Below are 55,583 nucleotides of genomic sequence, written 5' to 3'. Positions count from 1 at the left end.
GTCCATGGCATTGGAGAGCGTCGCCTGCGTAGCGTTAGGCGCCCATTTGCCGTCTTTCAGGAAGCGTGGCACGGTATCGTTGGCGTTGGTGGCAGCGATAAAGCGTTTCACCGGCAGACCGAGAGATTTCGCCAGCAGCCCCGCCGTCAGGTCGCCGAAGTTGCCGCTTGGTACGGAAACTACCAGCTGATTGCGCGCTTCCTGCGGCAGCTGAGCCACCGCTTCGAAGTAGTAGCAGATCTGCGCCAGCAGGCGGCTGATGTTGATGGAGTTCGCCGAGTTCAGCCCCAGCGCGGCCTTCAGCTCTTCATCATCGAACGCTTGCTTGACCAGCGCCTGGCAGGCATCGAAATCGCCGTCGATCGCCACGGTTTCAATGTTGCCGCCGAGGGTGCAGAACAGTTTTTCCTGCAACGGGCTGATCTTGCCTTTCGGATAGAGGATCACCACGCGGACGTTTTTCAGGCCGTAGAACGCGTGTGCCACCGCCGCACCGGTATCACCGGAGGTGGCGGTCAGGATGGTCACCGGCTTGTCGCCGCTGATGTGGGTCAGCATCTGCGCCATAAAGCGGCCGCCGAAGTCTTTAAACGCCAGGGTCGGGCCGTGGAACAGCTCCAGACAACCGACGTCAGGCTCAACCTGCTTAACCGGAGCCGGGAAAGCAAACGCCGCACGCACGCGCTCTTCCAGCAGCTCCTGCGGGATTTCATCGCCAATAAACGCAGACAGAATTTTGGTGCTGCGGGTGACAAAGTCCAGCTTCAGCAGCTCATCGATTTCGGTCAGCTGAAATTCCGGCAGGTCGTGCGGGAAAAACAGCCCCTGATTTTTGCCCAGCCCCTGAGTCACCGCCTGCGCGAAGCTGACCTGCTCGTTATGATCTTTAAGGTTGTAGAGTTTCATTCGTTATCCCAGTACTCGTGCGCCAGCCGTGTCCAGACGGCAAATATGAACAAAGCCTTCCTGATTTTGCAGGTAGTGTTTAGAGAGCCAGTCCGCCACGCGCTGCGCGGTGTCTGGCTTATCGCACAGGGCGAACAGCGTCGGGCCGGAGCCGGAGATGCCGCACGCCTGCGCGCCGATATCCATTGAAGCCTGTCGCGCCTCGTTAAAGCCGGGCAGCAGCTTCGTACGGTACGGCTCGGCTATGACGTCTTTCATCAGCTTCGCCGCCAGCTGCGGCTGACGGGTGTAGCAGGCGTGGATAAAGCCCGCCAGATGACGCCCGTGGGCGATACAGTCCTGGCGACGATACTGCGCAGGCAGGATCGCACGCGCTTCCGCGGTTGACACCTTGATGCCCGGATACGCCAGCACCCACAGCCATTCATCAAACCCTGGCACCTGCTGGCTGATGATGCCATTTTCTTCAATCATCAGCTGCATGCCGCCGAGGAAGCACGGCGCCACGTTATCGTAATGAATACTGCCGGAGATGCGCCCTTCCAGCTCGCCCATCAGCGCCAGCAGACGGCTATTGTTCAGCGGCTTGCCGCAGTGCTCGTTCATCGCAACCAGGGCGGCGACTACCGAGCAGGCGCTGGAGCCCAGTCCCGAGCCAATCGGCATGCTTTTTTCCAGCGTCATGGCGACCGGCACGTTTTTGCCGATCTCCTGACAGAAGCGCTCCCAGCACTGATAAACGATATTCTCGCGTGGTTCAGGCGGCAGCTTACTGGCGAAACGGCCGACGTTATTCAGGCTGAAGCTTTCTGCCGCCTCAACCGTTACCGTATCGCCCAGAAGCGAACCATCCACCGGCGTCACCGCCGCACCCAGCACGTCAAATCCGACGCTCATATTGGCGCTGGAAGCCGGGGCATATACTTTAACCATCTTAAACTCCTAACTTCCATGACAGGGTACGCAGCAGGTCGGCAAACACGCCCGCCGCCGTCACATCATTCCCTGCGCCATAGCCGCGAAGCACCAGCGGCAATGGCTGATAATAGTGGCTGTAAAACGCGAGGGCGTTTTCGCCGTTTTTGACTTTGTACAGCGGGTCGTTACCATCCACTTCGGCAATCTTCACCCGGCATACGCCGTCCTCTTCAATGTTGCCAACATAGCGCAATACCTTACCTTCATCACGGGCTTTCGCAACGCGTGCGGCAAAGGCATCGTCAAGCTGAGGTAAATTCGCCATAAAGGTGCTGACATCGCCGCTGGTGTCAAACTCAGCTGGCAGCACCGGTTCAATCACGATATCCGAAAGCTCCAGCTCGCGGCCCGTTTCGCGCACCAGGATCAGCAGCTTGCGCGCCACGTCCATCCCGGAGAGATCGTCGCGTGGATCTGGCTCGGTGTAGCCCAGCTCGCGCGCGGCACGGGTGGCTTCCGACAGGCTCATCCCTTCATCCAACTTGCCGAAGATAAACGACAGGGAGCCGGAGAGGATGCCGGAGAAACGCTGCAATTCGTCGCCCGCGTTCAGCAGGTTTTGCAGGTTCTCGATGACCGGCAGGCCGGCACCGACATTGGTGTCGTACAGGAACTTGCGGCGCGACTTGCTCGCCGCCAGGCGCAGCTGGTGATAGTAATCCATCGACGAGGTGTTGGCCTTTTTGTTCGGCGTCACCACGTGGAAGCCTTCGCGCAGGAAGTCGGCGTACTGGTCGGCCACCGCCTGGTTCGAGGTACAGTCAACGATAACCGGGTTAAGCAGGTGATACTCTTTCACCAGACGGATCAGGCGCCCCAGGTTGAACGGCTCTTTCGCCTCTTCCAGCTCCGCCTGCCAGTTCTCCAGGTTCAGACCGTGAACGTTAGTAAGCAGCGCTTTCGAGTTCGCAATTCCGCAGACGCGCAGATCGATGTGCTTTTTCTTGAGCCACTCCTGCTGGCGCTTCACCTGCTCCAGCAGCGCACCGCCGACGCCGCCCACGCCAATCAGGAACAGCTCGATAACCTGATCGGTGTTGAACAGCATCTGGTGAACCACGCGCACGCCGGTAGTGGCGTCATCGTTATCCACCACCACGGAGATTGAACGCTCGGACGAGCCCTGGGCAATCGCCACGATGTTGATATTGGCCCGCGCCAGCGCGGCAAAGAATTTGGCGGAGATACCGCGCAGCGTGCGCATACCGTCGCCAACCACGGAAATCACCGCCAGGCGCTCCTGAATGGAGAGCGGCTCCAGCAGTTCCTCTTTCAGCTCCAGATAGAACTCTTCTTCCAGCGCGCGGCGCGCGCGCAGACAGTCGACCTGAGGCACGCAGAAGCTGATGCTGTATTCGGAAGAGGACTGGGTGATCAGCACCACCGAGATACCGTTGCGTGACATGGCCGCAAAAACGCGCGCCGCCATGCCGACCATCCCCTTCATCCCCGGACCGGAGACGCTGAACATTGCCATATTATTCAGGTTGGAAATGCCTTTCACCGGCAGACCATCTTCATCGCTGCTGGCACCAATCAGCGTGCCTGGCGCCTGTGGGTTACCGGTGTTTTTAATCAGGCATGGGATCTGGAACTGGGCAATGGGGGAGATGGTACGCGGGTGAAGCACTTTGGCGCCGAAGTAGGAAAGCTCCATCGCTTCCTGGTAGGACATCGACTTCAGCAGCCTGGCGTCCGGCACCTGGCGTGGATCGCAGGTATAGACGCCGTCGACGTCAGTCCAGATCTCACAGCAGTCAGCGCGTAAACAGGCGGCCAGCACGGCGGCAGAGTAGTCGGAGCCGTTACGGCCCAGCACTACCAGCTCGCCCTTCTCGTTCCCGGCGGTAAAGCCTGCCATCAGGATCATATGGTCAGAGGGGATTTTGCTCGCGGCAATACGGCGGGTTGATTCGGCAATATCAACGGTAGATTCGAGGTAGTGGCCCGCTGCCAGCAATTTCTCAACCGGATTGATCACGGTAACGTTGTGGCCACGCGCTTCCAGCACGCCCGCCATGATGGCGATGGAGAGTTTTTCGCCCCGGCAGATCAGCGCCGCGTTGACGCTGTCCGGGCACTGGCCCAGCAGGCTGATGCCGTGCAGCACATGCTTGATCTGAGCAAACTCCTGCTCAACGAAAGACTTCAGCTGCGCGAGCGGGAAACCAGGCTGTGCCTCTGCCAGCCCCTGCAGCAGCTCGGCGAAGATACGCTCGGCATCGCTGATGTTCGGGAGTGCATCCTGGCCACCGATGGTCTTTTCAATCATCGCCACCAGATGGTTTGTGATTTTTGCCGGGGCAGAGAGCACGGTCGCAACCTGCCCCTGCCTGGCGTTGCTCTCCAGGATATCGGCAACACGCAGAAAACGTTCTGCATTTGCCACTGATGTACCGCCGAACTTCAACACTCGCATGGTTCTACCTCGTTTCCTTTAGCCGAAAAAAAAGCCCGCACTGTTCAGGTGCGGGCTTTTTTCTGTTTTTCCTGTACGCGTCAGCCCGCATCGTTACCTGTGGTAATGATGATGGTTGTGGTAATGGTGGTGATGCTGATGCGTTTCATGGATGTTGTGTACTCTGTCATTATTATCTGTCTGTGCTGTATTCTTTTAGGGTTAAAGGATCGGGCACCTTAAGTCAATGAATTTTTAATTTGATCACAATTCCACGGACGTTCACGTCACGCTGCATGACGTTTTATTTTCATCCGAATCCCCCAGCCGCAACCCTCCACGACAGACCATTTCGCCATAGTAAAAACTTATGACAGCATTTTACTCGGCCAATTTTTTTTCAATATCGTGTAGCAAACGGTGCAACATGGCGGTGTCCCGCTGCTCAAGACGTCCAAGGCGCTGCTGTAGCCAGTCGGCCATTTTTTGATCGTCCGCAACGCCAAGGCTCGATAAAAGACGCTCTACGCGAGCACGAAGCGCGGCCAGCTGATTTTCATTGGCGGCTTCTGTCTGGGATTGAGGGATTTGCATTAGGGAAGCTAATTGATAGCAATAGACCATTACCGCCTGGCCTAAATTCAGGGAAGGATAATCGGCTACCATCGGCGCACCGGTGAGAACGTCCGCCAGCTCAAGCTCTTCGTTGGTGAGCCCGGAATCTTCACGACCAAATACCAGCGCGGCTTTCTCAAGCCACTGGCTTTTCTCTTCCAGCATGGGCACCAGTTCAGCAGGCGTGGCGTAGTAGTGGAACTTCGCCCGGCTGCGTGCTGTGGTGGCAACGGTAAATGAAATGTCATGCAGCGCGTCGGCAAGCGTAGCGTAAGTCGTTATATTATCGAGAATATCCCCCGAACCGTGCGCCACCCAGCGGGCGGCAGGCTCCAGGTGCGCAGTGCTGTCCACAATACGTAAATCGGTAAAACCCATGGTCTTCATGGCACGCGCCGCAGCGCCTATATTTTCGGCTCTGACTGGAGCGACCAGTACAATCGACAGATGCATTTATGCTCTCTTTTTAATCAGTTAGCGGAGAAAAGTGTGATGCACTTCAACATATTACGCAGCACGAATTTACAAATTTGCAACACAAATCACCGAAATAGCGTTTCATAACAAATTAAAGACGCTAAACTATTTTGTGTCTGAACAATCAGTTAGAATGTTAACAGAAGCCTATTATCCCTATGTTTTATAATGATAATGGCAACGTGAATACCCTGTTCTGATTGGATTCGCTTTGTTTATAAATCAATCTCCGCAACTAGTTGGTTTATTGAAAAATTGTGACAAAGGCTAGCATTCGGCTACGATGATTTCATCAAACTGTTAACGTGCTACAATTGAACTTGATATATGTCAACGAAGCGTAGTTTTATTGGGTGTCTGGTGTCACTTAGCCTGTTATGTTGCTGTTAAAATGGTTAGGATGACAGCCGTTTTTGACACTGTCGGGTCCAAAGGGAAAGTACCCAAGACCAAGCTAATGATGTTGTTGACGTTGATGGAAAGTGCATCAAGAACGCAATTACGTACTTTAGTCACGTTAAGCCGATCATGTTAATTTGCGACATGTATCAGGCAGGTCAGGGACTTTTGTACTTCCTGTTTCGATTTAGTTGGCAATTTAGGTAGCAAACATGCAGACCCCGCACATTCTTATCGTTGAAGACGAGTTGGTAACACGCAACACGTTAAAGAGCATTTTCGAAGCAGAAGGCTACGATGTCTTTGAAGCGACCGATGGCGCAGAGATGCATCAGATCCTTTCTGAAAATGATATCAACCTGGTGATCATGGATATCAACCTGCCGGGCAAAAACGGTCTTCTGCTGGCGCGCGAACTGCGTGAACAGGCGAACGTCGCGTTAATGTTCCTGACGGGCCGTGATAACGAAGTTGATAAAATTCTTGGCCTGGAGATCGGTGCGGATGACTACATCACCAAACCGTTCAACCCTCGCGAGTTAACCATTCGTGCACGCAACCTGCTGTCCCGCACCATGAACCTGGGCACGGTCAGCGAAGAGCGTCGTAGCGTCGACAGCTACAAATTCAACGGCTGGGAACTTGATATCAATAGCCGTTCGCTGATTAGCCCGAACGGTGAGCAGTATAAGCTGCCGCGCAGCGAATTCCGCGCGATGCTGCACTTCTGCGAAAATCCGGGCAAAATTCAGTCCCGTGCAGAACTGCTGAAGAAAATGACCGGTCGTGAGCTGAAGCCTCATGACCGTACCGTAGACGTGACCATCCGTCGTATTCGTAAGCATTTCGAATCGACGCCTGATACGCCGGAAATCATCGCCACCATCCACGGCGAAGGGTACCGTTTCTGCGGTGATCTGCAGGAGTAATCCCGCAGTTAACGCATGAAAAAACGGCGCATTTGCGCCGTTTTTTTTATTTCCAGATCCGCATTGTGTCGTTATTAGGTTCTGCGGGCGGCGCAGGTCGCTTCGGCTGTGAAAGCGAATACCAGTCGAAATGACGAGTCAGGTACATGACGGCGAACAGCGCCAGCGCGAGAACCGCAGACCCCAACAGCAGTGCACTATCCTCCGAGCGCAGCAGGAACCACATCACCACGTCCAGCCCCAGCAAGGCCAGCACAAACAGTCCGCTGCGCTTCCAGCTTTTCAGCACGGCCTGCAGGTACATTCCGTTCATCGCCGCACCAACCAAACTTGCAACTACCCAGGCTGGCGTAAACCCGACATGTTCTGATAGCGCCAGCAGCACCAGATAGAACAGCACCAGCGACAGCCCCACCAGCAGATACTGCATCGGATGCAGGCGCAGCCCAGTTAAGGTCTCGAAAACAAAGAAGGCCATAAACGTCAGCGCAATCAGCAAAATGGCGTACTTGATCGCCCGATCAGTCAGTTGATACTGATCGGCGGGCGTGGCTACCGTAACGCTGAAGGCGGGGATCGACTCCCATGACGGCGACTCACTTCCGTTGAACCAGCTCTCAAGATTGTTCGCAAACCAGCTGCTCTGCCAGTTCGCCTGAAAACCGGTGTCACCAATTTTATGCTTCACCGGCAGATAATTACTCATAAAGCCAGGATGCGGCCAGTTGCTGTTCAGCGCCATTTCACTGCTACGTCCTACAGGTACCACGGCAAAACTTCCTGTTCCCGTCAGATTCAGCGAAATATCCATAGCAAACGTTTTTAATTCCAGCGCCTTGTCAGTCAGCGGGATATGGATACCGGGAAGCGCGCCATACACGCCTGTACCCGGCTCCACACTTAGCGTCTCGCCGTTGATACTGGAGACGTTCACCGTGCCAATGCCTCGAGCATCGCCCACGCCAACAACGATAAACGGCTGCCCCAGGGTCATCGACTCCCCTTTCAGCTGCGTCATTTTTTCCGTGTTGAATTGGGCTTTTATGTTGAGGTCGGTATTCCAGATCTGTCCGTCATAGATGCCGATATTTCGCGACTCAACGCGCTGGTTACCCTCAACGCGCAGAGACTCCGGCAGGATAAAATGCATATAGCTTTTCTTGTACTCGACTTTTTTCTCATCCTCTAACTTGTAAAAAACCTCGGTTACCGGGATCGCAATCAGCGGGCCGACCAATTTTTGCGGCCCGCTGGTGCTCTGGCGAAGCGTATTTTCGACATCGTTGCGGTAGCTTTCACGCTCTGAAATGAGGTTACTCACCATAAACAGTGGGACTAACAACAGCAGGATGCACCCCAGCAGGGTGCTTACTTTCCAGAACAGGGGGGATTTCATCATTACGTCTCCTTTGTGATGTGGAGAGCGTAACCAGGCTGTGTGGGGCCAGTTTGAAGTTATGTGAAGGGACGGTGAAGTGTCAGCGTGGCTATCACGCCACCTTCATCACGATTACGCAATGTAATCTCTCCGTGGTGCAGACGCGCCACCTCCTGAACAAACGCCAGCCCGAGTCCGCTACTTTTCAACCCGTTCTCGCGCGGCAGGGAATAAAAGCGCTCAAAAATACGCTCCAGCGCATAATCCGGGATCCCGCTTCCGCTGTCGGTGACGATCAGCCGTATCTGCCCCTGCTCTTCCTGGGCCGCCAGTTCAATGGCACCGCCCTGTGGGGTAAAATCGATAGCATTATCCAGTAAATTACCGAGCGCCTGTTCGAGCAGGTCGGGATCGCCTTCAACAAGAAGCGAAGCGGGCTGGAGGGTCAGCGCAATCTTTTTTGCCGCCAATAGCGCCGAACGCGCGTCGGCAAGCCGTGTAAACAGCAGGTCGACGCGGACGGCCTGGGGCGTAATCTCGACCCGATTTTCAAGCCGCGCCTGAGTCAGCAGTTTTTCAACCAGCGACTGCATACGCGCGTTTTGCACCAGAATATTATCGATAAACCGCGCGGCCACCTGCGGCGGCGGCTGCTCGGTGAGAATTTCTGCCGCGCCGCGTATGGCGGCTATTGGGCTTTTCAGCTCGTGGGTCAGCGCATGGACATAATGTTCAATGTAGTTTTTCCCCTCAAGGCGAATACGCATATTTTCCAGCGCCTGAGCCAGCTTGTGCAGTTCGCTACTGCCTGGATTAGGCAGCGGGAGAGGCGTATCAGTGGTCACCGAGTCGGCATAGCGCGATAACGTACTGATGGAACGATTGATCCACCAGACGACGAGAAAACCGATCAGTAAAGCAATGCCAAGCAGCGCCCCGCCTGCCCACAATATCCGTCGCTCGCTGCGGTGAATCACCGGTGCCATCGCGCTGTTCGGTTTCCCCACCGACAGCACGCCGATAATCTTGCCCTGCTCCACAACCGGTGCGGCAACATACATCACCGTGCTCTCCGGATCGTCGGGATGGCTCTGGGTACTGCGCGCGCCGTATTGGCCGCGAAGCGTCAGCCAGACATCGTTCCAGCGAGAGTAATCTTGCCCCACGGCCAGGCCGGCAGAATCAAACACGACGCGGCCCTGCGCATCGGTCATGTAGACGTGATACTCGTTGCGCACCTTATGAATGCCGCCGATATTGGCGCGGAAAGGCCGCTGATGGAGCTGTAAAAAGGCCTGCGCCAGTCTGCCCTGCTGCGCATTGCCCGAAAGAAGATCCTCACGCCCAACTTCGGCGAGCAAGGTCGCAGTATCGATCAACGTGCCCTCGGTTGCCCTGCGCACGCCGGGCTTCACTTCCTGAACAAAGATCGACAGCACAAACCATGCGGCGATGGCAACGATCAGGAAGTACCCCAGCAACAAACGCATTCCGATGCGCATTAATAAAGCCCAAGGCTATAGCCCATACCGCGATGGGTGCTGATGGGTGACAGTTCCTCATTCACTGCCCGCAGCTTGGCGCGCAGGGTCTTGATGTGAGTGTCCACGGTACGATCGTAACTGTCGCCGTCTTCACCCCACACCTTGTCCATTAACTGTTGACGAGAGAAAACCCGTCCCGGAGCCTGTAGTAACGTTTTAAGCAGCAAAAACTCATAGCGCGTGAGCGGTAATGCTTCACCGCACCAGCTAATTCGCGCGGCAGCTTCGTTCAGCTCAAACTTTCCGATACGCACCGTCTCCGCTGGGGCGGCGGATTTTTGCATCCGCCGTAAAATGGTCCTTACCCGGGCGCACACCTCACGCGGGGAGAAAGGCTTGGCGACGTAGTCGTCTGCGCCCATTTCCAGGCCGAGGAGTTTATCCACTTCGTCACTGCGTGCCGTCAGAAACAGCACGGGCAGTGACGGATGCTGCGCCAGAAGCTGGCGACAGAGCTCAAAGCCGCTGATGTCCGGCAGCCCGACGTCAAGAATGGCGAGCGCCGGAGCCTGCTGGCGCGCCGCCTCCAGCACCGGTAAACCGCGCTCAAACGCTTTTACTGCAAATCCTTCCTGCTGAAGCATGTAGATAAGCGTATCGGCGATACTGGTTTCGTCTTCAACCAGCCAGACTACAGGTTGTTGCATGGTTCATCCCTGAATTAATGCCACGGCATAATCGGCACCGCACTAATGGCGTTTTTCGGTGACCCTTCCACCACTTTATCGGAATACGCCAGGTAGGCCAGGGTGTTGCGTTTTGCATCATAGAAACGCACCACCTGCAGCTTTTTAAACACCAGCGAGGTCCGTTTCTGGAACACCACGTCGCCCTGCGCTTTGCCGTTTTTGATTTTATCGCTCAGCTCAACCGGTCCCACCTGCTGACAGGAGATCGCCGCATCGGAAGTGTCTTCCGCCAGCCCCAGGCCGCCTTTAATACCGCCCGTCTTCGCGCGGCTGACGTAGCAGGTGACGTTTTTCACGTCCGGATCGTCAAACGCCTCCACCACAATTTTGTGGTCCGGACCGAACATTTTGAACACGGTATCGACAGAACCAATCTGTTCCGCCTGCGCCGCACGGCCCGCTACCAGTAACAGGGCAGTAAGAAGCAAAGTCTTGTATTTCATATTGTTACCATTCTTTAAAATTGCATTGAGCGATTATTCAACACGTTAGTCAAAAATGTAGCAAGATCACAGGATTAGAATATATTCACCCAAAATGAGAGAGAAAAGGCATTAATGCGCAAAAAAAACACTGAATGCTAAAACATCAAAAAATGCTATTATCCGCTAACCTGTTATCAGGCACCTGCTGTTTTAAGGATGAGGATAGTATATGGATCAGGCTGGAATTATTCGCGACCTGCTCACCTGGCTGGAAGGTCATCTCGACCAGCCTTTGTCACTGGATAATGTGGCGGCTAAAGCGGGCTATTCCAAGTGGCATCTGCAAAGGATGTTCAAGGATGTCACCGGTCATGCTATCGGTGCCTATATTCGCGCACGTCGTTTATCGAAATCTGCGGTGGCATTGCGCCTGACCGCGCGGCCAATTCTGGATATTGCCCTGCAGTACCGTTTTGATTCGCAGCAGACCTTCACCCGCGCCTTTAAAAAACAGTTCTCGTTGACGCCAGCGCTCTATCGCCGCTCGCCTGACTGGAGCTCGTTTGGCATGCGTCCGCCGCTGCGTCTGGGCGAGTTCGCGATGCCGAAATACGAAATGGTCACTCTGCCGGAAACCCATCTGATCGGTACAACCCAGAGCTACTCGTGCTCTCTGGAGCAGATTTCTGAGTTCCGCCATCAGATGCGCGTCCAGTTCTGGCGCGATTTCCTGAGCCATGCGCCGGCCATTCCGCCGATCCTGTATGGCCTCAACGAAACGCACCCAAGCCAGGAAAAAGACGACGAGCAGGAGGTGTTTTACACCACCGCGCTGACGCCGGAGCTGGCGAATGGCTACATTCAGGGTTCGAAGCCGGTCGTGCTGGAAGGCGGCGAGTACGTGATGTTCTCGTATGAAGGACTGGGTACGGGCGTCCAGGAGTTTATCCTGACCGTTTACGGGACCTGCATGCCAATGCTGAATCTGAATCGCCGTAAAGGTCAGGATATCGAGCGCTACTACCCGGCGCAGGATGCCAAACCGGAAGAAGGCCCAATCAATCTGCGTATGGAATTCTTGATTCCTGTCCGTCGTTAACGCTGCAGTTCATCAAGCGCAGGGGCATCGAGATGCGAAATGTCCCCTGCCATTTCCACGACCCAGCCCGACGCCAGCCACGCGCTTTCCTGATAATCAATCCGGGAAATGGAGCAGTTACGCAGGCGTAACCGACGCTCAGCGTAAGCCGGTAACCCCAGAATGGTGCTCACCAGGCAGCCGAGCGCGATACCGTGACTCACCAGCAGCGGACGGCTGCCTGCCGGAAGCTTGAGGCATTCCGCCAGCGCGGCATGCATACGCACGCTCAGCTCCTGCATGGATTCCCCTTCAGGAATACGACCATCTTCGGTACCGTTCACCAGCGTGCGGCGCCAGCTCTCTTCCGTTTCCGTCAGCGTATCAATATGGCGCTTTTCCAGCACGCCCATATCCAGCTCGCGCAGGCGCGGCTCAAGCATCACATCGCAGCCGCAGGCGTCGGCAATGATGCGCGCCGTCTGCTGTGTGCGACCTAAATCGCTGGTAATAACGTGGGTAATGCCCAGCGTTCTGGCGCGTTCCGCCACCTGCCACGCTTGCTGCACACCCTTCTCGGTGAGAGGACTGTCTGACTGGCCTTGAATACGTCGCTCGGCGTTCCACTGCGTTTCACCGTGGCGAACAAGGTATACCTGTAACATGCTTTTTTTCCGTTATACTGCGATGAGTTTTTTTGAATCGAGCTTAATTATGCACCATGTTGTCTCTGCTACCACCAATCCTGCCAAAATTCAGGCAATTCTAGAGGCTTTTGAAGAGATTTTCGGCGAAGGATCCTGCCATATTGAGGCCATCGGCGTCGAGAGTGGCGTACCTGAACAGCCGTTTGGCAGCGAGGAAACGCGCGCTGGCGCACGAAATCGCGTGGCAAATGCAAAAGCCGCGGCCCCGAAGGCTGACTTCTGGGTCGCCATTGAAGCAGGCATCGACGAAGGCGCAACCTTTAGCTGGGTAGTGATTGAAAGCCGTGAGCAGCGCGGCGAAGCGCGCTCAGCCACCCTGCCGCTGCCGGAGATCATTCTGGAAAAAGTGCGTGCAGGTGAAGCGCTCGGGCCGGTGATGTCACAGTACACCGGCATTGATGAGATTGGGCGTAAAGAAGGGGCAATTGGCGTCTTTACGGCGGGTAAGCTCACGCGTTCAGGGGTTTACCATCAGGCGGTGATCCTGGCGCTGAGCCCGTTTCATAACGCCATTTATCGTTGATCGCTCAATAAGACTGACTCGAGCCACTGGCGCAGCTCAACCGGCGCAGACTTCAGGCTGTTCGATCCACGGGTGATCGTCGCGATGCCCGCGCCCAGCTCGTTTTTCAGCTCGCGCTGGCTCATCTCACCGCGCAATAGCTCTTCAATAATCCGCACGCGCGTGCCCAGCGCCTCACGCTCGTCCGGCGTCAGCATCAGCTGCATGAGGGGTAGGTGCAAATCCTGCTCGTAAGACTGGCGAAGCAGCTCCACAAAACGAAGCCACTCCTGGTGACGCTGTTCGGCCATTGCCGAGGAATACGGGGAATGCTGGGTCATGTTATGCTGCCTCTTGTACTCTTTAGCGAGTACAGCATAACACAACCCATGCCGATCAGTAACGTCTCTGCCACTCGGCATCGCTCATCAGGGTATCTTTCTGCCCCATGAAGTAGCGATAGTAGGCGTCATAAGCCAGCACGTTCTTCACGTAGCCGCGCGTTTCCGAGAACGGAATGCTCTCCACGAACGCCACTGCGTCAATGCGTCCTGCACTGTTGCCAAGCCAGGTGCGCACGCGGCCCGGACCGGCGTTATACGCCGCCGACGCGAAGATGCGGTTATTGCCAAACTGCTGATAGACATACTGCAAATAGCTGGTGCCGATGTTGATGTTGGTATCCGGATCGAGAAGCTGTGACGGGCTGCTGTAACCTGGAATGTTGAACATCTTCACCGTATGCGTCGCCGTCCCCGGCATAATTTGCATCAGCCCGCTGGCACCCACCGGTGAACGAACTTTCGGGTTCCATGCGCTCTCCTGACGGGCAATCGCCATGGCGTAGCTTTGCGGGATATCTTTGCCGCTGGTGTAGCGGTCAAACAGATCTTTATACGCCAGCGGGAAACGCTCTTCGAGATGGTCCCACAGCTTGCCTGAAATCGTCGCCTGCACGCTCAGATCCCACCAGCGATTATCAAACGCATAGCGGGCAAGCTGCGCTTTTTCATCCGTGGTGCGGCTGGTCACCAGGTTGGCCCACTCGCTGCGCGCGGTGTTATCCATGTTCCAGTACATCAGCTCGCGCACGCGTGCCATCTCTGGCCCCTGCGTCAGCGCCGGGTTCGCGTTAGCGGGCGCTTTGTCGATCTTAAGCGTGTACTCCTCGCCCAGCCGTTGCGCCGCCGCCATCGGGTAGAACCCGCGCTGCTGCATCAGCGAGTGAAGAATCTCTTTGGCTTCGTCTTCACGACCGCGCTCCATCAGCAGATCCGCCTGCCAGTAGCGCCATTCGTCCTTCTCTTTGGCTTCCATTGGCAAACGCGCGAGCCAGGTGTTGAGGCCACGGCGGTCGCCGGTGCCCAGCGCCATGCGCACGCGGCGCTCGACAAGCGAGGTCGAGTTTGAGCGCATGATCGCATCGTCACGCCAGCGCGCTTGTTCGTCGGTCACGTCCGTGCCCATCAGTCGCCAGGCCACGATGTCGCGCAGCTCCTGGGTTTGATCTTCATTCAGCTGCTGCGCCTGCACCAGCTGCGGGATCATCAGCCGCGCGTTTTCGACATCGTCACGCGCCACGCTGGCAAAAGCCACCGCCGCCATCTGGCGGGTAAAATCGGTCGAGCCCGTGCTGCGGGCAAAGGTCAGGACGCTGTTCGGATCGTTTGCCAGCGCGATAACCGCCGAGGAGATCGTCTGGTAATCGGACGGCATCTGCCCTGCCAGCGCGGTCACCAGACGCGTGTTGCCGGCTTTCATCGCCAGGCGGATGCGCTCAAGGTAGGCCAGCGGATCCTGCTTGCCGGAAGCGCGCCATGCGCCGAACAGGGAATCACAGGCGTTCGGCTGGCTTTTGCCGGTCAGCCACAGATCTTTCGCCCCGGCCCAGGCCTCTTCCTGCTGCCCGGTCGCCCATTTCGCATAGTAGTAATTACACTGCGCTTCGGTGGTATTCGGCTTGTCAGGGCTAAACGCCAGCAGGCCGCGCCAGTCTTCACGCCGCGCCAGCTCATTCACAAAACGAGACTGGAGATTTCGGGCAGGCGGCAGGGTCGGGTTCGCCTGAATGAAATTATTCACGGTGACGGTCGGCTGGTTCATCAGATCGTCGGTAATCTGGCGATACTCCAGATACGGATACAGCGGATAATCCTTCAGCGTCGGCATCAGCGCCTGCACGGTATCCATCTGCTTGTTGTCCCACGCCTGTTTAATCTGGGCGTAGCGGTTACGTTGTTCATCCAGTGAATCGGCATGCACCGCCTGGCTTACCGCCATTACGCATACGCTGGCAGCCAGCAGACGCCAGACCACCCGTTTGGCTTTTTCCACAAGCTCTTCCTCATTGTTTTTTCGTCAATTGCAGCGTCTTGCCACGTCAAAGTCACAACAACTTATGCTAACCAGGCATCCAGCAACGCGCCACGTCATGGACACTTTTTTACCTTTCTTGCGCGTTTTAACACTCCCGACGTTCCTGGCTGGGATTAGGGCGTGAAAAAGGCTACACTTCGAGGCTGAAATTCCTTCTCATTTACGATAAAAGAGGCGAAGTCCACGTGGCTCAATTCGTTTATACCATGCATCGTGTCGGCAAAGTTGTCCCGCCGAAACGTCATATTCTTAAAAATATCTCGCTGAGCTTCTTCCCGGGCGCAAAAATTGGTGTGCTGGGTCTCAACGGTGCCGGTAAGTCCACCCTGCTGCGCATCATGGCCGGCATCGATACAGACATCGAAGGTGAAGCCCGTCCGCAACCAGGCATCAAGATCGGCTACCTGCCGCAGGAACCTCAGCTGAACCCGGAACACACCGTACGTGAATCCGTTGAAGAAGCGGTATCCGAAGTGGTTAACGCGCTGAAAGGTCTGGATGAAGTGTATGCCAAATACGCCGAGCCGGATGCGGACTTCGACAAACTGGCTGCTCAGCAGGGCAAATATGAAGAGATCATCCAGGCGCATGACGGTCACAACCTGAACGTGCAGCTGGAGCGCGCGGCGGATGCTCTGCGTCTGCCGGACTGGGATGCGAAAATCGCGAATCTCTCCGGTGGTGAACGCCGCCGCGTGGCGCTGTGCCGCCTGCTGCTGGAAAAACCAGACATGCTGCTGCTCGACGAACCGACCAACCACCTGGATGCGGAATCCGTGGCGTGGCTGGAGCGCTTCCTGCACGACTTCGAAGGCACCGTGGTGGCAATTACCCACGACCGTTACTTCCTCGACAACGTCGCCGGCTGGATCCTGGAGCTGGACCGCGGTGAAGGTATTCCGTGGGAAGGCAACTACTCCTCCTGGCTGGAGCAGAAAGATCAGCGTCTGGCGCAGGAAGCGTCTCAGGAAGCGGCCCGTCGCAAGTCTATCGAGAAAGAGCTGGAGTGGGTTCGTCAGGGCGCGAAAGGCCGTCAGTCTAAGGGCAAAGCCCGTCTGGCACGCTTCGAAGAGCTTAACAACACCGAATACCAGAAACGTAACGAAACCAACGAACTGTTTATTCCACCTGGAGCACGTCTGGGGGATAAAGTGGTTGAAGTAACCAACCTGCGTAAGTCCTACGGTGACCGCGTGCTGATCGACGATCTGACCTTCTCCGTACCGAAAGGCGCTATCGTTGGCATCATCGGTCCGAACGGCGCGGGTAAATCGACCCTGTTCCGTATGATGTCCGGTCAGGAACAGCCAGACAGCGGCTCAATCACCCTGGGTGAAACCGTGAAGCTGGCCTCCGTTGACCAGTTCCGTGACGCGATGGATAACAGCAAAACCGTGTGGGAAGAAGTCTCCGGCGGTCTGGATATCATGCGTATCGGCAACACCGAGATGCCAAGCCGCGCCTACGTTGGCCGCTTTAACTTTAAGGGCACCGACCAGGGCAAACGCGTGGGCGAGCTGTCCGGCGGTGAGCGTGGTCGTCTGCACCTGGCGAAGCTGCTGCAGGTGGGCGGTAACGTTCTGTTGCTCGATGAACCGACCAACGACCTGGATATCGAAACCCTGCGCGCACTGGAAAACGCCCTGCTGGAATTCCCGGGCTGCGCCATGGTTATCTCGCACGACCGCTGGTTCCTGGACCGTATCGCGACCCACATCCTGGACTACCAGGACGAAGGTAAAGTGGAGTTCTTCGAAGGTAACTTCACCGAATACGAAGAGTACAAAAAACGCACGCTGGGCGCAGACGCGCTGGAGCCGAAGCGTATTAAGTACAAGCGTATTGCGAAATAAAAGCAAAACGGCAACCTCGGTTGCCGTTTTTTATTCAGGGTGAGGGCATCAGGCCGCACAACATCACCCACCCACGTAATACCGCTTCACCTCATCAAACTGCATCGCAAACTCGATATAGCTCATCAGCGCGGGCGAATTCAGCTTCCGGCTCGGATAGGCCAGCCAGAGATCGTTACCTTCAACGCGCCATTCCGGCAGCACCTGAACCAACGCCCCCTTTTCGATCTTATCTTCCAGCAGAAATGCGGGTAGCAGCGTGATCCCCGCCCCGGCAATCGCGCATTCGCGGGCGTACACCAGATTATCGGTCATGTGGCCGTTGTCCGGCAGGTAGCGGTAATCCTCACCCTCGCTTCGCAGCAGCCACTCCGACCACGCCCGGTGCGTAATACAGCGGTGCTCCACCAGCTGTCGGGGATGGATTAACGGCTCCCGGCGTGCCAGATAATCCGGCGAGGCCAGCATGTAACGCGGGCAGTGCCCGATCATTCTGCCTATCAGAGATGAGTCCTGCGGCTTGCCGGTGCGCAGCGCCACGTCAAAACCGGACTCGACCAGGTCCACCACGTCGTCAGAGATCGATACATCGAGCGACACGTCAGGATAGCGAAGCTGAAACTCGGCATTCATATGCGCCAGCAGGGTCGCGCCAATCCCCGCCGGACAGGTAATACGCAGCCTGCCGCTGGGGTTTTCACGCAGGCGCTGAATGGCGTACTCCGCCCGCTCGCTGGCCGCCAGCATCTCCCGACAGTGCACCAGATAGTGCTCGCCTGCAAAGGTCAGGCTTATTCTGCGCGTGGTGCGGTTAAGCAGACGGATCCCTACCTGCTGCTCCAGCTGGCTGATCCGCTGGCTGACGCTGGATTTCGGCAGTTCGGCTTTCTGCGCCGCCGCGGTAAAACTGCCCATCTCCGCCACCAGCGCAAACAACGCCATATCCTGCAGCTGTTTAAACATGATTGTTCACCCTGTACGAACGCTGAGTTCATGATTGTCCATCTTATCATGCGGCTGGCCACTTAATAGACTAGCCTCAACAAAACGCATTCCATTGAGGAGCACACCATGTCAGTGAAAGCCATTGCCGTTAACCCAGAAAATCCGTCTACCTTCATTGAAATCACACCGCCAATGCCGACGCCTGGCGAACACGATCTGCTGGTAGAGGTGAAAGCCGTATCGATTAACCCGGTTGATACCAAAGTGCATGCAGGCATCGCCAAAAATGGGCTGAACGAGCCGCGAATTCTGGGGTGGGATGCCAGCGGGGTCGTCAAAGCCGCTGGAGCTGGCGTCACCGGCTTCAAACCAGGTGATGAGGTGTGGTACGCGGGCGACATCACCCGCCCGGGCAGCAATACCACTCATCAGCTGATAGATGCGCGCATTGTCGGCCACAAGCCTGCCAGCCTCGGCTGGGCGGCAGCCGCTGCGCTACCCTTAACTGCGCTCACCGCGTGGGAAGGTCTGTTTGAACGGCTGAATATTCAGGACGCCGAAACGGACAAAACCCTGCTGATCATCGGCGGCGCGGGCGGCGTGGGATCGCTGGCGATCCCGTTTGCGAAGCACAACAGCAAGGTGAAGATTATCGCAACCGCTTCACGAGAAGATTCCGCCCAATGGTGCCGCGATCGCGGTGCTGACGTAGTGGTCAACTACCGCGATCTAAAAGGCGAGCTGGCGAAGCAGGGGCTTACCTTCGTGGATTATATTTTCATCCTCAACGACACCGACGGGCATTGGGATGCGGTCAGCGAACTGATTGCGCCGCAGGGGCATATTTGTTCCATCGTTGAGAATGAACATCCGCTGAACCAGGACAAGCTGAAGTCCAAATCCGCCGCCCTGCACTGGGAGTTTATGTACACCCGCAGCATGTACAAGACGGCTGATATGGCGCGTCAGGGTGAGATCTTAAATGAGGTGGCGAAGCTGGTGGATAACGGCGTGGTGGAAAGCTCGCTCAGCGAAACGCTGCACGGGCTGAGCGTAGAAAGCATTACCGAAGCGCACCGTAAGGTGCTGGAGGGGCATATGCGCGGGAAGGTGGTGGTTGAGTTCTGAGGTATTCCCCCTCACCCCAAAAGGGCGAGGGGGAAGTTATTACCCCTGCTCCCCCATCATCTCCTTCACCAGCTCGACGCAGCGCAGGAAGCGGGTGTCATAATCCGACTCTTCCACATGCACAAACTCAACGTTGTTCTCGTTGAGCATCTCCACCAGCATGGTCTGGAACTCGCGCCTGTCCACCGAGCTGCCCAGGCTGCGCATGCCGTCGGCCACCCACGGGGTGTTGTTTTCCAGCAGGATCACCAGGTCAAAGCGGTATTCGTCAATCAGCGCCTGCACGAACGGGTGCTCGCGCCCCTCGTACTTTTTACAGAACGCCTGCGTGGTGACGAAATCGGTATCAATAAACGCCACTTTGTTAGCGTATTTCACCGCGAAATCAATGTACTGGGCGTGCCCGAGCGCGATTTTATCGTAGTCGGAATACTGCAGTGCCATCTCGTCGCCGCCGAGGTGAGAGAAGACGTAATCGCGTCCATACTCCCACGCGCTGGTGGTGTTGAAGATGTTCGCCAGCTTGTTGACCAGCGTTGATTTACCGCTCGACTCGCCGCCCAGAATAGCCACCGTACGCACGAAGAACGGCTTCACTTCGGTCGGAATATAATCCCAGTAGCGGAACGGGTTCTCGCGGATCTGCGCCCCGCTGATGTTCATAAAGGTGCGTTTAGGATCGATCAGCACGGTTTCAATGCCCAGATGCTCGCGGAACTGCGGCGCGTCGGACTCTTCAGAGGTGTAGATCCAGTTAGGCGCAATGCCCTTCTCTTCCATAAACGCTTTGATGCCGTTGCTCCACACGTCCCAGCCGTGCGGATACGGCTCCATGCCCTCTTCATTAAAGGCATGAATGCGAATGTTTTTCTGGTACTTAAAGGTCTGAAGCAGCCAGCGCAGGCGGTCCGGTACGGTGGGCTGCTGCGACATGGCGCTGTCTTCAAAGAGCTGGCGATCGCGCGTTTCGTCGTAGCCCATGATGATGTGCAGCTCGTCCACCTGGCTACAGGCGCGCTGGATCAGATAGATATGCCCGGTATGCAGCGGATAAAACTTGCCGAACACCACGCCGATGTTCTTTTGCATTCGCGGGAACTCCAGCCCCAGAAAGCGGTGCAGCGCTTCAAGCTTCTGCGCGCTGGGGCTTTTGATTTTGGCGTTCAGCAACTGGCTCAGGTAGCCTTTGGTCATGCCGCTGGCGTCCGCCACCTGCTGCAGCGTGCAGCCCTTCTGGCGGATCGCGGTCTTGATGTAGTCAAATGATGACATAAATTACGGTGCCTCCTGCAAAATCGAATACGTAATTATAAGTCGTCAAAGACATTTAACGCATCTGCGAGTTTCTTAACGCCAAAGACCTGCATCCCTTCCGGGATTTTTTTCGGCACGTTAGCGGCCGGAACGATAGCCCGACGGAAGCCGTGCTTTGCCGCCTCGGAGATACGCTCCTGGCCGCTCGGCACCGGACGGATTTCCCCGGCCAGACCCACTTCACCGAAGACGACCAGATCCTGCGGCAGCGGTCTGTCGCGCAGGCTGGAGACCATCGCCAGCAGCAGCGCCAGATCTGCGCTGGTCTCAGTGACTTTCACCCCGCCAACCACATTGACGAACACATCCTGATCCGCCATCTGCAGCCCGCCGTGACGGTGCAGCACCGCCAGCAGGATCGCCAGGCGGTTCTGCTCCAGACCGACCGCCACGCGCCGCGGGTTACCCATCATCGAGTGATCCACCAGCGCCTGAATTTCAACCAGCAACGGGCGCGTCCCTTCCCACAGCACCATTACCGAACTGCCGGAGGTGATCTCATCGCCGCGGCTCAGGAAGATGGCCGACGGGTTGCTGACCTCGCGCAGCCCCTGCTCGGTCATAGCAAACACGCCCAGCTCATTCACCGCGCCGAAGCGGTTCTTGTGGCTGCGCAGGGTGCGGAAGCGGGAATCCGCGTCGCCGTCGAGCATCACCGAGCAGTCGATACAGTGTTCGAGCACCTTCGGACCCGCCAGAGAGCCATCTTTGGTAACGTGGCCGACCATCACAATCGCCACGCCGCGCGTTTTGGCAAAGCGCGTCAGGTAAGCGGCGGTCTCACGCACCTGCGCCACGCTGCCCGGCGAGGACTGAATGTCCGCCATGTGCATTACCTGGATGGAGTCGATCACCATCAGCTTCGGCTGCTCTTCTTCGGCGATCATGCAGATCTGCTCGATGCTGGTTTCCGACAGCATGTTCAGGTTACCGGTCGGCAGGCCGAGACGGTGAGCACGCATCGCCACCTGCTGGAGGGATTCTTCACCCGTCACGTACAGGGTTTTCATCTGTTCGGCGAGCTTGCAGAGCGTTTGCAGCAGCAGGGTCGATTTCCCCGCCCCCGGGTTACCGCCGATCAGAATCGCGCTGCCCGGCACCACGCCGCCGCCGAGCACGCGGTCAAACTCTTTGAAGCCGGTGGAAAAGCGCGGCAGCGCTTCCAGGCTGATATCAGAAAGCTTTTGCACCTTCGACACGCCTGCATTGCCCGCATAGCCGCTCAGGCGCTCATTGCGGGCCACGCTCGGCGAAGCCGCCACACCACGCACTTCGGTGATGGTGTTCCAGGCATGACAGGCGCTGCATTGCCCCTGCCAGCGCGGATAATCCGCACCACATTCATTACAGACAAATGCGCGTTTTGGAGCTTTCGCCACGGTTTACCTCGTTATTTCTGATTAAGGCTGCCGGAGAGAATGCAGAACACTCCCATCAGGTCAGCGTGACGGATAGTGACTTCCGTCTTTTCATTCACTTTTGGTTTGGCATGGTAGGCAATGCCAAGGCCAGCCACTTTGATCATTGGCAGATCGTTCGCGCCGTCGCCAATGCCGACGGTCTGCTCGACCGGAATCTCATACTTTTCCGCCAGGCGCGTCAGGGTATTGGCTTTGTACTGGGCATCCACAATATCGCCGATCACCTGGCCGGTCAGCTTGCCGTCCATGATTTCCAGCTCGTTAGCGACCACCGTGGTCAGATGCAGTTTCTCACGTAGATAATCCGCAAAGAAGGTAAAGCCACCGGAGGCGATCGCCACTTTCCAGCCGAGGGACTGGAGCTTCAGCACCAGCTGCGTCAGCCCCGGCATCAGCGGCAGCACGTCGCGCACCTGGCGCAAGATGTTAGCATCGGCCCCTTTCAGGGTCGCCACGCGCTGGCGCAGGCTGGCGGTGAAGTCCAGCTCGCCGCGCATCGCACGCTCGGTGACTTCCGCCACCAGCTCACCGCTGCCTGCCAGTTTAGCAATCTCGTCAATACATTCGATCTGAATAGCGGTGGAGTCCATGTCCATCACCAGCAGACCCGGCGTTTTCAGGTGCGGAATTTTGCCGAGAGGCGCTACGTCCAGCCCGGCGTCATGCGCCAGACGCGTGGCGCGCTGCGTCAGGGAACCCGCGAGGCGAATGACCTGGTAATCTTCCACGCACCAGGCGGCAACAATGACCATCGCCGCGCCCAGTTTGGTTTGATACTGGGTCAAGCGTTGCTTATCCAGACCGCGTCCATAGAGGAGCCAGCCGCTACGGCCAGCGTGGTAATCCAGAGGCATCACCTCATCGCCACTTAAAGAGAGCGGCAATCCTGGCCATAAAGAGACATCCGTTGGCAGGTCACACCAGGTAATGTTCGGCATTAAAGCTCCTGTAATTTTGTTCGCGCCGGAAGGTTCCAGAGGGAAAATAACGCATGAGGCTACCCTGTAACCATCACTTCTGGCAACATTAAGCCCTAAATTTTCAGCAGGTGGAATATGGCTCGCGCAAAACTGAAATTCCGGCTTCATCGCGCCGTGATTGTCCTGATCTGTCTCGCACTGTTAGTCGCATTGATGCAAGGGGCATCGTGGTTTAGCCAGAATCATCAGCGGCAGCGCAACCCGCAGTTTGAAGAGCTGGCCCGTACCCTGGCGCGTCAGGTGACGCTCAACGTTGCGCCCCTGATGCGCAATGAAACGCCGGACGATAAGCGGATAGGCCAGGTCTTGCGTCAGCTCACGGAAAACAGCCGCATTCTGGATGCGGGCGTGTACGATGAAAAAGGCGACCTGATTGCCCGCGCCGGTGAGCACGTCGACGTGCGCGACAGGCTGGCGCTGGACGGCAAAAAAGCCGGAGGCTATTTCAACCAGCAGATTGTCGAACCCGTTCAGGGTAAAAATGGCCCGCTGGGGTATCTGCGCCTGACGCTGGATACCCACACCCTGCCAACAGAAGCTAAGCAGGTGGATAACACCACCAATATTCTGCGCCTGATGCTGTTACTCTCGCTGGCGATTGGCGTCGTGCTGGCGCGCACGTTGCTTCAGGGCAAGCGTACCCGCTGGCAGCAGTCGCCGTTCCTGCTGACCGCCAGCAGGTCGGTTCCCGAAGACGAAGAGAGCGAGAAGAAGGAATAGTGATAAAGTAGGCGAAAGATATGGAAAAGGAACTCTGCCATGACGACGTTACGCCTGCTTATCTCTGACTCTCACGATCCCTGGTTTAATCTCGCGGTTGAAGAGTGCATCTTCCGCCAGATGCCCGCCACCCAGCGCGTCCTGTTTCTCTGGCGTAACGCCGATACGGTGGTCATCGGCCGCGCGCAAAACCCGTGGAAAGAGTGCAACACCCGGCGTATGGAAGAGGACAACGTCCGCCTGGCGCGCCGGAGCAGCGGCGGCGGCGCGGTATTTCACGATCTGGGCAATACCTGCTTTACCTTTATGGCGGGAAAACCGGAGTACGACAAAACCATCTCAACGTCCATCGTCCTCAACGCGCTCAATGCGCTCGGCGTGACGGCTGAAGCTTCGGGGCGAAACGATCTCGTGGTCAAAACGCCCGAGGGCGACCGCAAGGTCTCCGGCTCCGCCTATCGCGAAACGCTGGATCGCGGATTCCACCACGGCACCCTGCTGCTGAACGCCGATCTCAGCCGTCTGGCAAACTACCTGAATCCTGACAAGAAAAAGCTTCAGGCTAAGGGCATCACCTCCGTGCGCGGACGCGTGGCGAATCTGGTGGAGCTGCTGGCGGGGATTACGCACGAGCAGATTTGCGACGCGATTCGTGAAGCGTTCTTTGAACATTACGGCGAGCGCGTGGATGCGGAAGTGATTTCGCCGGATAAGACCCCGGATCTGCCCAACTTCGCCGAAACCTTTGCACGCCAGAGCAGCTGGGAATGGAACTTCGGCCAGGCCCCGGCGTTTTCACACCTGCTGGACGAACGTTTTACCTGGGGCGGCGTGGAGCTGCACTTTGACGTGGAGAAAGGCCACATTACCCGTACGCAGGTGTTTACGGACAGCCTCAACCCGGCACCGCTGGAAGCGCTGGCGGCCCGCTTGCAGGGCTGTTTGTATCGGGCGGATATGCTGCAGCAGGAGTGCGACGCGTTAATGGGGGATTTCCCGGAGCAGGAACAAGAGTTGCGGGACTTATCGGCATGGATTGCGCAGGCAGTACGCTAGTAAAAAAGCCCGCTGGCGCTGCGCTTAGCGGGCCTGGAAAACCGTAGGCCGGGTCAGGCGAAGCCGCCACCCGGCACAACAGCTCTTACTCTTTATCGCCCAGCAGAACGGATTCCAGCGCGATTTTGATCATGTCGTTGAAGGTGGTCTGACGCTCGGCAGCGGTGGTCTGCTCGTGGGTACGGATGTGGTCAGACACGGTGCAGATGGTCAGCGCTTTCGCACCAAACTCAGCCGCCACGCCGTAGATACCGGCCGCTTCCATTTCCACGCCCAGGATGCCGTATTTTTCCATCACGTCGAACATGTCGCCTTCTGGCGAGTAGAACAGATCGGCAGAGAACAGGTTGCCCACGCGTGCGTCAACGCCCAGTGCTTTTGCCGCGTCAACCGCGTTACGCACCATGTCAAAGTCAGCGATTGCCGCAAAGTCATGATCCTTAAAGCGGATGCGGTTAACTTTAGAGTCGGTACACGCGCCCATGCCGATCACCACGTCACGCAGCTTAACGTCCATACGCACCGCACCGCAGGAGCCTACGCGGATGATTTTCTTCACGCCGAAATCGGTGATCAGCTCTTTGGTGTAGATGGAGCAGGACGGGATACCCATGCCGTGGCCCATAACGGATATTTTGCGGCCTTTATAGGTACCGGTGAAGCCCAGCATGCCGCGAACGTTGTTCACTTCACGCACGTCTTCGAGGAAGGTTTCTGCAATGTGCTTCGCGCGCAGCGGGTCGCCCGGCATCAATACGACGTCAGCGAAATCACCCATTTCTGCATTAATGTGAGGAGTTGCCATCTTCAGTTCCTTTTACATTGTTTATTCTTTTCACCCTCTCCCTGTGGGAGAGGGCCGGGGTGAGGGCATCAGACCGCACCCAACATGATTTAGAACATGGCTTTACCATATTCCATGTCAGACGTACCAAAGTATTTCGCCAGGGTCTGGCCGATGTCCGCGAAGGTTTCACGGTGACCCAGCGAGCCCGGCTTCACTTTCGGGCCGTACACCAGTACCGGAATGTGCTCACGGGTGTGGTCGGTACCGGTCCAGGTTGGGTCACAGCCGTGGTCTGCGGTCAGGATCAGAATGTCATCTCCCCCCACCAGCTCCATCAGCTCCGGCAGACGGCGGTCAAACAGCTCCAGGCCCGCAGCATAACCGGCTACATCGCGACGGTGGCCCCAGGAGGAGTCGAAGTCCACGAAGTTGGTGAAGACAATGGTCTTATCGCCTGCTTCTTTCATCTCTTTGATAGTGGCATCGAACAGCGCATCCAGACCGGTCGCTTTCACTTTTTTGGTGATACCGCAGTTGGCGTAGATATCCGCTATTTTGCCCACGGACACCACGTGACCGCCCTTCTCGTCGACCAGCTTCTGCAGCACGGTTGGCGCCGGTGGCTCAACGGCCAGGTCATGACGGTTACCGGTACGCTGGAAGTTACCCGCTTTGTCGCCGATAAACGGACGCGCGATTACGCGGCCAATGTTGTAGCCGCCTTCGGTCAGCTCTTCACGGGCGATTTCGCACAGCTCGTAGAGTTTATCCAGGCCAAACGTCTCTTCGTGGCAGGCAATCTGGAACACGGAGTCAGCAGAGGTGTAGAAAATCGGCTTGCCGGTTTTCATGTGCTCTTCGCCGAGCTGATCCAGAATCACGGTGCCGGAAGAGTGGCAGTTACCGAGGTAGCCCGGCAGGTTGGCACGCTTCACCAGCTTATCGAGCAGCTCCTGCGGGAAGCTGTTCTCGTGATCGAAGAAGTAGCCCCAGTCAAACAGCACCGGCACACCGGCGATTTCCCAGTGACCGGACGGGGTATCTTTCCCGGAAGAGAGCTCGTGCGCCCAGGCGTAGGCGCCCACCACTTCCGCGTTGCCGTCCATACCGGCTGCGATTTTACCGGTAGAGCCTTCATGCGCTTTTACCAGCCCGAGGCGGGTCAGATTAGGTAGAGTCAGAGGGCCTTTACGACCGTTGTCCGCTTCGCCTTTTGCACAGGCTTCCGCGATGTGACCCATGGTATCGGAACCCACGTCACCAAAACGTTCTGCATCTTCGGTTGCACCGATGCCGAATGAGTCCAGCACCATAATAAATGCACGTTTCATAATTGTTCTCCGTACTTAGTGCTTCATAAAAATGCGATCAGATCAGTATACCGCTATTCGGTGATACGACGATAGACCGTCGGTGTGGTTTCCGGTGCTTTATCGTCAAGAGATATTGCCGCTTTCACCGCTTTCGCCGCGTCCTGCCAGCTGGCTTCGTCTTTCGCGTGGATCACCGCCAGCGGACGTTGGCCGTCGACGCTGTCGCCCAGACGGGCCATATCGGTAAAGCCGACGCTGTAATCAATGGTGTCCGATGCCTGACGACGACCACCGCCCATAGATACAACAGCCATGCCAAGCGCGCGGGTGTCCATGGCGGAGACAAAACCTTCGCCATCCGCATAAACAGCTTTGCTGAGCATCGCGGTCGGCAGGTATTTCGCGTAGTTTTCGACGAAATCGGTCGGGCCTTTCTGCGCCGCCACCATGCGGCCAAAGATCTCCGCCGCTTTGCCGTTGTCCAGCACCGCCTGAAGCTTCGCGCGGGCTTCCGCGTCGTCTTTGGCCAGCTTGCCGGAGATGAGCATCTCAACGCACAGCGCCATGGTGACGTCGAACAGGCGCGGGTTACGGTATTCGCCTGTGAGGAACTGCACGGCTTCGCGGACTTCAACCGCGTTACCGGCGCTGGAGGCCAGCACCTGGTTCATGTCGGTCAGCAGCGCGGTGGTGCGCACGCCCGCGCCGTTGGAGACGCCAACGATCGCTTCGGCAAGCTGAGCAGAGAGTTCATAGGTCGGCATAAACGCGCCGCTGCCCACCTTCACGTCCATCACCAGCGCGTCCAGCCCTTCCGCCAGTTTTTTGGCGAGGATAGAGGCGGTGATCAGCGGGATGGAGTCTACGGTGGCGGTAATATCACGCGTCGCGTAAAAACGCTTGTCTGCCGGAGCAAGAGAGCTGGTCTGGCCGATAATCGCCACGCCAACGTCTTTAATAATATCGCGGAAGCGATTGTCATCCGGGAAGATATCGAAGCCCGGAATGGCTTCCAGTTTGTCGAGCGTGCCGCCGGTGTGGCCCAGGCCGCGCCCGGAGATCATGGGAACGTAACCGCCGCAGGCTGCCACCATAGGGCCGAGCATCAGCGAAGTCACGTCGCCCACGCCGCCGGTGGAGTGTTTGTCCACAATCGGGCCGTTGAGGTTGAGGCTTTTCCAGTCCAGAACGGTTCCTGAATCTCGCATCGCCATGGTCAGCGACACGCGCTCAGGCATCGACATATCGTGGAAGAAAATGGTCATCGCCAGGGCCGCAATCTGCCCTTCTGAGACGGTGTTGTCACGAATGCCGTTGATGAAGAAGCGAATTTCTTCGTCGCTTAAAGCAAGACCATCACGTTTTTTACGAATAATTTCTTGTGCGAGAAACACGGTAACCTCCATGCGGAATCGGGTGAATGGCGGCGGGTACGCTTACCCGCCCTGCGATCCTGTAGGCCGGATAAGCGAAGCGCCATCCGGCATTGTCTGGCAATCAGTAGCTGCTTGCGCTTTTACCGTCGCCGTGACCCAGCGCCTTCAGCAGGCTTGCCAGCAGGCTGGACGCGCCGAAGCGGTAGTGGCGGGAGTCAGCCCACTCAGCGCCAAACAGTTCGTCGGCAATCGCCAGGAACTGCTGCGCGTCTTCCGCGGTACGTACGCCGCCCGCAGGTTTGAAGCCCACGGTTTTGGACACGCCCATATCGCGGATAACTTCCATCATGATGCGCGCGCTTTCCGGGGTCGCATTAACCGGCACTTTACCGGTAGAGGTTTTAATGAAATCCGCACCGGCTTTGATGGAGATTTCTGACGCCTTACGAATCAGGGCCTCTTCTTTCAGCTCACCGGTTTCGATGATCACTTTCAGCAGCACGTTTGCCGCCGCACACGCGTCTTTACAGGCTTTCACCAGGTCAAAACCGACCTGCTCGTTGCCGGCAATCAGCGCGCGGTACGGGAACACCACGTCAACTTCGTCTGCGCCGTAGGCAATTGCCGCGCGGGTTTCCGCCAGCGCAATCTCAATGTCGTCATTGCCGTGCGGGAAGTTAGTCACGGTTGCAATGCGCACGTCCGGCGTGCCCTGCTCTTTCAGCGTTTTGCGCGCAATCGGGATAAAGCGCGGGTAGATACAGACGGCGGCGGTGTTACCCACTGGCGTTTTTGCCTGATGGCACAGGGCGATGACTTTTTCATTGGTGTCGTCATCGTTCAGGGTGGTCAGGTCCATCAGCTTCAACGCGCGCAGGCTGCTTGCAGTTAAATCGGTCATAACATTCTCCAACGGCAGTGCCGTATAAATTTTACCTTGCGGGTCTGTGAGTATTCTAACATTCACCCGCATCCACACTTCGACATTCATCACAGTTAATGAAAACTGCGTACAAATTTGCATTACTGTAATGAGATCTTGTTCAAACTTTAGCGTGCAAATTGCTGACTAAAGCAGCGATACCCCTTGTTGGATCAAAAGCGCCGGCAGGCTGGCTTCCTACAATCCGTTCATCATCCGCAGAACATTCAAGGAAGCGAACATGCCCGACGCCCTGCAACAACGTTGCCAGCACATTGTGACAAGCCCGGTGTTAACCCCGGAGCAAAAACGTCATTTTCTGGCGCTGGAAGCGGAAAATTATCTGCCCTACCCGATGCTATCTCCGGCCGCCCGCGCCGCGCTGGACGAGGGGTTTATCTGCGACATGTACGAAGGTCATGCCCCCTACAAACCGCGTTACGTGCTGCCGGATTATGAAAAATTCCTGGCTAACGGTTCGGAATGGCTGGAGCTGGAAGGCGCGAAAGATCTTGATGACGCCCTCTCTCTGTTAACTATTCTCTATCACCATGTTCCTTCAGTGACATCAATGCCGGTCTATCTGGGGCAGCTTGATGCACTACTGAACCCGTATGTTAGAATTCTAACACAAGAAGAAATCGATAGCCGAATAAAACGTTTCTGGCGCTATCTCGACAGAACGCTGCCCGATGCGTTTATGCACGCCAACATCGGGCCCGCCGACGGCCCTGTCACCCGTGCCATTCTGCGTGCAGATGCTGAACTGAAGCAGGTTGCGCCCAATCTGACCTTTATCTACGATCCTGAGATCACCCCAGACGATTTACTGCTTGAGGTGGCAAAAAACATTTGTGAATGCAGCAAACCGCATATTTCAAACGGCCCGGTGAATGATAAAATTTTCACAAAAGGCCGTTTTGGCGTGGTGAGCTGTTACAACTCTCTGCCGCTGGCGGGCGGTGGCAGCACCCTGGTGCGCCTTAACCTCAAGACAATCGCCGAACACAGCACATCCATTGACGACTTCTTCACCCGCACGCTACCGCACTACTGCCAGCAGCAAATCGCCATCATCGATGCGCGCTGCGATTTTCTGTACGGGCAATCCGGCTTCTTTGAGAATAGCTTCCTGGTGAAAGAGGGGCTGATTGATGCCGATCGGTTTGTGCCGATGTTTGGCATGTACGGTCTTGCCGAAGCGGTGAACGTACTGTGTGAGAAAGCAGGCATGGCGGGGCGTTACGGGAAAGACGAGCAGGCCAACGCGCTGGGTTATCGCATCAGCGAACAGCTTGCGGCGTTTGTTGAAAATACGCCGGTGAAGCACGGCTGGAAGCATCGCGCGATGCTGCACGCCCAGTCAGGCATCAGCTCCGATTCGGGCACCACGCCGGGGGCGCGTCTGCCGTACGGTGACGAGCCGGATCCTGTCAGTCATCTGCTGGCCGTAGCGCCGCACCATAAACACTATCATTCCGGGATCAGCGATATTTTAACGCTGGATGAGACGGTAAAACGCAATCCGCAGGCGGTGGTTCAGCTTTGCCTGGGGGCGTTCAGGGCCGGTATGCGTGAGTTCACCGCGAATGTGGCCGGTAACGATCTGGTACGCGTGACCGGCTATATGGTTCGCTTGTCGGATCTGGAGAAATACCGGGAAGCGGGTTCAAGAACGAACACCACGTGGCTGGGGGAAGAGGCCGCACGCAATACCCGTATTCTGGAACGTCAGCCGCGCGTGATAAGCCATGAACAGCAGATGCGCTTTAGTTAGTCAGGTCATCCCCTTCTCCTGCGTGGACGGGCCGGGCAGCCGCCTGGCGCTGTTCCTGCAGGGCTGTAACCTGCGCTGCAAAACCTGCCACAACCCGTGGACCATCGGGCGCTGCAACGACTGCGGGGACTGCGTGCCCCACTGCCCGCACGACGCTCTGACCATTCAGGCCGGACGCGTCTGGTGGCAGGAGAGTCACTGCCAGCAGTGCGACACCTGCCTGCGCCTGTGCCAGCAGCAGGCCACGCCCATGGCGCACCGCCTGAGCGTCGACGAGATCCTCGTTCAGGTCCGTAAATCCGCGCCCTTTATCGAAGGGATCACCGTGAGCGGCGGCGAAGCCACAACCCAACTGCCGTTTTTGATCGCCCTGTTTACCGCGATCAAAACCGATCCTGAGCTACATCATTTAACCTGCCTGGTAGACAGCAACGGTCTGCTAAGCGAAACCGGCTGGCAAAAACTGCTGCCGGTGCTGGATGGCGCAATGCTGGATCTCAAAGCGTGGGGGAATGAACATCACCGCTTCCTGACCGGACGCGAAAACCCGCAGATTAAGGAGAGCATTCGTTGGCTGGCAGACCGTCACCGTTTGACGGAGCTCCGCTTGCTGGTCATCCCGGAACAGTGTGATTATCTGGAACATATCAAACCGTTGATCGCGTTCATCCTCGAGCTGGGGAATGTTCCGGTGCGTATTAACGCGTTTCATGCACACGGGGTCTACGGCGAGGCGGCGTCATGGCGCAGCGCCACGCAGGAGGATATTGAACCGCTGGCGTGGGCGCTGGAAAAACAGAAGATAACGGTGATTCGTCCGGCGCTTTATCTATAGCGTGATACCAAAAACCGCACGGGTATTTTCGAGCAGCGCGCTGGCAATGACCTCTTCAGGTTCCTGACGCAGTTCACACAGCACGTCAAACACCCGCGCCGCCTGTTCCGGGCGATTCGGCTGCCCCTGAAAACCATTCAGCGGCATATCGGGGGCATCCGTTTCCAGTAACAGCGCAGAGAGAGGCAGCTGCGCCATTACGTCACGGGTTTTACTGGCGCGCGGATAGGTGATGGTGCCACCGACGCCAATTTTATAGCCTAGTTCAATAAAACGCTGCGCCTGCTGCAGGCTGCCGGAAAAACCATGCACTACGCCTCTTCGCGGCAGGTCGATGCGCTTCAGGTGCATCGCCAGTTTGTCATGAGTGCGTCGGGAGTGGAGGATCACCGGCAGATCGTGACGCTTTGCCAGCCGAAGCTGCGCGTCCAGGATCGTCTGCTGGCGTTCAAACTGCGGATCTTCGCGATAGAGATCGAGGCCGATCTCGCCGATGGCGACAAGTTTCTCTCCTGCACGTTGCAGCACCCGATCCAGCTCTTCAAGATGCTCATCACGATGGCGCTCAATCACAATCGGATGCAGGCCGAGCGCGGCATAAAGCGCGGAGTGTCGCGCGGAAAGATCCAGCACGCGGGTAAAATAGGCCGCTTCAACCGACGGCACAATGATGGCCTGCACGCCGGCTTCGGCAGCTTTCGCAATGCTTTGCGCTTCATTCCCCGTAAACGGCGGGAAATCAAAATGGCAGTGGGTATCAACAAAGCGGTGCGTCACGCCAGATCCTCGTTATCCAGTAAAGCGTCATTCGCCTGCGGAATGTCCACCAGCGGCATGGTCAGGGCGTCATTGGCGACAATTGCAGGTGGCGTAATAATGCGTTTATGGCGATGCAGAGGCGGTTGCTCGGCCAGCATTTTCCCGACGGTCGCCAGGAAGTAACGCCCGCACAGCCGCCCCGTTTTGTAATCCATACGCAACGCAGGCAACCGGCTGCCCAACGCCATACTCAGCAGCGGCTTAGGCGGATAAATTTCAAAGATGCGCAGCTTGCCCGGGGGTTTTTCAATAAAGCGCTGCATCGCGCCGTAGGTGGTTTCATGCTGCTTCGCGATGTTCACCAGCGGCTGCAGGCTGCTGTCGCCCAGCCAGCGCTCCATCCGCTTAAACCACTGGGGGGTGTAATACATTTGCGACGGAACGGTACGGATCACCACGATAGTTTTCGCCCCGCGTCGCGCGGCTTCCTGCACCGGCACCGCGTCACTGATGCCGCCGTCCAGATAGCTGATGCCATCCAGCAGCGCGCCGGTACGATAAAAACCGGGAATGGCGCTGGAGGCGCGGATGATGTCGAGCCAGTTCTCCTTCTGCGGTGAGAAATAGCCCGGCGAATAGTCATCCCCCCGGCTGGCGCACATCCAGAATTCTTTGCCGCTATCAAACAGGCGGGCAGCGGTATCCATGGCCAGCGGCATCTGGCTGGAGGTCGACTCCAGCAGCCAGTCGAGATCGATCAGGTTGCCGCCGCGCACGAAGCGCACCGGGTTAAAAAATTCTTTCGCCGTGGTGAAGCGCATGATCACTTTTCGCGCGTAGCCGGGCTGGTTACAGACATAGGCAGAGAGATTCTGCGCCCCGGCGGACGTGCCGAAGTAGAGGTCAAACGGGTTGAACTGCGCGCGCATAAATTCATCCAGCACGCCAGCGGTGAAAATGCCGCGCTGTCCTCCCCCCTCGCAGACCAGTGCGAGTTGACCCGCACTAAACGGTTTTAACGTCAGCGGCGCAATATTGCCGAGCGTAACGGGAATTCGTTGCCCCACCTCTGTTTTCCTGTTTTGATTATTTTATCACTCCACAGTAACGCACCCGACCTGTAACGCAAATAAGAAAAAGCCAGTCGCAGTGACTGGCTTTATTTTGTTGAAGGAATATTGCGTTTGCTACGGACGTCTACGACCCGTAAACAGGCTGACCAGGAACAGAATAATACCGACGACGAAGACAATTTTAGCTGCCCATGCCGCTGTACCTGCCAGACCACCAAAGCCCAATGCGGCGGCAATTAACGCGATAACCAGAAATATAATGCCCCAACGAAACATAAGCTTCTCCTTTACCATAGTTAATGTCGGCCGCTAAACGTGAGCGCTCAGGTCACTCACCGGCGTTTTTCCAGAGTCGTTCTTATTTCGCCCGCAGGGTTAAGCCTTACGGGCGAATGGTCCAGATTTACTTCGTTTTCAGATCGTTTTTAACGCTTTTAACACCATCAATGGCTTTCGCAATTGACTCGGCGCGTTCACTTTGCGCCTGTGAATCAACCGTACCGGAAAGCTGAACCACGCCATCGGTGGTTTCCACTTTCACCTTACGAGACGGCACGATGTCATCTGCTAACAGTTTAGCTTTGATTTCGCTGGTAGTAGCGGCATCACCGGCATAACCTTTCACCGAGGCGTTTTTACCGTCGCGAACGTGCAGTTTATCGCTCACGGATGCGACACCTTCGACACCCTTCGCCACCTTCACAGCCTGTTCGGCCTGGGCCTGGCTTTCAACAAAGCCACTCAGGGTAACGACCTTTTTGTCGGTCTTAACGGAAATATCGGTGCTCTTGATGGCTTCATCATCCACCAGTGCGGCTTTCACTTTTGCTGTGATAGAGCTGTCGTCCATGAAATTACCGACTTTATTCATAGAGCTATCGATTTTTTGCCCTGCGGTGTCGGCCGTGGACTGTGCTTTATCCATGGTGCTGCTTTCCGCCAGGGCGGAACCGCTAACCAGAACGCTACCCAGTGTTACAGCCAGCAGAGTTTTAGAAATCTTCAGTCTTGTCATATTCATCGATGTATTCCTGTGTTTTACCCGTTATTCGGGCTAAATACTTCCTTAGTAGTTTTATATATCGCGAATAAACACACGGGTGAAATGGAGAACCAATCGACATGCATTGAACAGTTAATTCATCCATGCCCGGTGCTAAACACTGAGTTAAATATAGATCACTCTCACAATGCCGCTTTCAGAATTGCGTAAAAAACGCGCGAATAGCGTGAATTTGCGGTGAATTAAGAACATTCCGCAAGGGACTAATAAGACAGGAATAAAAGATGAGCACGGCGATTGCCGTGCTCCGGGAGGGGATTAGTGTTCGCGCGTTTTGCGGAACTGAACGTCTGGATAACGTTCCTGCGTCAGGTTCAGGTTGACCATCGTTGGCGCGATATAGGTCAGGTTGTCGCCGCCATCGAGCGCCAGCTGAATTTCGTTCTTACGCTTAAATTCTTCGAATTTCTTCACGTCAGAACACTCAACCCAGCGCGCGGTCGCCACGTTGACCGATTCGTAAATCGCTTCCACGTTGTACTCGCTCTTCAGGCGCGCAACCACCACGTCGAACTGCAGCACGCCGACCGCGCCAACAATCAGATCGTTGTTGGCGATTGGACGGAACACCTGCACGGCGCCCTCTTCAGAGAGCTGAACAAGGCCTTTCAGCAGCTGTTTCTGCTTCAGCGGATCGCGCAGACGAATTCGACGGAACAGCTCCGGTGCGAAGTTCGGAATACCCGTGAACTTCATCATCTCGCCCTGGGTGAAGGTATCGCCGATCTGGATCGTACCGTGGTTGTGCAGACCGATGATGTCGCCCGGATACGCCTCTTCAACGTGCGAACGGTCGCCCGCCATAAAGGTCAGCGCGTCGGAAATCACGACATCTTTACCGATGCGCACCTGGCGCAGCTTCATGCCCTTCTCATACTTACCGGACACCACGCGCATGAAGGCCACGCGGTCGCGGTGTTTCGGGTCCATGTTGGCCTGAATTTTAAAGACGAAGCCGGTGAACTTCTCTTCCTTCGCTTCCACTTCGCGGGTGTCGGTTTTACGCGGCATCGGCTGAGGTGCCCACTCCACCAGACCGTCCAGCATGTGATCAACGCCGAAGTTACCCAGCGCGGTACCGAAGAAGACCGGGGTAATTTCGCCGCTCAGGAACAGTTCTTTGTCGAACTCGTGAGACGCACCCTTCACCAGCTCCAGCTCGTCGCGCAGCTGCGCGGCCAGCTCTTCGCCAACGGCGGCATCGAGATCCGGGTTGTCCAGACCTTTCACAATGCGCACTTCCTGAATGGTGTGGCCTTTACCGGTCTGATACAGGTAAGTTTCGTCTTTATAGAGGTGATAAACCCCTTTGAACAACTTACCGCAGCCAATTGGCCAGGTGATTGGCGCACAGGCGATCTTCAGCTCGTTTTCCACTTCATCCATCAGCTCCATCGGATCGCGGATGTCACGGTCGAGTTTGTTCATAAAGGTGAGGATCGGCGTATCGCGCAGACGGGTAACTTCCATCAGCTTGCGGGTACGATCTTCTACACCCTTCGCGGCGTCGATCACCATCAGACAGCAGTCCACCGCCGTCAGGGTACGGTAAGTATCTTCGGAGAAGTCTTCGTGCCCCGGGGTGTCCAGCAGGTTCACCAGGCAGTCGTGATACGGGAACTGCATCACGGAGGTGGTAATCGAAATACCACGCTGCTTTTCCATCTCCATCCAGTCAGATTTTGCATGCTGGCTGGAGCCACGGCCTTTAACGGTACCCGCAGTCTGGATCGCCTGTCCGAACAGCAACACCTTCTCGGTGATGGTCGTTTTACCGGCATCCGGGTGCGAGATAATGGCAAAAGTACGGCGCTTGGCCACCTCTTGCAGATAAGGAGACAACGTCATAATTAAATCTTCTTTTATAAGCGCGGCAGCACGCCACGCATCATGGAATACAAAATTGCGGCTATTTTACCCATCAACGGGGGGCAGGCAATCATTGTTTACACAGGAGTTGCTCCAGTTCGGTCAATGACGTGACGGTCCAGGTTGGCTCGATGCCTTCAGGCTTCACGCGGCCATGCGCATTCAGCCAGACGGTCGACAAACCTGACTTCATACCGCCAAGAATATCAGACTCTGCGGTATCACCCACCATTAGCACGCTATCGCGGTCGGGATTACCGGCCTGCGCCAGCGCATAATCGAAAATTCGCGGATCCGGTTTCGGCACACCAACCTCTTCGGAGATCACCAGCGCATCGAAATGATCGCGCAGGCCGGTGCGCTCAAGGCGGATCTGCTGCAGGGCGGTAAAACCGTTGGTGATGATCCCCAGTTTCACCTTGCCTTTCAACGCATTCAGCAGGGAAACCGCGCCCGGCAGGGGCGCACAGATATCGGCCATGGCGTTAAGGAAAGCCTCGTTCAGCGTCCCCGGACTGACCTTTAAGCGCTCCGCCCAGACGTCAAATCGCTGGTGCTGAAGTTGTAACGCAGTGATGGCACCGTTCTGGTAATCCACCCACAGCGGCTTATTCACCGCCTGATAGTCCTGAAAATCTTCGGCGGTGAAGGTCACGCTATAGTCGAGAAACATCCGCTGTAGGCCGCCGAACGAGTCAAACGTAAACAGCGTTTCGTCGGCATCAAAGAAAATCCAGTCCCATTTCATCGTTACAACCTTATATTCGTTATCCAATTGGCAGAGCCATGATAATGGCGTCTTCACGTCCCTCTGCGGTGGGGTAGTAGTTACGTCGGACTGTCGCCTCGTTAAAGCCTAAGCTTTCATAGAGCGCGATGGCGGCGACATTCGACGCGCGCACCTCCAGCCACAGGGTGAAAACGTCGCGGGTTTCGAGCTCACGAATGAGATGCTCAAGCAGTTCTCTGCCCAGCCCACGGCGCTGAAACGCCGGGTCGACGGCGATGTTAAACAGCGTCGCCTCGTCAAGAACCACCTGCGTGATGGCAAACGCGGCCAGAGTGCCGTCAACGTCCAGACGGTAGTTCAGATAGCGCTCGCCCTGATTGCTGGCAAACGTTTTTTCGCTCCACGGAAAAGCGTGGGCGCGTGTTTCAATCGCGAACGCTGCGGTCAGGTCAGGCGTCGTGAGGGAAGAAATCGTGTTCATATTCGCAGATTTGTTGCCATAGCGCGCTGCGCGCCTTTGGATTGGCTTTCAGCTCGTCCAGCACTGGTGAGCTGATTTGGCTCCCCTGAAGAGAGATGTCGTTTGTCTCTCCGATGCGCCAGCTGTTACAGCGGCTATCAGAAGGAAGCATGGCAACCCGTTCCGGCGTCAGCTGTAAGACCTGGTCGGGCGTCAGCTTCAGGCTGCGAAGGACATCACCGATCAGGGGCTCATTCAGGGCAGGCAGTTCTTCCGCCACCATCACCAACCGAACGTGCGCGGGGATGGAGATGGCGATTTCGCCCTGCAACGCCGTCGGGCGACGCAAAGCCCACTGGGTGATGCCCAGCTGCTGCAACTGCCAGTCTCGTCGGGATGTCATAGGGATAACTCCTGTCTCTCAGGCGCGCAAATATAGCAAATGTGTCGAAAGTGCGCCATCTACCTACTATAATCCCCGCCTGAGTTTATTGAGGAACAATTCATGTCTGCATTTACCCCGGCAAGTGAAGTCTTGCTGCGTCACAGTGATGATTTCGAAGAAAGCCGTATTCTGTTTGCCGGAGATATGCAGGATGACCTGCCCGCGCGTTTCGACTGTGCTGAAAGCCGTGCCCACACCCAATACTACCACCACTGGCAGGTGCTGAGCCGCCAGATGGGCGAGCGCGCACGCTTCAGCCTGGTGGCGGAGCAGAGCGATATTGCCGACTGCGATACGCTGATCTACTACTGGCCGAAGAACAAGCCGGAAGCCCAGTTCCAGCTGATGAACCTGCTCTCCCTGCTGCCGGTTGGCTGCGATATTTTCGTGGTCGGTGAAAACCGCAGCGGTGTCCGTAGCGCCGAGCAGATGCTGGAAGCCTACGCGCCGCTGACCAAAGTTGACAGCGCACGTCGCTGCGGTCTGTATCATGGCCGTCTGGAAAAACAGACAACGTTTGATGCGCAGGCATACTGGGACGAGTACCAGCTTGACGGTCTGACCATCAAAACCCTGCCGGGTGTCTTCAGCCGTGACGCGCTGGATACGGGCAGCAAGCTGCTGCTCTCCACCCTGACACCGCACACCAAAGGCAAAGTGCTGGACGTGGGCTGCGGCGCGGGCGTGCTTTCAACGGTGCTTGCCAGCCATTCACCAAAAGTGCGTTTAACCCTGTGTGACGTGAGCGCCCCGGCGGTAGAAGCCAGCCGCGCAACGCTTGCGGCCAACGGCATTGAAGGCGATGTGATTGCCAGCAACGTCTTCTCTGACGTCACCGGCCGCTTTGACATGATCATCTCTAACCCGCCGTTCCACGACGGGATGGAAACCAGCCTCGAAGCTGCGCAAACCCTGATCCGTGGCGCGACTCGTCACCTCAACAGCGGCGGCGAGCTGCGCATCGTGGCGAACGCCTTCCTGGCGTACCCGAAAGTGCTGGACGAAACCTTCGGCTTCCACGAAGTGATCGCCCAGACGGGCCGCTTTAAGGTCTACCGCACCGTGATGACGCGTCAGGCAAAGAAATAATTCGCCATACAATGCAGGCCGGATAAGCGCCAGCGCCATCCGGCAAGCAGGCGTCGCAATTCCGTCCATTTTTGCAGCAATCAATAAAAGGCGCGCACTTTTCTGTTGACGTAAAGCTGAAAACATCTAGAATGCGCCTCCGTGGTTACGATACTTTTACAGTATCGATGGTATGCGAAGGTGGCGGAATTGGTAGACGCGCTAGCTTCAGGTGTTAGTGTCCTTACGGATGTGGGGGTTCGAGTCCCCCCCCTCGCACCATAAATCACGTTGATATTGCTCGCACTGGGCGAAGGTGGCGGAATTGGTAGACGCGCTAGCTTCAGGTGTTAGTGTCCTTACGGATGTGGGGGTTCGAGTCCCCCCCCTCGCACCAACGAGGCGATATCAAAAATAGTAAGATGACTGTGCGAAGGTGGCGGAATTGGTAGACGCGCTAGCTTCAGGTGTTAGTGTCCTTACGGATGTGGGGGTTCGAGTCCCCCCCCTCGCACCAATTATCTTATCTCCCTTCTGTAATACCTCTTATTTTCCCTGTTATTTCAAGCTCATCATTATCACCAGAATTGCGCTGACTAATGCGACGCATGATGGCAGTAACACATAATGGCGTAGGTGCTTATGCCAGATCATGCCTGACGTCATCAGCAGCCCTGACACAATGATGGCCTTCCAGCTTTCGATGGAGAGATCGGCAAACATCAAACCGCCAAGGATTACGCCCGGCAGCAATACTCCCCATGCACTTCCCAGCGCCCTGTTCAACATACATCGCCCTTTCATAACGATAATGATAAACAATATCATATGATAAAAATTATCATTTGTCAGCGCGGTGAAGCAAAAAAAATCGCCCTTTCCCCTTATGTAGAATGACAGAAATTTCCTAAGGTGATAAATTGCTCACCTGTTAACTACACATAAACTTTTTCTTATAATTACGCTTTGAGTTTTTTGCATAATTAAGTGCGAAACCACACCTATTCATCTGTTTTAATTAAGTTTTAATAAAAACGCACGACTATGACATCACAATCCTGGCGGTCTTTGGTTCAAAGAAAATATCAATTATCGTTACGTTTATTTTTATTTCTGAACGCAACGTCAGCCGTGTTCTCGGTAACAAACCCGCTCTATTCTGTACGCGTGTTTTCTGCCCCTCTGATTGCTATTTTCGCGATCAGTACTGGCCTGTTCATCTGGCACTGGAAAAAGCGCGCGCGGAAGATAAATATTCCTGCCGTTTCAGCAATCTTTGGTATTTTGTGGGCCTGGCAAATAGATTCGAAATTTTCGCTAATTACCCATGACCAGGCGATGTATTTGATAATAGCTTTACTCACGGTGCTTTTTATCGGAACGCTGGCCTTCGCCAGTAATATCAAAGCATTTACGCTGCACTCGCTCCCCGCCTTTATTGTCTGCCTGTGGTTAAGTGACCAGGATATATGGCTAAGAATGTCCTATTCTTTCGCACTTCCTGTGGTGGCTATTGCTATTCATAACATTTTGCAACGGCGCAACGATCGCTTCGCCCAGGAGCTGCTCTCTCGCCTGCTGGAAGAACGGGAAACTCTGACCGATCTCAGTATGATGGACCCGCTAACCGGGCTCTATAATCGTCGCGGCCTGCAAAGCCGTCTGGAGAATCTGCCGGCGGTAGAAAACGGCGAACATTTTGTTCTTTTGATGGATATCGACCACTTCAAAGCCTATAACGACCATTATGGCCATATGATGGGTGACCAGGCGCTGAAGCGCGTCTCTGCGGCAATTCGTGATGCCGTCCGTTCGCGCGATATTGTGGCGCGTTTCGGTGGGGAAGAGTTCATGGTGCTGCTGACGAATATTTCACTTGAACACGCCCGCCATACGGCAGAGCGGATCCGTCAGAAAGTCTATGATTTGAAAATCCCCCATCTGTTCAACGAAAGCGTCGCCACCAATGTCACCATCAGCATCGGTATTGCCATTTTCGAAAACGAGGACGTGGAAAGCGCTCTGGAGAGAGCGGACAGAGCCCTCTATGAAGCAAAGCATTTAGGTCGCAATAACATTCTGCTGAGTGAAGAGCTACAAACCGCTTAAGCGCGTCTTCGGTTAATCAGGACAAAAGTCTTGCCATTGGTATGAGCAATAGTTAGGATTGGCAATCATTATCATTTAGATTTCTATCTCAACTATGGCTACGCATACCGCACACATCGTTGAACCACTCCTCTGGCGAGCGCCCCTCACCAGCGGGAATGCGTCGCTTGCGGATGCCATACGGGACAAGATTGCTAAGACGCGCGCCCACCTGCTGGACTTTATCAGGCTTGATGAAGCGCCCCCGCACCACACCATGACGCTCGCTGAGTGGCAGCAGCACTCTACGCTGCAGTCGCTGCTTGCAACCTATTCCGACCATATCTATCGCAATCAGCCGACCCTAACGCGGGAAAATAAACCTCTGCTTTCCCTGTGGGCACAGTGGTATATCGGGCTGATGGTTCCCCCACTCATGCTGGCGGTATTAACCCAAAAGAGCATGCTGGCGCTCTCCCCGGATCATTTTCACGTCGAGTTCCACGAAACTGGCCGAGCAGCCTGCTTCTGGATTGATCTGCACGAAGATCGCGGCGCAGAGCAGTTCTCTGCTCAGGAACGTCTGGAACAGCTTGTCATCCAGGCCCTGATCCCAGTGGTAGAGGCACTTGAAGCAACGGGCGAGATCAACGGGAAGCTTATCTGGAGTAATACCGGGTATTTAATTCACTGGTATTTAACAGAAATGAAGCCGCTGCTTGGCGATGAGAAAGTGGAGGCCCTGCGCCAGTCCTGCTTCTTTGCCAAACAGCTTTCCGATGGTCGCGATAATCCGTTATTCCGTACCGTTGTGCTCCGTGACGGGCTTCTGGTACGCCGTACCTGCTGCCAGCGCTATCGCCTGCCGGACGTTAAGCAGTGCGGGGATTGCACCCTGAAGTAGTGCAGTGAATTGCCCGGTGACGCTTCGCTTACCGGGCCTACAAAAACCTCGACTCGTAGGCCGGGTAAGGCGCAGCCACCACCCGGCACATCGTCTTTAAGCCACCTGCTGATTGTCCTCTTCCCCATTACGCTGTGCTTCTTCCGCTTCCTGCTCCAGCAGCTGCTTCTCGTACACTTTGAAGAACGGGTAGTAGATGATTGCCGACACGCAGGCCAGAACCACAACCAGGATAGCCGCGCGGAAATCCCAGCCCAGAGCCCATGCTGCGCCTATCGGCGCCGGTGCCGTCCAGGGGACGACTGAAATAACACGACCAATCAGATCAAACGTCATCGCCGCCCAGGCCAGCACGGCGTTAACCATTGGGGCTAGCAGGAACGGAATAAAGAACACCGGGTTCATTACAATCGGCGTACCGAAGATAACGGGTTCGTTGATGTTGAAGAAGCTGGGCACCACGCTCAATCGGCCAATAGAGCGTAAATGCGCTGAACGGCTGCGCAGATAGCAAATCACCAGACCCATCGTCGCACCCGACCCGCCAATCACGATGAAGAACGTCCAGAAGGCTTCCATAAAAATATGTGGCAGAGGATGGCCGGCAGCCAGCGCGGTCTGGTTCGCTCCGAGGTTAGTCAGCCAGAACATCTGCAGCATCCCGGAGACAATAGCCGCCCCGTGGATCCCGGCGAACCACAGCAGGTGGCCAATCAACACCGCCAGCAGGATCGCGGGCAGTGAATCCGCCGCGGAAACCAGAGGCTTGAAGATGGACATAATTGCCTGCGGGATCAGCATGTCAAACTGAGACTGAATCACCAGGCTCAGCGGATAAAGCGTTAACACCACCACCAGCACCGGGATCAGCAGGTCAAAGGAGTTTTTGATCATCGGCGGCACCTGGTCCGGCAGGCGAATACCGATGTTATGCGCCTTCAGGAAACGCATCATTTCAACGCAGTAAATCGCCACCAGAATGGCGGTAAAAATACCCGTTCCACCCAGGCTGTCGACGGGAAGCGTGCCTTTGGTTTTCGGGGCGGCAACCAGCAGAAACGCCATCAGCGACAGCATGGCGCACATGAACGGATCCAGCTGGTGCGTTTTGACATAATGTTTGCCAAGGTTATAGGCGATGGCCGCGCAGATATAAATGGACATAATGCCCATCGTCATATCAAACGGCGTCAGGATCTGGCCTTCAAACTGCTTCGCCATATCCAGCCAGGCGCGCGCGAAACCCCAGGTGGTATCAGGCGAAAACGGCGGGTAAGCAAACACTAATAAAAATGAACCCACAATCATGAACGGCATCGCAGAGATGAACCCATCACGGATAGCCATGACATGACGCTGGGACGAGATCCGCCCGGCGATCGGGCTCACGTAATTTTCAACGAAACGGAATATCAGATTAAACGCAGCATGGTTGGCAGACATGGTTGATCTCCTGTCAGACGTTTATTACAGGCGCGCTCGCGCCGCACGTTGTTCCATAAATCAGCTTCACAACCTTGCTGGCTTGCGTACCAGCGGTACTGCTCAGACGAAATGGTTTCATAATTGGCTCTTATTATTGGATACAGGGGACGTTACATACTCAGTATTAATCTACGCATCACGCTCTGCAACCGGTTACTGTAACCGGTTTCTGTGATTGTGAAGAGGATCCAGAAATCAGCCATCCTGGATATTTGTTACTTAAGAGATATTTACAGAGCATAAATTCTTATGACAGATTACGCAGGATATTTGTCAGGAGGAAACAATGAGTTTGCAGTCCGTACAGCAGTTTTTTGCCGACAACGCGCCGGAAATAGAGGTAATAGAACTTAGCCAGAGTACGGCTACCGTTGCGCTGGCTGCTGCCGCCCACCGTGTAGAGCCGGGACAAATCGCCAAAACCCTATCGTTGAAGGTTAAAAATGAGGTGATTCTGGTGGTGGCGAAGGGTGATGCGCGTCTGGATAACAAAAAACTGAAAGACACGTTTGGCGCGAAAGCACGCATGCTCAGCAGTGATGAAGTGGTTACCGTGACGGGTCATCCCGTTGGTGGCGTCTGCCCGTTTGGGCTTGAAAACCCACTTGCGGTTTACTGCGATATCTCTTTAAAACAATACGCTGAAGTGCTCCCCGCCGCTGGCGCTATCCATAGTGCCGTACGTATTTCTCCGGACAGAATGGCAGAGCTGACTTCAGCAAAGTGGGTTGATGTGTGCATCTGAATGACGCGCCAGAGCACATCTGGCGCGCAAAAGGCACAAGTTACAAAAATGTCGGTTTGCTTAGCCCCACAGTTCGCGGTTCTCTAACCGGAAGATGGGTAAGAATATCCGCTGCATCAAGCAATCCTACGTCAGAATTCACCCCTAGCTTCACCATCGCATTAAACTTATGCGCGCGAATAGTCTTGATATTGCGTTCAAGCTGCGCCGCGATTTCGGGAATGGAATATCCGCATGACATATAACGTAAAATTGCTCTTTCCGTTGGGCTTAACATCCGGTTCTGACTGCAGTACCAGTGGTTAAGCATATTGTCATTAATGCGCAGCGTTTCGCTCAACAATACCACTAACTCCTTCAGCAGGTGTTCAAGGGTCACCGATTTACTGACCACACCGTGAAGACGTGAAGGCGAAAGATGGCTAATCAACCTAGCCTCCATCTCATCCGAGACCAGGATAATGCGCTGAATATGGCTATGCGTAAACGCGAGATCCCGCAGATGCGCCAGGCAGTTACGTCGTTCTTCTCGCGCATCGGAAAGCGAATAGATCAGCGAGAAAAAATTCACGTGTTGCAGTGCTTTCTTAAAGCCATCAAAATCATTAAACAGGTGCAGTTGATATTGGCTGAGTTCAGGCTGCGTAAAAAGATGCTGCAGCCCGACCGCACTCATCGAGCAATTTTCGATGATGGCGATATGTCTTGTTGAATCGGTTTTTTCCATTCCTCGAACTCTCCATAGGCTGACATTAAACTCAGCTCTCTCATTCCCTGTGTACTGTTGATCCAGGCGTACATATCGGCATTACTCCGCAATGAGAGCCTTCGCATCGCACTGTTTTTCTGCGCACTGATCGTTTTATTGCTCTTTTTAAGCAACGTAGCGATTTGGTTAATCCCCCACCCTTTGCCTAACAGGCGAAGCACCTTACGTTCTGAGTGCGTGAGCGCAATAAAGTGTTCTTCGTCATCCTCACTTTCCTCAGGTTCTGGGGTTAATAACGTCTGGCTTATCCGTTCTGCGCGTTCACTCCCTGCCCGGATAGCGTTAACGACACCTTCGATAGGTTCCATATCAGAAAGCAGCGTGCTTTCCGGCCGCATAAGCAGCTCAACGGCAATAGGGTAAAACGGCCGGGAGACCAAAAAGATCCAGTGGATTTCCCGGTACTGGTTCAGTAAGCGGTAATACTCTTCGAGCGTACCCCGTGGGTTCCTGTATTCGCCTGAAACGTCGGCGATAATCACATCTGCGCGGCGCAACTGAAGCAGGGTTAACTCCTGCAGTGAGCGGCAGTAGGTCAATTCAAAATCGGGGAAATGACGTGCCATCACGTCCCCTAACCCATTCTGCATGACGGGTATCCGGCTAATGACAACGCCATGCTTACCAGGCAACGACAACATAGACCCTCCGTGTCCATTTTCCTTCGGTGCGTCATGTAAAACGCACCAAGGTATAAATATTTTCTTCCCTGAGTATAAAAAGATTAATACAAGCAGAAGATGAGATATGTTCTTAGTTTAGGAAATGCCTAAAACAGCGCTAATATCTCACAAAGCGCAAATCAATTTAATTGCGCAGACATTAAAATAACAACAAAATAAAATTAGAATTTCTAAATACAAATATTTTATTATTTCAAATTAATAATTCATCATATTAATAAATTAATCCTGTAAGTCGTCGTGACGCGGGGGGTAACTGTTTGCATAAACCTTGATCTGACCCACAGCAAGGGCCACTGCACTTTGTGCTAAAAGTAGGCATTACGGGCCAACCGGCAACTATTCACCTTATCTTCGGGACAATACATGCAGGCAGATCGGTCAACGCAGCGTGCTATCACGCGGCTCTGTATTCAGTGCGGTCTTTTTCTGCTCCAGCACGGCGCGGAAAGCGCGCTGGTCGAGGAGCTTTCAACCCGGCTGGGGCTGGCGCTGGGAATGGACAGCGTTGAGAGCGCTATCTCATCCAACGCCATTGTGCTGACCACCATTAAAGACGGGCAGTGTCTTACGTCCACCCGTAAAAACCACGACCGCGGCATTAATATGCACGTTGTAACCGAGGTCCAGCACATCGTCATCCTGGCTGAGCATAAGCTTCTCGATCTCAAGGAGATTGAAAAACGTTTTAACCAAATCAAGCCATTACGTTATCCACGCTGGCTGGTCGTGCTCATGGTGGGGCTGTCGTGCGCCTGTTTTTGTAAGCTCAATAAAGGCGGCTGGGACGGCGCGATCGTCACCTTTTTCGCCAGCAGCATCGCCATGTACGTGCGCCAGCTGCTGACGCACCGGCAGCTGCACCCGCAAATTAACTTCTGCATTACCGCGTTTGTTGCCACCACGGTGTCTGGCCTGCTGCTGCGCCTGCCGCAGTTTGCCGCGACCCCGACGATTGCGATGGCCGCCAGCGTGCTTCTGCTGGTGCCGGGCTTCCCGCTGATCAACGCCGTTGCCGACATGTTTAAAGGGCACATCAATACCGGGCTGGCACGCTGGGCTATCGCCAGCCTGCTGACGCTGGCGACCTGCATCGGCGTGGTGATGGCGATGACGCTGTGGGGGTTACGAGGATGGGCGTGATAGATTTTCTGCTGGCGCTGGCACAGGACATGGCCCTGGCGGCCATTCCTGCCGTCGGCTTTGCGATAGTATTTAACGTTCCGCAACGCGCTCTGCCGTGGTGTGCGCTGCTGGGCGCAATTGGCCACGGCTCGCGAATGGTGATGATGACGGCGGGCTTTAACATCGAATGGTCGACGTTTATCGCCTCTATGCTGGTCGGCAGCATCGGTATTCAGTGGTCGCGCTGGTATCTGGCGCATCCGAAAGTGTTCACCGTCGCCGCCGTTATCCCGATGTTCCCCGGCATATCTGCCTATACGGCGATGATTTCCGCGGTGAAAATCAGCCATTTTGGCTACACCGAGCCGCAGATGATCCTTCTCCTTAGCAACTTTCTTAAGGCGTCCTCCATCGTCGGTGCGCTCTCTATCGGGCTGTCGATACCCGGGCTATGGCTCTACCGCAAACGCCCGCGCGTTTGATATTTGTGTTATTTCGCTGCCGTGGAGATAATCTTTCTGGTCCGTTTGGTAAAAATAAGGAAAGGATGTGGCTAACTCTGGCAGCGAACACCCCGATCACAGTGAAGAATCGAGCCTGAAAGAGAAAATTTTTCAGAGCGCTATCGCGCTGTTTGCCGAATTTGGACTAAACGGCGCCCGCATGGAGCAGATCGCGGAGAAAGCAGGTACCACCAAACGCATGGTCGTTTACCATTTTAAAAACAAAGAAAATCTCTACCTGCTCGTCCTGGAGTACGTTTACACCCAAATTCGCGCTAGTGAAAAGGCGCTTAGCCTGGCGGATATGCCTCCCGTCGAAGCGCTGGTCCATCTGGTTGAAGCCACCTTTGACTATCATGCCGACCACCCGGATTACATCCGCATTATCTGCATGGAAAACATGCAGCGCGGCCGTTTTATGCAGCAGTCAAACTATCTGCGGCAGGTCAACCGCAGCGCGCTCGACCTGCTGGAAGGCATCCTGCGCCGGGGCAAAGAAAAACAGCTTTTCAGCCAGACGGTTGACGCCCGCGACCTTCACCGTCTGATCAGCAGCTTCAGCTTTCACTACGTTGCCAACAGCTACACCTTCACCCTGCTGTTTGAAGAGGGTGCAGACGAGCAGGCCCAGCGCCAGCACTACCGTAAAATGGCCGTTCAGGTGGCGCTGCGTTATACCTGCCCCTAAAATTGCTTGCAATTAAATCGCGCACAATCTATATTCATTTTATGAACGCAAAAACGAACGACACGACCGCTGCGCTCCTGCTGGATAACCAGCTCTGTTTTGCCCTCTATTCGGCAAATCTGGCGCTTAATAAGCTGTACCGGCAACTGCTGGCGCCGCTAAACCTGACTTACCCGCAATATCTGGTGATGCTGGTGCTGTGGGAGCAGGATGACGTGACGGTGTCGGACATCGGTGAACGGCTGTTCCTTGACTCCGCAACGCTGACGCCGCTTCTGAAGCGTCTGGAAAGCGCAGGGCTAATCAACCGCCACCGCTCGCGTAAAGATGAACGTCAGGTCGCCGTCACGCTGACTGAAGCCGGACGTGAACTTCAGCAGCAGGCACTGGGTATCCCACACGCGGTGGGGTGCGCCGCACAGTGTGATACCGACACCATGCTGGCGCTCAAGCAGCAGCTGGAACTTTTGCGACAACAGATTCAACGCGCGTAAGGCTATACTTTACGCGTTATTATTTAACCATATATATCGCACGCTATTTAATAGCACACATTAAAGCAAGATGAGGAACCTGCCATGTCTTTAGAAAAAGTTGTTTATACCGCCAAAGCAAAAGCAACCGGGGGCCGTGACGGCCGCGCGACCTCTTCCGATGGAGTTCTGGACGTTAAACTGGGCGTGCCCAAAGAGATGGGCGGTATGGGTGGAGAAGTCACGAACCCTGAGCAGCTGTTTGCTGCGGGTTACTCTGCCTGCTTCCTGGGCGCGATGAAGTTTGTGGCGGCTCGCGACAAATTTACCCTGCCAAAAGAAGCGTTTATTGAAGGCGAAGTGGGTATCGGCCCGCTGGCGACCGGTTTTGGTATCGAAGCAAAACTGAATATCCACGTTGAAGGTATGGATCCTGCGGAAGCCAAAAAGCTGGTCGATGCGGCGCATATCGTTTGCCCGTACTCTAACGCGACCCGCGGCAACATCGACGTGACCCTGAATATCATCGCGTGATAACTGCCTGATGGCGCTGCGCTTTTCAGGCCTACGACTGTAGCCCCGGTAAGCGCAGCGCCACCGGGGAAATCCCCTCCATCCCCTCCCCTCTCTGTGCTACCATAAGCCCATATCACGCCCGTAGTAATCAGTTGAGTAAGCGTTATGTCCTCCAGAATTCTGACCACCAGCATTGCTGGCATTGATGCCTTTATGCGCGACCCACGCGGAGTGTTGACCCACGCCGAAGGCGGCACGGTTGCGGTTTTTGCCGACAACGCGCCGGCGTTTTACGCAATCACGCCGGAACGTCTGGCGCAGCTTCTGGAGATCGAAGCGCAGATGTCACGTCCGGCAAGCGACGTCACGCTGGATAACCAGTTTTTTGAAGAACCAGTTAATACCCCGCTAACCGTTCCGATGGGCAAATTTGTCCTGTACGCGGGCTGGCAGCCTGACGCAGATTTTCAGCGGCAGGCAGCATTGTGGGGCATTGCGTTAACTCAGCCAGCCACCGCGGAAGAGCTCGCCGCGTTTATCGCCTGGTGGCAGGCGGAAGGCAAAGTGTTCACCCACATTCAGTGGCAGCAAAAGCTCGCGCGTCATCTTCAAATTACCCGCGCCAGTAACAATGGCCAGCCTAAGCGCGATATCAACACGTTTTCAGAACCGGATAAACAGATCCCGAGTGGATTCCGAGGTGCGAAATGAAGAACGTCGGCGACCTGATGAAACGTCTGCAAAAAATGATGCCAGCCAACGTGAAGCCCGCCTTCACCACGGGTGAAGAGCTGCTGGCGTGGCAAAAGGAGCAAGGTAAAATTCGTGCCGCCGCGCTCGCCCGCGAAAACCGGGCGATGAAAATGCAGCGCACCTTTAACCGCTCCGGTATTCGTCCCCTGCATCAGAACTGCTCGTTTGATAACTATAAAATTGAGACCAGCGGGCAGATGAACGCGCTTGCCGCCGCGCGTCAGTACGTGGATGAATTTGACGGCAATATCGCCAGCTTCATTTTTAGCGGCAAGCCGGGCACAGGTAAAAACCACCTCGCGGCCGCCATCTGCAACGAACTGCTTCTGCGCGGTAAATCGGTCCTCATTATCACCGTGGCCGATATCATGTCCGCCATGAAAGACACCTTCAGCAACCGTGAAACCAGCGAAGAGCAGCTTCTTAACGATCTGAGCAATGTCGATCTACTGGTCATCGACGAGATTGGCGTTCAGACCGAATCCCGTTATGAAAAGGTCATCATTAACCAGATAGTCGATCGCCGCTCTTCGTCAAAACGTCCCACCGGGATGCTGACGAACCACAACATTGACGAGATGACCCGCTTACTGGGCGAACGCGTCATGGACCGCATGAAGCTGGGCAACAGTCTGTATGTCATCTTCGACTGGGACAGTTACCGCAGCCGCGTCACCGGCAAAGAGTATTAAGACAGTTCCAGGAATCGCCAGCAGGGCGCAGGTATATACTGGAACCCCTTCCGGCCCAAAACGGACCTTTTTGAGAAAGCCATTATGAAAAAACAGATTCTTATCAGCACCTTTTTAGGCGCGCTGCTGATTACCGGCGCAGCACAAGCGGCTTCGTGGCAGGAGTCCCTGTCAAGCGCCGCGAATGAGCTGACCAAAGAGAGCAGTAGCGCCCAGGGCGGGCTCTCGGCCTCTTCTCTCACCAGCCTGCTGACCAACAGTTCCCAGAGCCTGAGCGCGGGCACGATGAACAACGCGGCGGGGATTCTGGAATATTGCGCTAAGCAAAAGCTGGCCTCGGTGACCGACGCGCAAAACGTGAAAAACCAGGTGCTGGGTAAACTGGGTCTCGACACGCAGGAGCAAAAAGCGGATACCAGCTATATGGACGGCATTCAGGGCCTGCTTAACGCGCAAAACGGCCAACAGCTTAACCTGAGCACCCTTGGCAACTCCGCCCTGGCAAAACAGGTGAAAACCAAAGCCTGCGATCTGGTGCTGAAACAAGGCGTTAATTTCATCTCCTGATCCGCCCCATTTTCTGCCACAACACGCCGCGTTTAATGCGATAGGCTTGCATCGCGGCGTTAAACGAGCGTTTTACCTACCTGCCACCGTCTCAGCGTCCGTTTGTCAGGATGCGACCATCCTCATAAAAACGATTTTATAAACCAAATCCTAACAACAGCACACTTTCGTGACACTAAAATTGCAGCTAAACGACATCGCCATTACATTGTCTTACCAAAAATAAACAGTTAGCCAGCGAAGCACCTGGCGTCATGAGGATATGCTGTTGTCAGAATTCATCTCTCTTATCCTTTTTCTGGCTTCCGTCGGCGTTTATGCCTGGAAAGCCGGCCGTAACACCTGGTGGTTTATCGCCACGCTGGTGGTGCTCGGCATTTTTATCGTTTTAAACATTACCTTATACGCCAGCGATTACTTCACCGGCGACGGCATTAACGATGCCGTGCTCTACACCCTGACGAACAGCCTGACGGGCGCGGGAGTAGGTAAATACATCCTTCCGGGGCTGGGACTGATCGTGGCGCTGGTGACGATTTTCGGCGCGCTCGCCTGGGTGCTGCGCCGCCGTCGCCATCTTCCTCACCATCATGGCTACAGCCTGCTGGCGCTTTTCCTGGCGCTGGCCTCCGTTGACGCCAGCCCCGCGTTTCATCAGATCACCGAGCTTGTAAAATCCCAGTCGCGCGACGGCGATCCGGACTTCGTGGCCTACTATAAAGAGCCGTCGAAAACGATCGCCAACCCGAAGCTCAACCTGGTCTACATCTACGGTGAAAGCCTGGAGCGCACCTACTTTGATAACGATGCGTTTCCGAACCTCACGCCGGAACTGGGCGCGCTGAAAAACGAAGGTCTCGATTTCAGCCACACCATGCAGTTACCCGGCACGGATTACACTATCGCCGGGATGGTGGCCTCTCAGTGCGGTATCCCGCTGTTCGCACCTTTTGAAGGCAACGCCTCCGCCTCGATGTCGACGTTCTTCCCGCAGAATATTTGCCTGGGCGATATCCTGAAAAACTCCGGCTATGAAAATTACTTTATGCAGGGAGCAAACCTGCGCTTTGCCGGAAAAGATGTGTTCCTGAAATCCCACGGTTTTGACCACCTGTATGGCTCAGAAGAGTTAAAAACGACGGTTGCCGATCCCACCTACCGCAACGACTGGGGCTTCTATGACGATACGGTGCTGGACGAAACCTGGAAGAAATTCGAGGAACTTTCCCGCGCCGGGAAGCGGTTTTCTCTCTTTGCGCTGACGGTAGATACGCACCATCCGGACGGGTTTGTCTCGCGCACCTGTAAGCGAAAAAGCTATGACGTGGACGGCAAAAACAACAAGTCTTTCAGCGCCGTGACCTGTAGCCAGGAGCACATCGCCGCGCTGGTCGAGAAAATCAAAGCCTCGCCCTGGTTTAAAAACACCGTCATCGTCGTATCGTCTGACCATCTGGCAATGAAAAACAGCGCGTGGGACCAGCTCAGCAAGCAGGATCGCAGCAATCTTTTCTTCGTGCTGCGCGGCGACCAGCCGCAGCAGGAGTTAATCGCCACCAAACGCAACTCCATGGATAACGGCGCAACCGTGCTGGACATTCTGGGGGGCGACAACTTTATTGGCCTCGGGCGCAGCACGCTCTCGGGGCAATCCCTGTCGGAAGTGTTCCTCAACATGAAGGAAAAAATTCTCGCCTGGAAGCCCGACATCATCCGCCTGTGGAATTTCCCGAAAGAGATGAAAGACTTCACCGTCGATCGGGATAAAAACACCGTTGCCTTCTCCGGCAGCAATTTCCGCCTGCCGCTGCTGGTGCGCGTGTCGGATAGTCGCGTCGAACCGCTGCCGGAAAGCGAGTATTCCGCGCCGCTGCGCTTCCAGCTGGCCGATTTCGCCCCTCGCGATAACTTCGTCTGGATTGACCGGTGTTACAAAATGGGTCAGCTCTGGTCGCAGCCGCTGGCGCTCTCTACGGACTGGTGCGTCTCTCAGGGCCAGCTTGGCGGGGAGCAAACCGTGCAGCATGTCGACAAAGCCCAGTGGAAAGGCAAAACCGCCTTTAAAGATACGGTGATTGATACGGCTCGCTATCAGCACAACATCGACATGCTGAAAATCGTCGACAACGACATCCGCTATAAAGCGGACAGCTTTATCTTTAACGTGGCCGGCGCGCCCGAAGAGGTGAAGCAGTTTAGCGGCATCTCCCGTCCGGAGTCGTGGGGACGCTGGTCAAACGCGCAGCTGGGCAACGAGGTGAAAATTGAGTACACCCATCCGCTGCCGGAACAATTTGATCTGGTGATCACGGCCAGGGCGTACGGGCCTAACGCGAATAAGCCCGTACCGGTGCGCGTGGGCGATCAAGAGCAGACGCTGACGCTTGGAAATGACGTAAGCACTCACACCCTGCATTTTGAGAATCCATCGCGCAGCAGTACCCTGGTGATTGTGCCGCCAGACCCGCAGTCCACCAATGAAGGAAATATTCTCGGCCATTCACCGCGCCAGCTCGGGATCGGCATGGTTGAAATTAAAATCGTGAGTCGCGCAGGCTAATGGTCACCCTTAGCCTCACCGTTCGGCCCACACATTCCGACGACGTTGCCGCCCTGCCCGCCATTGAGCGCGCGGCGGGCGAGCGTTTTCGTGACTACCCCGACCTCGCCTGGCTTGCCGATGGCGAGGTCATTTCCGCTGAACAGCATCTCGGCTATGCCGAACGGGGGCTAAGCTGGCTGGCGCTGGCGAACGACCGTCCCGTGGGGTTTATCCTCACTGAAGCGCACCCTTCGTCGTTGTTTATTGTGGAGCTCTCGGTCGATCTGGCCTGGCAGGGAAAAGGGATCGGTCGGCAGCTCATCGCCTGTGCGGCTGACCATGCCCGCCAAAAGGGGCTGAGATCGCTGACGTTGACGACGTTCCGGGACGTGCCGTGGAATGCGCCCTTCTATGCGCGGCTGGGGTTTGAAATGATGACGAGGCTGACGCCTGAATTGCGTGAAAAACGCGAAGAAGAGACGGCGCACGGTTTAGCGTATGACTCCCGCTGCGCCATGCGCCTGCCGCTTTGATATCGCCCGGTGGCGCTTCGGTATGAACCGGAAACATGGGTAACACTTTAGACCGGATACATGGGTAACAGTTATAACTGGCATAGAAGAGGAGACTCGCTATGCCCTGGACTGAGACCCGACCTATGCAACGCCTTGATTTTATCCGTGCCTGCCATGCAGGTACGGACTCCTTCTCCGCTCTTTGCCGTCTTTTTGGCATCAGCCGCAAAACCGGCTACAAATGGCTTCAGCGTTTTGACCCTTCTGACCTGTCCTCTCTCTCTGACCGGTCGCGCGCACCACGCTCCCACTCCCGGACGGTTCCTGATGAGGTCGTCGGACACCTGACTGCCCTGCGTCAGAAACACCCTGACTGGGGCCCGAAAAAACTGCGGATGTGGCTCCTCAATCATCACGTCGATTTTACCGTTCCTGCTGCCAGCACTGTCGGCGATATCCTCAAGCGTGAAGGCCTGGTACCAGACAGAAAGAGAAAGCGCAGAACGCCGGGGAATCGCCGGCCCCTGACCAGCATCAGTGAGAACAATCAGGTCTGCAGCGCTGATTTTAAAGGCAAGTTCAGGCTGCTGAGCAGAGAGTACTGTCATCCCTTCACCCTGACCGACAACCACAGCCGGTATCTGCTGAGCTGCCGTGGAACGGACCGTGAGAGCGAGCCCTTCGTCAGGCACTGTCTGACGGAGGCGTTCCTGGAGTACGGTCTGCCGGACGTTCTGAGAACCGATAATGGTCAGCCCTTCGCAGGGACGGGTATCGCCGGGTTAAGTCGTCTTGCAGTCTGGCTGATAAAGCTGGGCGTCAGACCGGAACGAATCCGCCGGGGCCATCCCGAAGAGAACGGGCGGCACGAACGCATGCACCGTTCCCTGAAAAGTGCGCTGGCGCAGGGGAACACCTTCATGACGATGGAAGAACAACAGCGGTGGTTCAGTGACTACCGGAAAGAATTTAACTATGAAAGACCGCATGAAGCCCTGGCGGGTGCAACGCCCGGAACGGTGTGGCAACCCTCGAAGCGACAGTGGGATGGCCGTGTTCCTGACTATGCCTATCCGTCAGGAGGAACGGTCTACAGAGTGAAATCGAGGGGGACACTCTATATGGGGAAAAAGGGGACGGTGTTCCTGAGTGAAGCGCTGACTGATGAGTACATCATGCTGGAAGAACAAGATGATGGCCTTGAGGCCATCATCTTTAACGGAATAACGCTTGCGTACTA

The 55,583-nt window shown here is 55.6% G+C and carries 57 protein-coding genes, 3 tRNA genes and 1 other annotated feature (1 of these 61 running past the window's edge); of the genes, 27 read left to right on the top strand and 33 right to left on the bottom strand.

The window, feature by feature from the left end; all coding sequences use genetic code 11:
* The 6 genes from thrC to yjjY all read right to left on the bottom strand — a co-directional run.
* Positions 1 to 906: the 5' portion of a threonine synthase gene (thrC, locus tag ACTJI7_RS13795; protein WP_045259424.1), read on the bottom strand. 381 nt of this gene lie to the left of the window's left edge; 906 of the gene's 1,287 nt are visible here — the first part of the coding sequence; its start codon is at positions 904 to 906; the stop codon falls past the left edge of the window.
* Between the two features lie 3 nt (positions 907 to 909).
* A complete protein-coding gene (gene thrB / locus ACTJI7_RS13790; RefSeq protein WP_041911275.1) occupies positions 910 to 1,839 on the bottom strand; it encodes a homoserine kinase in 930 nt (309 codons plus the stop codon).
* A gap of 1 nt (position 1,840) precedes the next feature.
* Positions 1,841 to 4,303 carry a bifunctional aspartate kinase/homoserine dehydrogenase I gene (gene thrA / locus ACTJI7_RS13785; RefSeq protein ID WP_028015456.1) on the bottom strand — a complete coding sequence of 821 codons (2,463 nt, stop codon included), beginning with the start codon at positions 4,301 to 4,303 and terminating at the stop codon, positions 1,841 to 1,843.
* A gap of 24 nt (positions 4,304 to 4,327) precedes the next feature.
* Positions 4,328 to 4,445: a sequence feature (Thr leader region), on the bottom strand.
* Entirely contained in the window at positions 4,384 to 4,452 is a 69-nt protein-coding gene (thrL, locus tag ACTJI7_RS13780) for a thr operon leader peptide (RefSeq protein WP_015572623.1), read from the bottom strand. (Overlaps the previous feature by 62 nt.)
* A gap of 211 nt (positions 4,453 to 4,663) precedes the next feature.
* Positions 4,664 to 5,350, bottom strand: coding sequence for a tRNA/rRNA methyltransferase (locus ACTJI7_RS13775; protein ID WP_192978888.1), 687 nt, complete (start codon positions 5,348 to 5,350; stop codon positions 4,664 to 4,666).
* A 399-nt stretch (positions 5,351 to 5,749) separates the two neighbouring features.
* The gene (gene yjjY / locus ACTJI7_RS13770) at positions 5,750 to 5,890 is read right to left on the bottom strand and encodes a protein YjjY (RefSeq protein WP_085928893.1); all 141 of its coding nucleotides are present in this window, start codon (positions 5,888 to 5,890) and stop codon (positions 5,750 to 5,752) included.
* Positions 5,891 to 5,985: 95 nt separating this feature from the next.
* Here yjjY and arcA point away from each other — a divergent pair, with 95 nt between their 5' ends.
* Positions 5,986 to 6,702, top strand: coding sequence for a two-component system response regulator ArcA (arcA, locus tag ACTJI7_RS13765; RefSeq protein WP_003856501.1), 717 nt, complete (start codon positions 5,986 to 5,988; stop codon positions 6,700 to 6,702).
* Positions 6,703 to 6,748: 46 nt separating this feature from the next.
* On the opposite strand, the gene creD is transcribed toward arcA, so the two are convergent.
* Genes creD through creA form a run of 4 tightly spaced genes read right to left on the bottom strand, consistent with a single transcriptional unit; the run spans position 6,749 to position 10,756 of the window.
* Positions 6,749 to 8,101, bottom strand: coding sequence for a cell envelope integrity protein CreD (gene creD / locus ACTJI7_RS13760; protein WP_222563496.1), 1,353 nt, complete (start codon positions 8,099 to 8,101; stop codon positions 6,749 to 6,751).
* Positions 8,102 to 8,157: 56 nt separating this feature from the next.
* The gene (creC, locus tag ACTJI7_RS13755) at positions 8,158 to 9,582 is read right to left on the bottom strand and encodes a two-component system sensor histidine kinase CreC (RefSeq protein ID WP_192978890.1); all 1,425 of its coding nucleotides are present in this window, start codon (positions 9,580 to 9,582) and stop codon (positions 8,158 to 8,160) included.
* Positions 9,582 to 10,271, bottom strand: a complete 690-nt coding sequence (creB, locus tag ACTJI7_RS13750) for a two-component system response regulator CreB (protein WP_192971590.1) — start codon at positions 10,269 to 10,271, stop codon at positions 9,582 to 9,584. The genes creC and creB overlap by 1 nt, the downstream gene beginning before the upstream one ends.
* A gap of 14 nt (positions 10,272 to 10,285) precedes the next feature.
* Positions 10,286 to 10,756, bottom strand: a complete 471-nt coding sequence (gene creA / locus ACTJI7_RS13745) for a protein CreA (protein WP_014882476.1) — start codon at positions 10,754 to 10,756, stop codon at positions 10,286 to 10,288.
* 211 nt (positions 10,757 to 10,967) lie between these two features.
* Here creA and robA point away from each other — a divergent pair, with 211 nt between their 5' ends.
* Entirely contained in the window at positions 10,968 to 11,837 is an 870-nt protein-coding gene (gene robA, locus ACTJI7_RS13740; protein WP_028015450.1) for an MDR efflux pump AcrAB transcriptional activator RobA, read from the top strand.
* Here robA and gpmB read toward each other — a convergent pair.
* Positions 11,834 to 12,481 (bottom strand): 2,3-diphosphoglycerate-dependent phosphoglycerate mutase GpmB, encoded by a 648-nt coding sequence (gene gpmB, locus ACTJI7_RS13735; RefSeq protein WP_063154838.1) that lies wholly within the window; start codon positions 12,479 to 12,481, stop codon positions 11,834 to 11,836. The genes robA and gpmB overlap by 4 nt on opposite strands.
* Before the next feature lie 49 nt (positions 12,482 to 12,530).
* Here gpmB and yjjX point away from each other — a divergent pair, with 49 nt between their 5' ends.
* On the top strand, positions 12,531 to 13,046 hold the full coding sequence (yjjX, locus tag ACTJI7_RS13730; protein ID WP_192978892.1) for an inosine/xanthosine triphosphatase: 516 nt from the start codon (positions 12,531 to 12,533) through the stop codon (positions 13,044 to 13,046).
* On the opposite strand, the gene trpR is transcribed toward yjjX, so the two are convergent.
* Both trpR and sltY read right to left on the bottom strand, forming a co-directional pair.
* A complete protein-coding gene (trpR, locus tag ACTJI7_RS13725) occupies positions 13,037 to 13,366 on the bottom strand; it encodes a trp operon repressor (RefSeq protein ID WP_024907404.1) in 330 nt (109 codons plus the stop codon). The genes yjjX and trpR overlap by 10 nt on opposite strands.
* Positions 13,367 to 13,421: 55 nt before the next feature.
* On the bottom strand, positions 13,422 to 15,359 hold the full coding sequence (gene sltY / locus ACTJI7_RS13720; RefSeq protein WP_048960647.1) for a murein transglycosylase: 1,938 nt from the start codon (positions 15,357 to 15,359) through the stop codon (positions 13,422 to 13,424).
* Positions 15,360 to 15,586: 227 nt separating this feature from the next.
* Between sltY and ettA the strand changes: the two genes are divergently transcribed.
* Complete coding sequence (ettA, locus tag ACTJI7_RS13715; RefSeq protein WP_003856515.1) at positions 15,587 to 17,254, top strand: energy-dependent translational throttle protein EttA; 1,668 nt, start codon at positions 15,587 to 15,589, stop codon at positions 17,252 to 17,254.
* 63 nt (positions 17,255 to 17,317) lie between these two features.
* On the opposite strand, the gene ACTJI7_RS13710 is transcribed toward ettA, so the two are convergent.
* On the bottom strand, positions 17,318 to 18,217 hold the full coding sequence (locus tag ACTJI7_RS13710) for a LysR family transcriptional regulator (RefSeq protein WP_047367295.1): 900 nt from the start codon (positions 18,215 to 18,217) through the stop codon (positions 17,318 to 17,320).
* Positions 18,218 to 18,325: 108 nt separating this feature from the next.
* Here ACTJI7_RS13710 and ACTJI7_RS13705 point away from each other — a divergent pair, with 108 nt between their 5' ends.
* The gene (locus tag ACTJI7_RS13705) at positions 18,326 to 19,327 is read left to right on the top strand and encodes a zinc-binding alcohol dehydrogenase family protein (RefSeq protein WP_192978895.1); all 1,002 of its coding nucleotides are present in this window, start codon (positions 18,326 to 18,328) and stop codon (positions 19,325 to 19,327) included.
* 39 nt (positions 19,328 to 19,366) lie between these two features.
* Here ACTJI7_RS13705 and nadR read toward each other — a convergent pair whose 3' ends face one another.
* The 3 genes from nadR to serB are packed head-to-tail and all read right to left on the bottom strand — an operon-like array spanning position 19,367 to position 23,000.
* A complete protein-coding gene (gene nadR, locus ACTJI7_RS13700) occupies positions 19,367 to 20,599 on the bottom strand; it encodes a multifunctional transcriptional regulator/nicotinamide-nucleotide adenylyltransferase/ribosylnicotinamide kinase NadR (RefSeq protein ID WP_003856522.1) in 1,233 nt (410 codons plus the stop codon).
* Between the two features lie 35 nt (positions 20,600 to 20,634).
* Entirely contained in the window at positions 20,635 to 22,020 is a 1,386-nt protein-coding gene (gene radA / locus ACTJI7_RS13695; protein ID WP_003856523.1) for a DNA repair protein RadA, read from the bottom strand.
* An 11-nt stretch (positions 22,021 to 22,031) separates the two neighbouring features.
* Positions 22,032 to 23,000: a phosphoserine phosphatase gene (gene serB, locus ACTJI7_RS13690; RefSeq protein ID WP_028015444.1), complete on the bottom strand. Its 969-nt coding sequence runs from the start codon at positions 22,998 to 23,000 to the stop codon at positions 22,032 to 22,034.
* Positions 23,001 to 23,117: 117 nt separating this feature from the next.
* Between serB and ACTJI7_RS13685 the strand changes: the two genes are divergently transcribed.
* Both ACTJI7_RS13685 and lplA read left to right on the top strand, forming a co-directional pair.
* Positions 23,118 to 23,762, top strand: a complete 645-nt coding sequence (locus ACTJI7_RS13685) for a YtjB family periplasmic protein (protein WP_028015443.1) — start codon at positions 23,118 to 23,120, stop codon at positions 23,760 to 23,762.
* Between the two features lie 39 nt (positions 23,763 to 23,801).
* Positions 23,802 to 24,818: a lipoate--protein ligase LplA gene (lplA, locus tag ACTJI7_RS13680; protein ID WP_047367292.1), complete on the top strand. Its 1,017-nt coding sequence runs from the start codon at positions 23,802 to 23,804 to the stop codon at positions 24,816 to 24,818.
* A gap of 85 nt (positions 24,819 to 24,903) precedes the next feature.
* Here lplA and deoD read toward each other — a convergent pair whose 3' ends face one another.
* The 4 genes from deoD to deoC form a co-directional block, all read right to left on the bottom strand.
* On the bottom strand, positions 24,904 to 25,623 hold the full coding sequence (gene deoD, locus ACTJI7_RS13675; RefSeq protein ID WP_003856538.1) for a purine-nucleoside phosphorylase: 720 nt from the start codon (positions 25,621 to 25,623) through the stop codon (positions 24,904 to 24,906).
* An 89-nt stretch (positions 25,624 to 25,712) separates the two neighbouring features.
* Positions 25,713 to 26,936, bottom strand: coding sequence for a phosphopentomutase (gene deoB / locus ACTJI7_RS13670; RefSeq protein WP_440670615.1), 1,224 nt, complete (start codon positions 26,934 to 26,936; stop codon positions 25,713 to 25,715).
* Between the two features lie 53 nt (positions 26,937 to 26,989).
* On the bottom strand, positions 26,990 to 28,312 hold the full coding sequence (gene deoA, locus ACTJI7_RS13665) for a thymidine phosphorylase (protein ID WP_041911290.1): 1,323 nt from the start codon (positions 28,310 to 28,312) through the stop codon (positions 26,990 to 26,992).
* 103 nt (positions 28,313 to 28,415) lie between these two features.
* Complete coding sequence (gene deoC / locus ACTJI7_RS13660; RefSeq protein ID WP_032644972.1) at positions 28,416 to 29,195, bottom strand: deoxyribose-phosphate aldolase; 780 nt, start codon at positions 29,193 to 29,195, stop codon at positions 28,416 to 28,418.
* 262 nt (positions 29,196 to 29,457) lie between these two features.
* On the opposite strand from deoC, the gene ACTJI7_RS13655 reads away from it, so the two are divergent.
* Together ACTJI7_RS13655 and ACTJI7_RS13650 are read left to right on the top strand one after the other, a co-directional pair.
* The gene (locus ACTJI7_RS13655) at positions 29,458 to 30,993 is read left to right on the top strand and encodes a YjjI family glycine radical enzyme (protein ID WP_063154842.1); all 1,536 of its coding nucleotides are present in this window, start codon (positions 29,458 to 29,460) and stop codon (positions 30,991 to 30,993) included.
* Complete coding sequence (locus ACTJI7_RS13650) at positions 30,968 to 31,828, top strand: YjjW family glycine radical enzyme activase (protein ID WP_047367290.1); 861 nt, start codon at positions 30,968 to 30,970, stop codon at positions 31,826 to 31,828. Before ACTJI7_RS13655 ends, ACTJI7_RS13650 begins: the two co-directional genes overlap by 26 nt.
* Here the strand turns inward: ACTJI7_RS13650 and ACTJI7_RS13645 are convergent.
* The 8 genes from ACTJI7_RS13645 to ACTJI7_RS13610 form a co-directional block, all read right to left on the bottom strand.
* Positions 31,823 to 32,605, bottom strand: coding sequence for a TatD family hydrolase (locus ACTJI7_RS13645; RefSeq protein WP_047367289.1), 783 nt, complete (start codon positions 32,603 to 32,605; stop codon positions 31,823 to 31,825). The two genes, ACTJI7_RS13650 and ACTJI7_RS13645, sit on opposite strands and share 6 nt — an antisense overlap.
* On the bottom strand, positions 32,602 to 33,654 hold the full coding sequence (locus tag ACTJI7_RS13640; protein WP_032644971.1) for a patatin-like phospholipase family protein: 1,053 nt from the start codon (positions 33,652 to 33,654) through the stop codon (positions 32,602 to 32,604). Before ACTJI7_RS13640 ends, ACTJI7_RS13645 begins: the two co-directional genes overlap by 4 nt.
* Before the next feature lie 120 nt (positions 33,655 to 33,774).
* Entirely contained in the window at positions 33,775 to 33,936 is a 162-nt protein-coding gene (locus tag ACTJI7_RS13635) for a DUF1328 domain-containing protein (protein ID WP_003856556.1), read from the bottom strand.
* A 127-nt stretch (positions 33,937 to 34,063) separates the two neighbouring features.
* Complete coding sequence (gene osmY, locus ACTJI7_RS13630) at positions 34,064 to 34,681, bottom strand: molecular chaperone OsmY (protein WP_028015434.1); 618 nt, start codon at positions 34,679 to 34,681, stop codon at positions 34,064 to 34,066.
* Between the two features lie 300 nt (positions 34,682 to 34,981).
* Positions 34,982 to 36,571 carry a peptide chain release factor 3 gene (prfC, locus tag ACTJI7_RS13625; RefSeq protein WP_028015433.1) on the bottom strand — a complete coding sequence of 530 codons (1,590 nt, stop codon included), beginning with the start codon at positions 36,569 to 36,571 and terminating at the stop codon, positions 34,982 to 34,984.
* A gap of 91 nt (positions 36,572 to 36,662) precedes the next feature.
* The gene (gene yjjG / locus ACTJI7_RS13620; RefSeq protein ID WP_047367288.1) at positions 36,663 to 37,340 is read right to left on the bottom strand and encodes a pyrimidine 5'-nucleotidase; all 678 of its coding nucleotides are present in this window, start codon (positions 37,338 to 37,340) and stop codon (positions 36,663 to 36,665) included.
* 19 nt (positions 37,341 to 37,359) lie between these two features.
* Positions 37,360 to 37,803 carry a ribosomal protein S18-alanine N-acetyltransferase gene (gene rimI, locus ACTJI7_RS13615; protein WP_028015431.1) on the bottom strand — a complete coding sequence of 148 codons (444 nt, stop codon included), beginning with the start codon at positions 37,801 to 37,803 and terminating at the stop codon, positions 37,360 to 37,362.
* Positions 37,772 to 38,185 carry a DNA polymerase III subunit psi gene (locus tag ACTJI7_RS13610; RefSeq protein ID WP_047367287.1) on the bottom strand — a complete coding sequence of 138 codons (414 nt, stop codon included), beginning with the start codon at positions 38,183 to 38,185 and terminating at the stop codon, positions 37,772 to 37,774. The genes rimI and ACTJI7_RS13610 overlap by 32 nt, the downstream gene beginning before the upstream one ends.
* A 102-nt stretch (positions 38,186 to 38,287) precedes the next feature.
* Here ACTJI7_RS13610 and rsmC point away from each other — a divergent pair, with 102 nt between their 5' ends.
* The 4 genes from rsmC (at position 38,288) to ACTJI7_RS13590 (ending at position 39,812) form a co-directional block, all read left to right on the top strand.
* A complete protein-coding gene (rsmC, locus tag ACTJI7_RS13605; RefSeq protein ID WP_047367286.1) occupies positions 38,288 to 39,316 on the top strand; it encodes a 16S rRNA (guanine(1207)-N(2))-methyltransferase RsmC in 1,029 nt (342 codons plus the stop codon).
* Between the two features lie 174 nt (positions 39,317 to 39,490).
* A tRNA-Leu gene (locus ACTJI7_RS13600) sits at positions 39,491 to 39,577 on the top strand.
* A 28-nt stretch (positions 39,578 to 39,605) separates the two neighbouring features.
* A tRNA-Leu gene (locus tag ACTJI7_RS13595) sits at positions 39,606 to 39,692 on the top strand.
* A gap of 33 nt (positions 39,693 to 39,725) precedes the next feature.
* Positions 39,726 to 39,812 (top strand) — tRNA-Leu (locus ACTJI7_RS13590).
* A gap of 41 nt (positions 39,813 to 39,853) precedes the next feature.
* Here the strand turns inward: ACTJI7_RS13590 and ACTJI7_RS13585 are convergent.
* On the bottom strand, positions 39,854 to 40,123 hold the full coding sequence (locus ACTJI7_RS13585) for a DUF1435 domain-containing protein (RefSeq protein WP_032644970.1): 270 nt from the start codon (positions 40,121 to 40,123) through the stop codon (positions 39,854 to 39,856).
* A gap of 216 nt (positions 40,124 to 40,339) precedes the next feature.
* On the opposite strand from ACTJI7_RS13585, the gene ACTJI7_RS13580 reads away from it, so the two are divergent.
* Together ACTJI7_RS13580 and fhuF are read left to right on the top strand one after the other, a co-directional pair.
* Complete coding sequence (locus ACTJI7_RS13580) at positions 40,340 to 41,404, top strand: GGDEF domain-containing protein (RefSeq protein WP_048999318.1); 1,065 nt, start codon at positions 40,340 to 40,342, stop codon at positions 41,402 to 41,404.
* A 94-nt stretch (positions 41,405 to 41,498) separates the two neighbouring features.
* Positions 41,499 to 42,287, top strand: coding sequence for a siderophore-iron reductase FhuF (gene fhuF, locus ACTJI7_RS13575; protein WP_440670610.1), 789 nt, complete (start codon positions 41,499 to 41,501; stop codon positions 42,285 to 42,287).
* A 96-nt stretch (positions 42,288 to 42,383) separates the two neighbouring features.
* On the opposite strand, the gene ACTJI7_RS13570 is transcribed toward fhuF, so the two are convergent.
* Positions 42,384 to 43,730 carry a PTS sugar transporter subunit IIC gene (locus ACTJI7_RS13570; RefSeq protein WP_028015425.1) on the bottom strand — a complete coding sequence of 449 codons (1,347 nt, stop codon included), beginning with the start codon at positions 43,728 to 43,730 and terminating at the stop codon, positions 42,384 to 42,386.
* 328 nt (positions 43,731 to 44,058) lie between these two features.
* Here ACTJI7_RS13570 and ACTJI7_RS13565 point away from each other — a divergent pair, with 328 nt between their 5' ends.
* Positions 44,059 to 44,517, top strand: a complete 459-nt coding sequence (locus ACTJI7_RS13565) for a YbaK/EbsC family protein (RefSeq protein ID WP_023331967.1) — start codon at positions 44,059 to 44,061, stop codon at positions 44,515 to 44,517.
* 40 nt (positions 44,518 to 44,557) lie between these two features.
* Here the strand turns inward: ACTJI7_RS13565 and bglJ are convergent, their stop codons facing one another.
* On the bottom strand, positions 44,558 to 45,193 hold the full coding sequence (gene bglJ, locus ACTJI7_RS13560; protein WP_041911299.1) for a DNA-binding transcriptional activator BglJ: 636 nt from the start codon (positions 45,191 to 45,193) through the stop codon (positions 44,558 to 44,560).
* Entirely contained in the window at positions 45,190 to 45,927 is a 738-nt protein-coding gene (locus tag ACTJI7_RS13555) for a helix-turn-helix transcriptional regulator (RefSeq protein ID WP_045259518.1), read from the bottom strand. The genes bglJ and ACTJI7_RS13555 overlap by 4 nt, the downstream gene beginning before the upstream one ends.
* A 408-nt stretch (positions 45,928 to 46,335) precedes the next feature.
* Here ACTJI7_RS13555 and ACTJI7_RS13550 point away from each other — a divergent pair, with 408 nt between their 5' ends.
* From ACTJI7_RS13550 to ACTJI7_RS13500, 11 genes are all read left to right on the top strand, one after another.
* A complete protein-coding gene (locus ACTJI7_RS13550; RefSeq protein ID WP_028015422.1) occupies positions 46,336 to 47,112 on the top strand; it encodes a threonine/serine ThrE exporter family protein in 777 nt (258 codons plus the stop codon).
* The gene (locus ACTJI7_RS13545) at positions 47,103 to 47,576 is read left to right on the top strand and encodes a threonine/serine exporter (RefSeq protein ID WP_028015421.1); all 474 of its coding nucleotides are present in this window, start codon (positions 47,103 to 47,105) and stop codon (positions 47,574 to 47,576) included. The genes ACTJI7_RS13550 and ACTJI7_RS13545 overlap by 10 nt, the downstream gene beginning before the upstream one ends.
* 67 nt (positions 47,577 to 47,643) lie before the next feature.
* Positions 47,644 to 48,285 carry a TetR family transcriptional regulator gene (locus ACTJI7_RS13540; RefSeq protein WP_028015420.1) on the top strand — a complete coding sequence of 214 codons (642 nt, stop codon included), beginning with the start codon at positions 47,644 to 47,646 and terminating at the stop codon, positions 48,283 to 48,285.
* A gap of 41 nt (positions 48,286 to 48,326) precedes the next feature.
* Positions 48,327 to 48,779 (top strand): MarR family winged helix-turn-helix transcriptional regulator, encoded by a 453-nt coding sequence (locus ACTJI7_RS13535; protein ID WP_028015419.1) that lies wholly within the window; start codon positions 48,327 to 48,329, stop codon positions 48,777 to 48,779.
* An 84-nt stretch (positions 48,780 to 48,863) separates the two neighbouring features.
* On the top strand, positions 48,864 to 49,292 hold the full coding sequence (locus ACTJI7_RS13530) for an organic hydroperoxide resistance protein (protein WP_440670607.1): 429 nt from the start codon (positions 48,864 to 48,866) through the stop codon (positions 49,290 to 49,292).
* 147 nt (positions 49,293 to 49,439) lie between these two features.
* A complete protein-coding gene (gene dnaT, locus ACTJI7_RS13525; RefSeq protein WP_028015418.1) occupies positions 49,440 to 49,985 on the top strand; it encodes a primosomal protein DnaT in 546 nt (181 codons plus the stop codon).
* Positions 49,982 to 50,719 carry a DNA replication protein DnaC gene (gene dnaC / locus ACTJI7_RS13520; RefSeq protein WP_028015417.1) on the top strand — a complete coding sequence of 246 codons (738 nt, stop codon included), beginning with the start codon at positions 49,982 to 49,984 and terminating at the stop codon, positions 50,717 to 50,719. Before dnaT ends, dnaC begins: the two co-directional genes overlap by 4 nt.
* An 84-nt stretch (positions 50,720 to 50,803) precedes the next feature.
* A complete protein-coding gene (locus ACTJI7_RS13515; RefSeq protein ID WP_440670605.1) occupies positions 50,804 to 51,286 on the top strand; it encodes a DUF2501 domain-containing protein in 483 nt (160 codons plus the stop codon).
* Positions 51,287 to 51,554: 268 nt separating this feature from the next.
* Positions 51,555 to 53,846: a phosphatidylglycerol--membrane-oligosaccharide glycerophosphotransferase gene (opgB, locus tag ACTJI7_RS13510; RefSeq protein WP_048959805.1), complete on the top strand. Its 2,292-nt coding sequence runs from the start codon at positions 51,555 to 51,557 to the stop codon at positions 53,844 to 53,846.
* Entirely contained in the window at positions 53,846 to 54,361 is a 516-nt protein-coding gene (locus tag ACTJI7_RS13505; RefSeq protein ID WP_440670603.1) for a GNAT family N-acetyltransferase, read from the top strand. The genes opgB and ACTJI7_RS13505 overlap by 1 nt, the downstream gene beginning before the upstream one ends.
* A 101-nt stretch (positions 54,362 to 54,462) precedes the next feature.
* The coding region (locus tag ACTJI7_RS13500; RefSeq protein ID WP_440670601.1) for an integrase core domain-containing protein at positions 54,463 to 55,583 on the top strand (1,121 nt) is incomplete at its 3' end.

It is taken from the genome of Enterobacter sp. 22499, assembly GCF_052044815.1.
Lineage (GTDB): Bacteria > Pseudomonadota > Gammaproteobacteria > Enterobacterales > Enterobacteriaceae > Enterobacter > Enterobacter bugandensis.
Note: the sequence above shows the minus strand (reverse complement) of the source record. Positions and strands in the feature narration are given on the sequence as shown.

What these genes read in the sequence shown, in the direction of transcription:
- thrB (WP_041911275.1), bottom strand. Translation starts at nt 1,839, where the DNA reads ATGGTTAAAGTATATGCCCCGGCTTCCAGCGCCAATATGAGCGTCGGA.
- thrA (WP_028015456.1), bottom strand. Translation starts at nt 4,303, where the DNA reads ATGCGAGTGTTGAAGTTCGGCGGTACATCAGTGGCAAATGCAGAACGT.
- ACTJI7_RS13775 (WP_192978888.1), bottom strand. Translation starts at nt 5,350, where the DNA reads ATGCATCTGTCGATTGTACTGGTCGCTCCAGTCAGAGCCGAAAATATA.
- arcA (WP_003856501.1), top strand. Translation starts at nt 5,986, where the DNA reads ATGCAGACCCCGCACATTCTTATCGTTGAAGACGAGTTGGTAACACGC.
- creD (WP_222563496.1), bottom strand. Translation starts at nt 8,101, where the DNA reads ATGATGAAATCCCCCCTGTTCTGGAAAGTAAGCACCCTGCTGGGGTGC.
- creC (WP_192978890.1), bottom strand. Translation starts at nt 9,582, where the DNA reads ATGCGCATCGGAATGCGTTTGTTGCTGGGGTACTTCCTGATCGTTGCC.
- creB (WP_192971590.1), bottom strand. Translation starts at nt 10,271, where the DNA reads ATGCAACAACCTGTAGTCTGGCTGGTTGAAGACGAAACCAGTATCGCC.
- creA (WP_014882476.1), bottom strand. Translation starts at nt 10,756, where the DNA reads ATGAAATACAAGACTTTGCTTCTTACTGCCCTGTTACTGGTAGCGGGC.
- robA (WP_028015450.1), top strand. Translation starts at nt 10,968, where the DNA reads ATGGATCAGGCTGGAATTATTCGCGACCTGCTCACCTGGCTGGAAGGT.
- gpmB (WP_063154838.1), bottom strand. Translation starts at nt 12,481, where the DNA reads ATGTTACAGGTATACCTTGTTCGCCACGGTGAAACGCAGTGGAACGCC.
- yjjX (WP_192978892.1), top strand. Translation starts at nt 12,531, where the DNA reads ATGCACCATGTTGTCTCTGCTACCACCAATCCTGCCAAAATTCAGGCA.
- trpR (WP_024907404.1), bottom strand. Translation starts at nt 13,366, where the DNA reads ATGACCCAGCATTCCCCGTATTCCTCGGCAATGGCCGAACAGCGTCAC.
- ACTJI7_RS13710 (WP_047367295.1), bottom strand. Translation starts at nt 18,217, where the DNA reads ATGTTTAAACAGCTGCAGGATATGGCGTTGTTTGCGCTGGTGGCGGAG.
- ACTJI7_RS13705 (WP_192978895.1), top strand. Translation starts at nt 18,326, where the DNA reads ATGTCAGTGAAAGCCATTGCCGTTAACCCAGAAAATCCGTCTACCTTC.
- nadR (WP_003856522.1), bottom strand. Translation starts at nt 20,599, where the DNA reads ATGTCATCATTTGACTACATCAAGACCGCGATCCGCCAGAAGGGCTGC.
- serB (WP_028015444.1), bottom strand. Translation starts at nt 23,000, where the DNA reads ATGCCGAACATTACCTGGTGTGACCTGCCAACGGATGTCTCTTTATGG.
- ACTJI7_RS13685 (WP_028015443.1), top strand. Translation starts at nt 23,118, where the DNA reads ATGGCTCGCGCAAAACTGAAATTCCGGCTTCATCGCGCCGTGATTGTC.
- lplA (WP_047367292.1), top strand. Translation starts at nt 23,802, where the DNA reads ATGACGACGTTACGCCTGCTTATCTCTGACTCTCACGATCCCTGGTTT.
- deoD (WP_003856538.1), bottom strand. Translation starts at nt 25,623, where the DNA reads ATGGCAACTCCTCACATTAATGCAGAAATGGGTGATTTCGCTGACGTC.
- deoB (WP_440670615.1), bottom strand. Translation starts at nt 26,936, where the DNA reads ATGAAACGTGCATTTATTATGGTGCTGGACTCATTCGGCATCGGTGCA.
- deoC (WP_032644972.1), bottom strand. Translation starts at nt 29,195, where the DNA reads ATGACCGATTTAACTGCAAGCAGCCTGCGCGCGTTGAAGCTGATGGAC.
- ACTJI7_RS13655 (WP_063154842.1), top strand. Translation starts at nt 29,458, where the DNA reads ATGCCCGACGCCCTGCAACAACGTTGCCAGCACATTGTGACAAGCCCG.
- ACTJI7_RS13650 (WP_047367290.1), top strand. Translation starts at nt 30,968, where the DNA reads ATGAACAGCAGATGCGCTTTAGTTAGTCAGGTCATCCCCTTCTCCTGC.
- ACTJI7_RS13635 (WP_003856556.1), bottom strand. Translation starts at nt 33,936, where the DNA reads ATGTTTCGTTGGGGCATTATATTTCTGGTTATCGCGTTAATTGCCGCC.
- osmY (WP_028015434.1), bottom strand. Translation starts at nt 34,681, where the DNA reads ATGAATATGACAAGACTGAAGATTTCTAAAACTCTGCTGGCTGTAACA.
- prfC (WP_028015433.1), bottom strand. Translation starts at nt 36,571, where the DNA reads ATGACGTTGTCTCCTTATCTGCAAGAGGTGGCCAAGCGCCGTACTTTT.
- yjjG (WP_047367288.1), bottom strand. Translation starts at nt 37,340, where the DNA reads ATGAAATGGGACTGGATTTTCTTTGATGCCGACGAAACGCTGTTTACG.
- rimI (WP_028015431.1), bottom strand. Translation starts at nt 37,803, where the DNA reads ATGAACACGATTTCTTCCCTCACGACGCCTGACCTGACCGCAGCGTTC.
- ACTJI7_RS13610 (WP_047367287.1), bottom strand. Translation starts at nt 38,185, where the DNA reads ATGACATCCCGACGAGACTGGCAGTTGCAGCAGCTGGGCATCACCCAG.
- rsmC (WP_047367286.1), top strand. Translation starts at nt 38,288, where the DNA reads ATGTCTGCATTTACCCCGGCAAGTGAAGTCTTGCTGCGTCACAGTGAT.
- ACTJI7_RS13585 (WP_032644970.1), bottom strand. Translation starts at nt 40,123, where the DNA reads ATGATATTGTTTATCATTATCGTTATGAAAGGGCGATGTATGTTGAAC.
- ACTJI7_RS13580 (WP_048999318.1), top strand. Translation starts at nt 40,340, where the DNA reads ATGACATCACAATCCTGGCGGTCTTTGGTTCAAAGAAAATATCAATTA.
- fhuF (WP_440670610.1), top strand. Translation starts at nt 41,499, where the DNA reads ATGGCTACGCATACCGCACACATCGTTGAACCACTCCTCTGGCGAGCG.
- ACTJI7_RS13570 (WP_028015425.1), bottom strand. Translation starts at nt 43,730, where the DNA reads ATGTCTGCCAACCATGCTGCGTTTAATCTGATATTCCGTTTCGTTGAA.
- ACTJI7_RS13565 (WP_023331967.1), top strand. Translation starts at nt 44,059, where the DNA reads ATGAGTTTGCAGTCCGTACAGCAGTTTTTTGCCGACAACGCGCCGGAA.
- bglJ (WP_041911299.1), bottom strand. Translation starts at nt 45,193, where the DNA reads ATGAGTGCGGTCGGGCTGCAGCATCTTTTTACGCAGCCTGAACTCAGC.
- ACTJI7_RS13555 (WP_045259518.1), bottom strand. Translation starts at nt 45,927, where the DNA reads ATGTTGTCGTTGCCTGGTAAGCATGGCGTTGTCATTAGCCGGATACCC.
- ACTJI7_RS13550 (WP_028015422.1), top strand. Translation starts at nt 46,336, where the DNA reads ATGCAGGCAGATCGGTCAACGCAGCGTGCTATCACGCGGCTCTGTATT.
- ACTJI7_RS13545 (WP_028015421.1), top strand. Translation starts at nt 47,103, where the DNA reads ATGGGCGTGATAGATTTTCTGCTGGCGCTGGCACAGGACATGGCCCTG.
- ACTJI7_RS13535 (WP_028015419.1), top strand. Translation starts at nt 48,327, where the DNA reads ATGAACGCAAAAACGAACGACACGACCGCTGCGCTCCTGCTGGATAAC.
- ACTJI7_RS13530 (WP_440670607.1), top strand. Translation starts at nt 48,864, where the DNA reads ATGTCTTTAGAAAAAGTTGTTTATACCGCCAAAGCAAAAGCAACCGGG.
- dnaT (WP_028015418.1), top strand. Translation starts at nt 49,440, where the DNA reads ATGTCCTCCAGAATTCTGACCACCAGCATTGCTGGCATTGATGCCTTT.
- dnaC (WP_028015417.1), top strand. Translation starts at nt 49,982, where the DNA reads ATGAAGAACGTCGGCGACCTGATGAAACGTCTGCAAAAAATGATGCCA.
- ACTJI7_RS13515 (WP_440670605.1), top strand. Translation starts at nt 50,804, where the DNA reads ATGAAAAAACAGATTCTTATCAGCACCTTTTTAGGCGCGCTGCTGATT.
- ACTJI7_RS13505 (WP_440670603.1), top strand. Translation starts at nt 53,846, where the DNA reads ATGGTCACCCTTAGCCTCACCGTTCGGCCCACACATTCCGACGACGTT.